The following is a 57671-nucleotide window of genomic DNA, read 5'->3' on the forward strand; positions in this document are numbered from 1 at the left end:
CCTTCCTCCACCCCGTTACACCCGCGACGGGGGTGTGGGTGCGCGTTCGTCGAAGATAGACACGCGAGGGATGCCGTTCATCAATAATTCAGCCAACGGCTCGAATCAAACCGTCTCGAGCCGCTAACACGTCGAATTTACACCCGCGATCGATCTCCATACGCTTAAGGGGGTCCACTCGGAAGCCACGCGATACTGCAATGTCCGCGAACGACGATCGTGATCCACTCTTTCGGTACGACGATCCGGTCTTTGCCGACGAGCGGTTGCTCGAGATCACGCACCTGCCCGGTCCGGACCGAATCGTCGGACGCGACGACCAGATGCAGCGGGTTGCGGACGCCCTGAACCCTGCGATTTTCGGGAGCGAACCCAATCACCTGTTCATCTTCGGAAAGACGGGAACCGGCAAATCACTCATTTCGCGGTCGGTCACGAAGCGCGTGATCTCCGAGGCCGGACGCGACGGCGTCACGGTGAAGTACGCCTTCATCGACTGCGGTGAGCAGAACACCGAGGCCTCGATCATCAAGACGATCGCTCAGATCGTCAACGAACCGTCAGCCAGCGGCATCTCGATTCCGGACCGCGGGCTGGGAACCGGCGACTACTACAAGCGTCTCTGGCAGGCTGTCGACCGCTGTACCGACGTGACCATCGTCATCCTGGACGAGATCGATATGCTCGAGGACGACGAGGTGCTCAGAAAACTCTCGCGTGCGGGCGAGAACCGCCGTATTTCGACCTCGAGCATCGGCATCATCGGCATCTCGAACAAGATCGACTTCCCCGATCACCTCTCCGAGCGCGTCAAGTCAAGTCTCTCGCGGGACGAACTCGTCTTCTCGCCGTACGACGCGAATCAGCTGGTCGAAATCCTCGAGAAGCGGCGCGACGCGTTCCACGACGGTGTCCTCGCCGACGACGTGATTCCGCTCACCGCGGCCCTCGCAGCACAGGAACACGGTGACGCACGCAAGGCGATCGACATCCTCCGGAACGCCGGCCGAATCGCCAAGAAGCAGAACGCGAGCCGGGTCGTGGCCGACCACGTCCGCGACGCAAAGGAGAAGACCGAAGCCGACCGGTTCAACGAACTGATCGAGGGCTCCCCACAGCAGGCGAAGGCGATTCTCTACGCGCTGACGCTGCTCACCGAGAACAGCACCCAGAAGGAGTTCCCGACGAAGATCATCTACAACCAGTACAAGGAGATTGCGGGACAACTCGAGTTCGACGTCCTCTCGGAACGACGCGTCCAGGAGATTCTGCAGGAGCAGAACTTCCTGAACGTGATCCAGTCCGAGCGCGAAGGACGCGGGCGCGGCCGTGGTGCCCACGCGAAACATCGCCTGCTCGAGAATCCGTCGATCGTCAAGAAAGTGCTCCTGCGCGATTCGCGGCTCGCGGTGCTCGACGAGGCGACGCGGTCGTCTTGAACAGTCGGTCCGACTCTGATGGCGAAGTTCGTTCGTGATCGCTCCCGGTTCGCCCCGACAGACCGTGATCTGGACGACCGTCCCAACCTCTAGGTCGTCCAATGTATCAAACGACGATTGAATACTTCTATTGGATTAAAGTGAACGTTCACGTATCGCCGATCGAGACGTCTGGGCGATGGTGAACATCGTCACGAAATTACAGGATACGGTGATGGCCAACCAGTCGGCAACGGCCATCGGGGGAGACGAGCCGGTGGATTTCGGAACGCTCTGGTCGCAGACCGATCGGTTCGCCGGCGGGTTGCAGGATCGTGGAATTGTCGCCGGCGACGCGATCGCACTCCACCTCGAAGACGCTCGAGCGTTTCTCGTGGCCGTTTTCGGTGCGCTGCGCACCGGCTGCGTCCCGGTTGCGATACCGCCCGGAACCGATCCGAATGGGGTCGCCGACGTGGTCGACGCGGTCGAGGCACGCGCCCTCGTGACCGACGCCGATCGGATCATGGCCGTCCTCAACCGGGCCGAATCCGTTCGCGTCGCGGTCGTCGTCGGGCGGGAGGCGCGGATGGGCGTCGACCTGTCGACGTTTCTCGAGAACGACGGGATGAACAGTGCAGGCTCACGGACGGGGATCGACGTGGTCAAACAGTCCGACGACGACCTCGCGCTGATCGCCTTCGTCGACCGAGCGCACCGGATCCCGTCGATCGATCGCCCTCGGGTTCCGTCGGAGCGACTCGAGGGACTCTGCTTCGATCACGAGGCATTGGCTGGCGCTGCAGACGTGGGGCGGTCGATCGGGTCGGTAGAGTCGCACCTTGGACTTCGCCCGATCACGTGCCCGCTCGAGTTCGGGGTCGGCGCGCTGGCCACGATCCTCGCGGGCGGTCGGTACGAACCCATCGGTCCGTGGGATCTCGAACGGGTCAGGGCACGCTGCGTGACGGGCGACGCCGCTCGAACGATCCTCACGCGGGAACAGGCCGACGCGCTCGACACGCTCGAGGACTTACCGATAGCCTGTCTCGTCCTCGAGTCGCTGTCGAGTGTCCCTGCCGGCCGACTCGTGACGGAGGGGGCTCGAGGCGAGTCCGGAGTGGCACTGGACACGGATGGCGTCCGTCGGCTGTACGGCGATCCGGCGACCGGGATCGTTCACGCGAGTGGGTCCGTTCTCGAGGGGGAGCCGGCCGACGACGGGACCGTTCGGCCGCTTCCGGAGGTCGACGTCCGGTCGATCGACACCGACAGAGGGACAGAAATCGCCGTTGCAACCCCCGCGGGAGCAACGAAATGCGTGCGCCGAGACGATGGGAGTGAACCGCGAACCGAGGACGATGGGAGTGAACCGCGAACCGAGGACGATGGGAGTGAACTGCGAACCGAGGACGATGGGAGTGAACTGCGAACCGACGCGGACGGGACACAAATTGACACGGACGGGACGCGAATCGACGCCCTCGACGGGCGGCAGTGGGTCAGGCCGGGGATACTCGGTGTCTCGCTCGAGGGAGCGGCCACCGAGTATAGTAACGACTGCAACGATTCACACACTGATCGCCGATTCGTCTGGCGATCAGGTGTGCACTGACGTGCAGTGGCTACTATAGGAAACGGCCGGGAGACCGTGCGAGCAGACCGCAAGTCGCCCTGTGGATGGTGTTTCGTTCGACTGGTGGCCGTACTGCCTCGACCGTGGTGCCTTTTAACCTCTGCTCCTCAGACGAACTATGCACAGCGTCGACGCGGCGGGGCTCGGAATCGGCGACGAGTACCCGCCCCGGATCATGGGCGTGTTGAACGTCAGTGAGGAGTCACCGTACGATCCGAGCGTCTACGACGACCCCGGCGACGCCGCCCGGTACGTCGACGAGGAACTGATCGACGAGGGGGCAGACATCGTCGACATCGGTCTCGAGTCGGCGAACAAGCGCTTCGAGGTGCTCTCTGCAGCGGAGGAACTCGAGCGGTTGCACGTCGCCGTCGACACCATCGAGAGCGTCTCCGGCGACGCGGTCTTCTCGATCGAAACCCGCTACGCCGAGGTCGCCGAGGCGGCCCTCGACCAGGGGTTCGACATGGTCAACGACATCTGCGGGTTCGCCGATCCCGAGATGCCCGTCGTCTGTGAGGAGTACGACGTCGCGGTGGCGAAGATGGCGAGTCCACCGGATCTCGAGCGGCCGGGTGCCGTCGAGGAGACCGACTGGGCCGCCCGGAAGTCTCCCGAGTGGGCCGAACGGGCGGACTACGTCGATCAGGTGTACGAGGCGCTCACACAGAACGGCCTGACGGACAAGACGATCGTCGATCCGGCATTCGGTGGCTGGAGTGAGGCCCAGACGCTCGCAGACGACCGGGAGACGTTCCGACGGCTCCGGGAGTTCCGCGCGCTCGGGCGGCCGATGCTCGTCTCGATCAACCGCAAGAACTTCCTCGGTGACGTGGCAGGCCGCGAGACCGACGAGCGGCTCCCGGTCAGCCTCGCTGCGACCTCGATGGCCGTCGAACGCGGCGCACACGTGATCCGGACCCACGACGTCGCCGAAACGCGCGACGCGGCGCTGATCGGCGACGCATTCACCGAACGATCGCGGGCGAGTGTCGAGGGCGTTTCAGCCACACGGCTGGACGTCCACTCGACGCGGGACCTCAGGAAGCACCTCGAGCAACGGGGCGTCGACCCGGACCTGGCAACCACTACCCACCAGGTGACCGTCGAACTCGAGGGCCTTTCTGCCGCGGAGTGGGCGGGACTCGAGTCGGTCGTCGGCGACCCCGCTGGCGACGGTCAGTCCCCGGTGTTCGTCACCCACGTCTCGGGAGACAGGGGGCTCGTGAGTGGCCCCGTCGACTCCCTCGAGACGGTCGCACGGCGACTCGAGGACGGTCCCGAAACCACCACGAAAGCCGACGAGAACGATTCGAAAGGCCTGCCGGCGGTGGGTTCGGTACTTGCAAGCCTGCTACAGTAAGAGAAAGCTTATACCATAGGCTTCGAAATGGAGGAGTGGACGCCGGGCGGCCTCCCGGGTAGGGGTACTTTGGAGGCGAATCCCGGCCCACAACACGGAATTATTGGGGTACAACGCTCCAGAGTGGCGACGCTGGTAACCGTGACAGACAGTTCCGAGAGCAGAAACGTCCGTCGACGAGCCGCGTGACCGTCAGACGCACGTCGTACGCCACTCGAGATGCCAATTCCCAAGGTGACGGCCACCCGAGGGGACGTATGGAGTACGAGGAGTGGGAACCGGTCTACGAGGCGATCCGACGCGACTTCGGCTACCCCCGGGCGGGCGACGAACGGGCTCGAGACCGACTGGCCGAACTGACCGGGCCGTTCGATCTGGCACGACTCGACGGCGTCCGGGACGCGACAGTCGTGATCGCCGGCGCTGGCCCGTCGCTCGAGGACGACGACGCACTCGAGCGTGCGGCCGGGGCCGACCAGGTGATCGCTGCCTCGACGGCCGTCGACCGGCTCGAGGACGCAGGCGTCGACGTCGATTGCATGGTAACCGACCTCGACAAGAACCCGGAGACAGTCGTCAGGCTCACCGTGCGGGGGACGCCGGTCGCCGTCCACGCTCATGGCGATAACCTGCAGGCGGTGGAGTCGGTGGTTCCCCAGTGTGACGACGCGTTCGTCCTGCCGACCACGCAGGTCGAACCCGTCGGTCCGGTCCGGAACGTCGGCGGGTTCACCGACGGTGACCGGGCGGCGTTTCTCGCCGACCACCTCGGTGCGGCCCGCCTGCAGTTCGCCGGCTGGGATTTCGACGACTCGACCGTCTCCGCGCCGAAAGGGCGCAAACTCGAGTGGGCCGAACGGTTGCTCTTCTGGCTCGAGCGTCGACGCGGTGAGCGGTTCGACGTCCTCGATGGGAGACGCGACGGCATCGACGCGAGTGCGCTCCCGCTCGAGTAACCGTCACGGAACGTCAGCTCGAAAAAGGATCGTCAGCGGATCCGGTGCGTTACGATGTCGTCCCGGCCGCAGTTCGGACAGCACGAAGTCGTCGGATCGACCGTCGTCCCGCACCGCCGACACTCCTCGACGGTCGCCGGCTCGGACGAGCGAAAGAGGACCGCAGAGATCGTCTCGCGAACCGTCGTCGGTCTCGATCGTCGCGTTCGACTCGAGCGTGTGGAACGTCGCATATCCACCGTCCCACTACTGTCACTGTTCGTTATTCTCTGGTTACCGTGATTGACACGAAAAATGACTGTCTCGAGTCACTCGTTGTTCTGTGCGTGCCACTCGAGACTGATCGGAAGGTACTCGAGCGAGAGGCGGCTGCTGGTCGCCGTGGGACCGCAGAGCGACTGCTGGTGATCGCGTGGGAAGTTCGCGCGTGTGAAGAGGACGCGTCAGCGGGAACGGCCGCGTGAGTCTCGTGAGGGCCTGCGACAGCGGGCTCAGAAGAGGGCGTCGAGTTCGCCGCCGGTGTCGACGAGGGAGGCGAACTCCTCGTCGGCCGACGCCTGGAGTTCGTCGGTGCGGTGTTTGGCATCGATCGCGACCTGCTGGAGTTTTTCGATGCGAGGGACGTCGGTCACCCCGGAGAGGAGGACGATCGAGCCGACCTCGTCGCGATGGGGAAGTGGGAAGTCACCACCGCGGATCTCCATACTCCCGGTCTCGCCCTCGAGCCACTGGCGGCCGCGTTCGATTCCCTTGCGGTTGAGTTCCTCCGGCGGGCCGGTAGCGACCACGAGGCCGCGTTCGGCGCTGCCGACGTCACAGGGCAGGGTCAGCCGACCGAGGGTTGCCTTCCGGACGAGGCTCGTCAGGCGGGTCGTCGACTGTCCCTCGTCGAAGCCCTCCTCGTCGCCCGACCGGAGCGAAGAGAGCAGGCCGCCCTGTGTGTCTTCGACCGTCTCGCGAGCGTAGCCCACGGTTGCGACGCCGCCGTCGTTCAGTGTGTTGATGATCTCCGAGGAGTCGACGACGCTCTCGGCGACGTGATCGTCGTGACCGACTTCGCCGGCCGCAAAGAGAAGGCCGAATCGCTCGGCGATCTCGCGGTTGATGCGACCGTAGCCGTCGGCGACGGACTCGCCAGCGCTGCGCCAGACGTCGTTGTCGAAGACGAGCAAACTGTCGACCTCACGGACGAACGTCTGGAACGAGCGGGCGGCGTTCAGGGTGTAGATTCCACCCTCGTCGGTCGCCGGGAGGATACCGAGGCCGTAGACCGGCTGGTTGTAGATCCGCTGTAAGTGTTCGGCGAGGACTGGAGCGCCGCCCGAGCCCGTTCCGCCGCCCATACCGGCGACGATGAGGAAGGCGTCGACTTCGTAGGCGGCGATCCTGTCGATCGCCTCCTGGATCTCGTCGACGTCCTGTTCGGTCACCTGGGCGCCGAGTTCGTTGTCCGCGCCGACGCCGTGGCCTTTCACACGTGCCTGTCCGACCAGGACGCGGTTCGCTCGCGGAACGTTCTCGAGTCCGTGCAGGTCCGTCGTCGCTGAGTTGACGGCGATCGCCGATTCGACGAAGCCGCCACCGATTCGTTCGTCGAACTCGATGAACGAGTCGACGACTTTCCCGCCTGCCTGACCAAAACCGATGAGTGCGAGTTTCATGGTTGTCTCTCGTGGCCGGTCCCCTCGGTCGACGGCTGCGGGCGCGTTCCTCGGCGTCCGAGAGCGCCGAGTACGCCGTCGTGAACGCACAGTATCTGGCCCCGAACGGCCAGTAACTGCGTGCAAACCGTCGCGTTCGGCCGAGTGGGAACGGATGCCACGTGACGACGGTGTCCAGTCGATGGCATTGTTATGGCCAACATATACTCGATCGCCGAACGTTCACGAACCCATAACAGTCCCGGTGGGTGAGTAGTCACGGACTACCTCGTGATTCGGTCGGGATCGGTCGCGTCGGGCCGTGGGGCACCTCGTCGTCGGCCTGCAGGTTCAGAAACTCCTATACAGGACGATGGCCTACGGCCGTGGTATGGAAGAGGGTCGGTCGACGCCGTCGAGACGAGGGTTTCTCGGGGGCGCATTCGCGATCGGCGTCGGCGGACTGGCCGGGTGCACCGAGCGATTGTGGTCGCGGGCCGAAGATACGGGGCCACAACAGGTCCAGGTGACGATCAAGACCCTTCCGGCGGACGACGACGCCATCGCCGCCAAGATACTCAGTCAGCTGCGGAGCAACTGCCAGGAGGCGGGGATCAACGCCGTTCACGAACCCGTCGCGGAGGCAGAACTCTACCGCGACGTGCTCCTCGAGGGTGACTACGACGTCGTGGTTTTCCGACATCCGGGGTTCGGCGAAGTCGACGCGCTCCGTGGGTTGCTCCACTCCGATTTCGTGACCGAGCGCGGCTGGCAGAACCCCTTTCACTTCTCTGACGTCACGGTCGACGAGCTACTCGAGGCGCAACTGCAGGAGGACACGCGAGAGTCGGCGCTTACGGAACTCTTCGAGTACCTGAACGAGACGATTCCGTACACGACCGTCGCCTTCCCACACCAGGTCGGTGGTGCACGGACCGACGTCGACGCCCCAGTTTCGCCACGCCGGGCGACCGAGTTCCTCGAACTCGTCGCCACCGAACCCGTCGACGGCTCACGCAGCGAGCCACTCGTCGTTGGCGTCTACGGTGACGGCCTGACCGAGCGGCTCAACCCGATCGTCGTCGACCGCAACCGGATCGAGGGATTACTCGATCTGGTGTACGATCCGCTGGTTCGGCAGGTCCCAGCCGAGGACGGGTCGGACCCGAACGACCCCGAGTACGAACTCTGGCTCGCCGACGAGATTTCCTGGGAGACCGACGGGCGACAGCGAGCCCGCGTTCGACTCCGTGAGGGGCTGACGTGGCACGACGGGGAACGCCTCGACGCGAACGACGTCGAGTTTACGTGGCGATTCCTCGACGATACTTCCCTCGGTGACGTCGAGGGGGGCGTCCCGGCGCCGCGGTATCGAACCAGACAGACGCTCGTCGATTCGATGGACGTGATCGGACCGCGCACGCTCGAGATCGACTTTTCGACGACGGTCAGATCGGCGGCTACTAGCGCTCTCACGTGCCCGATTCTGCCGGAGCACGTCTGGGACCCACGGTCGACGGTGATCGCCGAACACCAGACCGAGGCGCTCGTCGACGACAACGAAGATCCGGTCGGGTCCGGGATGTACGTCCTCACGGAGGTGACCGAAGACGAGATCGAACTCGAGCCGTTCGACGATCACGTCCTCAGAACCGGGTCCGCCGCTCGGCCAGCCGTGCTCGATGGCTTTCCCCAGTACGCCGGCATTCGGTTTCAGATCTATCCGAACGCCGCGTCGATGATCGAGGGCCTCGTCGAGGGTGACGTCGACGTCACGGCGGGAGCGGTACCGCCGAGCGCACTCGAGACGGTGATCGGCGAGCCCGGCGTCGAGGTCGTCGGTAACCGGACGGCGTCGTTCTACGTGATCGGGTACAACCATCACCACCCGCAACTCGGCAATCCGCGATTTCGCCGCATCTTTTCGCGACTGGTCGACAGACAACACGTCGTCTCCGAACTGCTGTCGGGATACGCCGATCCACCGACCGCGATCGAGTCCCTCGTTGGGATCCCACCGCGAGTCGGCGACGAGGCAGGTGAATCTCCGATTGCGGAGTTTCCCGGGTCGGACGGTGAGATACGATCCGAACGGGTGCGGGCGATGTTCGAAGAGATCGGCTACCGATACGAGAACGACTCGCTGCTCGAGTGAACCTCGTGACCGCCGCTCCGGCGATCTGGAACCGACGAGTCAGGTGATCGACGATCACCCGTCGGCCGACGAACCCAGAGTACATCAGTCGCGACAACCGGGTACACGACGCTCCCGGGGTTCGTGTGCGCACGGAGACGTGGTCCGGGGTACCGATCCCTATTAGTAAATCCTCTCCCCTAGCCTCTACGTACGGAATGTCCCTGCTGACCGTCGTGGTCGAACTCGCGGTCGTGGTCGCGGCGATGCTCGTTACCGCCGGGCTCGTCATCATCGGCCCCCGCCGACTGGCCGAAGCGAGTCGCGACCCACGGTGGCGGTTCGAGCGATGTGCCCCGCCGCTTATGATCCTCGCGGTCGTCCTCCTGATCCGCTGGTCGACCGTCGACGTGACGACGCGACTCGAGTGGCGGGTTATCGGGCAGAACATCACGCCGTACCTGTTCGGGATCGAAGACGCGATCTTCCCGGCGAACCCGGTGAGTGTCCTCCAGTCGTTTTCGTCGCCGGAGGTGACGACGTTCTTCGTCTTCGTCTACATCTACGGCTACGCGTTCTTGCTGTTGTTCCCGTTTCTCGCGTACTTTGCACTCGAGGAGATGGACGACCTCTCGACGTTGATCCTCGCGTTCACGGCGAACTACGCCATCGGGCTGTGTTGTTACATCCTCTTTATCGCATACGGGCCCCGAAATTTCGATCCGATACTCTTCGAGGGGTTGCTCTACGACGCGTTCCCGCAGTCGCGCCTGCTGACCAACCAGGTGAACCAGCCGACGAACGTCTTCCCGTCGTTACACACCTCACTGTCGATGACGGTCCTGTTCCTTGCGTGGCACTCCCGACAGAAGTATCCGGTCTGGCTTCCCGTCTCCGGCGTCCTCGCGATCAGCGTCGTCCTCTCGACGATGTACCTCGGAATCCACTGGTTCTCGGACGTCGTCGCGGGAACCGCCCTCGCGCTGGTGAGCGTCTATATCGGTCGCCACTATACCTTCAAGCGGATCCTCGGCGGTGCTCGCACGTACGTCGACGCCATCCGGGACGCCAGACGACGACCCGACAGCGAGTGAGAAAGCTGTCCCACACGTCGTTTGGCCGGACCCTTTTGTAAGCGGTCGGTCTGGTCACGTACATGACCGTCTTCTGGCATCGTCGTGATCTCCGACTCGATGACAACCGCGGCCTCGAGCGGGCACTCGAGCGGTCCGAAGACCCCATCGTTCCGCTTTTCGTACTCGATCCGACCGTCCTCGAGCACGCGAGCCCGGTCCGCGTGGCGTGTCTGCTCGAGGCGGTGGGTGCACTTCGAGAGCGGTATCGGGACCTCGGGAGCGACCTGGTGATTCGCCGCGGCAAGGCGAGCGCGGTCGTCCCGGGTGTCGCCGCCGACGTGGGTTCCGAGCGGGTCGTCTGGAACCGCGACTACAGCGGCCTCGCAGCCGACCGGGACCGGGCCGTCGTGGCGGCGCTCGAGGACGACGACGTCACCTGGGAGTCGGTCCACGACGCGATCTGTCACGAACCGGGATCGATCACGCCGAACGAGGGGACGCACTATCAGGTCTTTTCGTACTTCTGGAAGAAGTGGCGCGATCGGGACAAGCGCGATCCGGTCGCTCCCCCCGAGGCAGACCTGCTGGCTACCGTCGGTACCGACGGCGACGAGATCGGGGGTGTCGAAACCGGCACCCTCCCGTCGCGTACGGAGCTGGGATTCGAATCACCGGAAGCGAGTCTCCCGACGGTAACGCCTGCTGCAGCACGGACGCGACTCGAGACGTTCTGTGACGGACCGATCTACCAGTACGCCGACGTTCGTGACCTGCCTGCTGCAGGGGGAACGTCTCGACTCTCGATTCACCTCGCGTGGGGTACCATCGGTGTCCGTGACGTGTGGGCCGCGACCGAGCGGGCCGCCGATCGTGCCGGAGATGGTCAACGGGAGTCTGTGACCGCGTTCCAGCGCCAACTCGCCTGGCGGGAGTTTTACGCACACGTCCTCGCGTTCAACCCCGAAATCGTCACCGAGGACTTCGATCCGTATCCGGACGAGATCCCGTGGCGAGACGACACCGAGGCACTCGAGGCCTGGAAGCACGGCCGGACGGGGTTTCCGATCGTCGACGCCGGAATGCGCCAGCTTCGCGAGGAGGCGTGGATGCACAACCGGGTTCGCATGCTCGTCGCCTCCTTTCTCACGAAGCACCTGCTGCTCGACTGGCGGCATGGCTACGACTGGTTCAGACGGCACCTCGCGGATCACGACACGGCCAACGACGTCGGCGGCTGGCAGTGGGCGGCCTCGACCGGTACCGACGCCCAGCCGTACTTCCGGGTGTTCAACCCCATCTCACAGTGCCAGGAGTACGACCCGGACGGCGAGTACGTCCGCCGGTACGTCCCGGAACTCGAGGACGTCCCCACCGACGCGATTCACGACTGGCCCGAACTCGAACAGGCCGACCGAGATCGGCTGGCCCCCGACTATCCCGACCCGATCGTCGACCACGCCGCGGGCCGAACACGTGCTATCGAGGCGTTCGAGCGGGCTCGTGGAGAGTGAAGCGCTCGGCTTCCTGCGAACGAATTCGGCCGCTGCAACCCGGCAGTATCCTTATCCGTGCTGGTGGGATACCAACTGACATGCGCCCTCCAGACGAATCTCCGGTTCCCGACCGCGACGTCGAGCCGTCTCGAGCGATCGTCGAGGCCGTCGCCGAACGCGAAGGGGTCGACGTGACCGAGATCGAACCCCCGGCCTACGACCCACTCTACGCGGTCGTCAACCCCGAGGCGCTGGATCGACTCGTCGGCTCACCGGATGCACCCGGTGTTCACGTTCGATTCGAGTACGAGGGGTACGACGTCGTCGTGTCTCCGGACGGGCGCGTTTGGGTGTCGGATCCAGGCGACCCGTCCGAACGTCGAATTGGCGAGTGAGATTGTCAACTGCGTCCGCTGGGGTACCCAGTCGACCGGCGACTGCGCTGTGCGGAAGTCTCTCGCTCCTCGAAATCCAATCGTCTCAGCGAACGATGACGCTGTTTTTGGAATTGTACACTCGTCACCTCGGCGACTGAGGCAGGGCAAATAAATCATATCATGCTATATTAAATTCGCGTCAGTACGGAGCCGGCCCTCGAGAACCCACCGAGACGTTCGTTCGAAGAAGAGACGCTGCCGGTCAGTCGTACTTTCGAAAGCCCATATCCCGGGCCATCTCTCGAAACGACTGCCGACACAGCCAGATATCGTACTTGCCGATCAGTCCCTGTTCGCGGCCCGTATCTCTACAGACGCGCTGGTTGCCTGTCCGTCCATCGTTCGAGTCGCCACCGTCGGCTGACTCGCTCGTTGGTTCGGTCGAATCGGTCGTCATGTCAGCTCCTTCGCCCTTCGACGCAAGGACGGATCCACCGTCGTATCCGACGCGAGCTCCTCGAGCACCGTCGTCGCGTTGCAGTCTGCAAGGGCGTTGAGGGCGTGCCGACGGAACTCTCCCCGGAGCCCACTCATCTGGACGAGAATAGCGAGATTCGTCGTCTCACCATCCTGCGCGAGTGAATCGATTGCCTCGTAGCGTTGCGGTCGTGAAACGTTCTTCGTGACTGCCGTCTGGAATGCTGTCGACATTGGTTGTGGGTGTGGTCGTTAGCGGTGTTCTTCGAGCGTGCAGTACGAGCCTTCCTGAGCCGAAAGCCATGCTGTCGTCAGGGAATCTTCAGGTGCGACAGAGTAGATCGTACACAGGTCTGGATCCGAATCCGACGGCTCGACGATCGCGCGACACTCGGCTGCCGGGTGGGCAGCAGCCGACGAGCCTCCCGGACCCGTGTGATCGGTCGGGTGGTAGCGGTCAATCCGCGATTCCGATTTCTTCTTGCCCATTGGATTCGGGATCGTCCAGTTCGTCGTCGGCTGCGTCTGGTGGTTGCTCGAACGTCGGGAAGCGGTCCTCGAATGCCCCCCAGTCGGCGTCCATCTCCTCGTCGGTGAGCAAACACAGTTCGAAGTGATTGCGGATCGATTCGTGATCCATCTCGGTCCCGATGACGACCAATCGGGTGCCTCGATCGCCCCATTCGTCGTCCCACGTCTCTTCCAGTTCGGGATGGGCCTCGAACTGCGCCTCGCGTTCCTCGGGCGGCAGTGTCGCGATCCAGTTCCCGGCAGGAGCGACGCGAATCGACTGTCCGGCCACGTTGAACATCAGCGCCATCTCCTCTCGGCCGGCGAGCCAGAAGTGGCCCTTCGAGCGAACGACGTCGTCTGGGAACGAATCAAGGAAGTCGGCGAACCGCTCGGGATGGAACGGTCGCCGCGCCTCGAAGACGAACGAGGTCACGCCGTGTTCTTCTTCGGCCGATTCGTGAGGCTCCTGAAGTTCCTGAATCCAGCCAGCCGATCGGCTCGCGTCCTCGAAATCGAACCGGCCAGTGTCGACGATCTCGTCGACGTCGATCCTACCGTGCGTCGTCCGCACGATCTCGGCTCGAGGCTGTAACGTCTCGAGCGTTGCCTCGATCTCGACGAGCGTCGCCTCGTCGACGAGGTCACACTTGTTCAACAGCAAGACGTCACAGAACTCCACCTGTTCGACGAGCAGGTCGCCGAGGTGTTTTTTCGTTCCGTCGTCGTCGAGGATCTCGTCAGACTGCATCGCCTCGTGAAACTGGTGGGCATCGACGACCGTCACCGTCGTGTCGAGGTGGCAGTTCTCGAGGGGTTCGATGCCCGTCTCCTCGTAGAATTCGGTGGGATCGAGGTCCGACTGGTCGAACCCGAGTGTGAGCGTCTGGGCGACTGGCAACGGTTCGGCAACGCCAGTCGATTCGACGACGATACCGTCGAATTCCCGGTCGCGAGTGAGTTCACCGATCGCATCGAGCAGGTCACCGCGCAGTTCACAGCAGATACAGCCGTTCGAGAGTTCGACCAGTTCTTCTTCCTCGGCAGAGATGTCGGACGATTCGGCGACGAGGTCCGCGTCGACGTTCACCTCGCCCATGTCGTTGACGAGGACGGCGAGATCGCGGTCGCCGCTCTCCCGCAATACGTGGTTGAGTGTGGTCGTCTTTCCGGCACCGAGCGTCCCGGATAGCACTGTCACGGGGATCGTCTTTGCCTCCATGTGGTATCAACCACGGACTCAAACCTGATATATATTATTATCTAGTTCGATTTTCTTATTAATGCCTGGGGCGTTTCGACGAGTACCAACGCGATGGACTCTCTATGACGACAGACAATTCGACTCACACGGTTAGCTGTACCATCGTCGGCGGTGGAATCCACGGGACGCACCTGGCTCAGCGACTTCTCGAAGACACTCCACTCGAGCCGTCCGATGTCCTCATCGTCGATCCTCACGACCGATTACTGGCATCGTTCCGCGAGAAGGCGAAGTCGTGCCGTATGAAGGGACTTCGATCGTCGTTCGTTCACCACGTCGGCACCGATCCGTTCGGTCTCGAGCGGTTCGCCGAAGCGAACGAACGGGAAAGCGAACTCGTTCCGACGGTGGACTACCCGCCGCGACCCTCGCTCGACCTCTTTCTGGACTATTCGGACGCCGTGATCGAACGCAAACACCTCGAGTCGTTGCACCGTCGAGCCACCGTGGACGGGATTCACGAACGCCCCGGAACGACGGGGCTCCGGCTCGAGACGAGCGCGGGTCCCATCGAGACCGACCACTGCGTGCTGGCGATCGGCCACGGTAACCAGTATCGCTGGCCTGCGTGGGCGACCGGTCTCGACGAGGTCGAGCACGTCTGGGAGGGATTCGAACCCGACGCGTCGGCCGATCGAACGATCGTCGTCGGTGGCGGTATCACGGCCGCGCAACTCGCGTGTGCGCTGAGCGAGACCCAGTCCGTTGCCCTGCTCTCACGACACCCGCTCGAGTGGGAGGTTTCGGAAGCGGCTCCGCCGTGGATCAACTGGGAGCACGTCAAACACAACCTCCACACGCTTCCACCCGGCTCGAGCGAGCGACTCGATCTCGTCTCCGACGCTCGAAATACGGCGACCGTTCCACCCTACTTCTACGAGGAGGTCGCTGACCGAATCGACGACGGCGTACTCACGCTCTCACAGGGGGACGTCGAGTCTGCGACGGTCGACGACGGCACCGTCCGACTGTCCCTCGACCACGGGCTCGAGGTACTGGGTGATCGTGTCGTTCTCGCGACTGGATTCGAGCCGGTGTTCGAACACCCGTTCGTCGACCGAATCGCCGAGCGACTCGAGATGGTCCGCGGGCATCGAGGGATCCCTGTCCTCGACGACGAGACGCTCGCCTGGCGATCCGATGACGGCCGATTCGTCCCGCTGTACGTTTCTGGAGCGCTCGCGATGGGATCGGTGGGTCCGTATGCGCCCAACATTCCGGGAGCCAGACGGGCCGGTGATCGGATTACGGCTGCTATTGCTCGGCGGCTTCGACGGCCCGGAAACGATGGGGTGGACGATTCGATACCCACACCGGAACCGTTCGATTGATCCACCACACGGGATGGCCGCGAACCGGACGACGGACGTCCCTGCCGTCGGTCTCAAACATCGCGGAATCACCGTTCAGAAGGGATAGTGCCGGTGCTCACACTGGAAAGCAGTGGCGCGCTGCAAGCTGCTGCGACAGATCGTGACCGACGTCCGCTGGGACGCCCACAGTGTACTGGCGTCGCATCCCCCTCCCCAGTCTGCCTGACATCTTGCCCGAGAGATATTAAAACCAATTCAGATAATAACAATTTTACGCAATCGGCGGGAGTATCGATCATGGATCTAACACGACGGCGAGCACTCAAAGTGGGTGCCGGTGCGCTATCGATCACGATTGCCGGGTGTACCGCAGATTCACCAGCGGAAGCACCCGACGACGAAGACGATCTCGAGCAGACACCGGAGCAGCCAGACGAAACCGACACTGCGGACGAATCAGCTCCAGACGAACCATCGGAGCGTGCCGACGAAGACCAGGACGAAGACGACGAGACCGACGAGGCGGTGGCTGGATCGAACCCAGAGACGCAGTCACTGGAACTGCTGGCCGAAGCGAGCGTCGACCACGATCACGCGTGCTTTCATGCCGAGTACGACGACCGAACGCCGCTCGAGGCTGGTGATTCGGTCGAGGAATCTCCAACCGAGAGCCACACACACGTCATCTGGGATGTCACGTACGACGGCGATAGTGGATACGTTCGGTTCGATGCGGACGCACACGCCCACGGCGGACCGATCGTCTTCTACACAGCCGGTGGTTCGGCCACCCCTGTCGACGGAACCGAACTCGTACAGGACACCGTTCCAGACGAGGACTGTAGTAAGTTGGACGAATATCTCCAGGTCGAACCCGACGACGGCCAGATCGTCCTCGAGGTGACCACCCTGGAGTGACCGCTTAACTGCGGAGTCCGTCGTTGTCGTCACGACGGTCGATCGACGAGTCAGAACGCGGCTCTCCCAGCGCTCTCTGTACGGCCAGCCTCGAGAACGAGCACGTTTCGCTAGCGGTGGCTGTTCGCCCGTGTGCATCGTGGGCAGTAACTCTTCTCGAATGATAATTAGTCCAAGCCAATATTAAAAGACCTCCAAATCATAATATCTTTAAACAGTTAAAGCCACGTTGTTATTGTAATGACTCTCGATAACCAACAGGTAGGCCGGCAGACACTCAAATGTGGAGCGATCTTGCTCGTCGCACTGGTAATTGGCAGTGCCACACTCGTCGGTGGGGTTGGTGCCGTAGGCGACGTGCCGCCCGAAGAGGCTGAGGGTCCTGAATTGCTCATCGAAACAAATGTCGATAACGATCATGCATGTACACATGACGAAGCAGACAACAGGACAGCGCTCGATGCGGGTGACTCACCCGAAGACGCACCTGTCGTAACGGACGATCACGTCATCTGGAACGTCACCACCGACGGGGGCGAGGGATTCGTTCGGTTCGACAACACTGAGCACGAATCGTACCCTGGCCTCGACTCGTGGGTCTTCTACTACGCTGACGCTGACCTAGAGCCCACCGACGGCGAGGTTCTGGAGACTGGAGACGTGCCTGAGTGTGGCCTCGATAACTACGCCAATGTTTCCACGCCCGAAGACGGAGTGTTCGATCTGCAGATCACGAGCGATGAATACGAAGAAGTCGACGACGCTGCCGGAGAGATCAACGTCGAGGACGACATCAACGCTGACGACGAGAGCTTCGACGTGACGACGTCGGACTACACGGAGCTCACTGACGGGGTCGTGCTCGTCGAGGACGGCCAGGATAACGGGGAAACCTACGACTCAGTCGGCGACGGGGAAACGCTCACCGTTGACGTTGTCGACGCTGGCTTCGACCTCAACGACGGAGAGGACGTTACCGCAACGCTGTACGAAAGCGATAGTCAGGAGAACGAACTCGACACCGACAGCACGACCGTCGAGGAGGCCGTCGGTGACGAGATCGAGGAGTTCGAAATCGTTGACCGCAGCACGGACGAAGTGGCTGCGTACGTCCACGGCGACCACTGGCACGACGAACTGCCGCACGTCGACGAGGGAGCGGACGTCTCACTCGGTGCGAACATCGAGGATGCCGACGGTGAGGAGATCGACCTGAGCGACGAGGAATACTCGCTCGGGATCGAACTCGCCGACGAAGCTGAGGAAGATGTCGTCACCTTCCACGAGCACGGCGACCACGTCCACATCGAGGGCGAAGAGGAAGGCCACACTGAGGTCGTCTTCCAGCTCGTCCACGACGGCCACGTCGAGTACGAGACGCCCTCGATAGCGGTCGAAGTCGAACACGACGAGGACGAGACCGAGTTCGAGGAGGTCAGCACCTTCGAACTTCACCAAGACGGTGAGACAGTCGCCTCGATAGATGGAGGCGAGTGGGATGGTGAGCTTCCCGCTATCGAAGAGCCACCGTTTGATGATCGCTTTGTCGCTGTTACGCTTACTGCTACTGCTGAAGACGAGCACGGGAACGAAATTGAGCTCGGTTCCGACTCTCCCTACGAGGTCGGAGTTGAGCCTGACGACGATGCCGCTGCAGAACTGCTAAGTATTGATGAGCATGGAGACAGCGTTGTACTGGATGGTGAAGGTAGTGGCACAGCCGATGTCACGTTCCAGATCCGCGACGCGGATGGCGTCGAGTATGAGACTCCTGTGGCGAGTGTCGATGTAGACGTGCCACCAGGGGTCAAGTTCCTTGTAGAGACGAATGTCGACCACGGCCATGCTGCAACCCACGGGCTATACGATGGGCGGACGGCGCTCGACGCTGGTGCTGCACCCGGTGACGGCCCAGTGCTAGTGGATGATCACGTCATCTGGAACGTCACATATGACGGGACTGCAGGCTACGTCACGTACGACAGTGACGGACACGATATTTATCCTGGCCTCGACTCGTGGGTCTTCTATATCGCTGACGGCGAAGCAGAACCCGTTAACGCAGAGGTTCTCGAACGCGGTGAAGTTGAGGGGGTTGAAACCGATACTCTCGAAGAATATATTAAGGTTGAAACGCCAGACGATGGGACGATCGACTTCCAAGTCAGCAGGGACCTTTCGGCGAACAGTACCACTACAGAGAACGAGTTCGCGGGTATCGTTGCTGACGACGAGCCGTTGCCGGTCGCTGCTGACGGACTCACCGATGCGGATGGAGCCACTATCGATGACGACGAGGCAACGGTTCAACTAGTTCGCGACGGGACGGTACTCGCTCAAACGCACGGCGTGTCGATCGACGACGGCGAAATCTCCGACGCGACGATCGACACCGAAGCGATCGCCGACGACGTCGAACCCGGACCGGCGACGGTCGAGATTGCGGGAGTCGAGACCGAGACCGAGGCGCAGGTCGAACTCGTCCACGAAGCGCACTCCCTCGAAAACGGATTCACCACCACATCGCTGCCACAGCCGGCGGCCCTACACACCGAATCGGTTGACACGATCGAGTGGTGGGACACTGACAACCAGAGTTACGTCAGTCTCGGAGCACAGTACGGCGACGGTGACACCATCGCTAACCCGGATGACATGCACCGCGGACTGTACATTGGGGCAGCAGATGATGCGAGACTCGGGTACGAATTCGAGACCGATAGCAAACCAGCCCCGGGTGACGCCCACCTCTCCAACGGATGGCACCTCGCGAGTTCCAACTTCGCAGTCGGTGAGGACGATGGGACTCGAACCCTCGAGAAGGACCTGGTGAACGTCGATCCGGCTGCCGACGGTGTCACGGTCTTCGACTACGAGCAGCGGACACAGCTAGACCCATCGGCATCGATCGCTGGATTTGACACGTACTGGGTGTACGTCGATGATCCCGAGCGAACCGACCGTGGGATCGTCAGACCGAACTACGATCCAGTTGACCGGTCGGATATTCTCCACGGAACGGACGAATAAACTGACCGAAAGTCCATAACTCACATTTTCATGAAATACTTCAGATTACTCGTCATTGCAATCGTTGTCGGATTCGTAGCCACAGCTGGTGGTATGACTGTTGCAGCCGCACAGGGCGATCCACCGGGCCCACCGGCAAGTTTCTACGGTGAAGCCGTCGATGAAGATGGGAATGCTGCAGACAGTGGGACGACGATCGTTGCTGTCGTTGAGGGAGAGGTTGAGGGGCAAATTGCCGTCGAAACCGCAGGTGAGTACGGTGGCCCCGATGCCTTCGACGAAAAACTGAGTCTAGATAGCGCTGCGGGGAATGAAGTATCGTTCCGCGTCGAAGATGCATCAGGTCCGGCAGCGCTCGAGGATCCAGTCGATTTAGCGCCCGGACTGAGCGAACAAGACCTCACGTTCCCTGCCGGGACGTTCGACGACAGCCCGGACAATGGGGATGATGGAAACGGCGGTAGCGGCGACGACGGCGATGATACAGATGTCGGCTCCGGAACTGTCGAGTTCCTCATCGAAACAGACATCGATAACGATCACGCATGCACTCATGGGGAATACGACGAGCGCACACCGCTCGAAGCGGGCAACTCACCTGACGATGCACCCGTGGTTGTAAAAGATCACGTCATCTGGGAGGTCACCTACGAGGGTGACGAGGGATACATCCGGTTCGATAACAACGAGCACGATGTGTACCCTGGCCTCGACTCGTGGGTCTTCTATCAGGCCGGTGCCGACCTGTCGCCCACCGACGGAACCGTTCTCGAAACTGGAGACGTGGATGAGTGTCCATCGCTTGACGGATACATGGAGGTCGAGACACCATCCGACGGAGTCTTCGATATCGAAGTTACCGAAGACGGCGACGTCACAGGACCGGCCAGCGGTCGAGAAGACGATCAAGAAGAGGAAGACGAGGAAGACGAGGAAGAAGACGAGACGGATGACGAGGAAGTCACCGTCGAAGATGTGGTTGAGACGGTCGACGAGGCTGAACCAGATGGTAAAGCAGAAATCGAGATCGATGAAGATGCTGACGGGAGTGACGAAAATATCACTGTCGGCACCGGTGATGAAACCGAGAGTGTCGAAGAGATTGTACTTGCGGATTACGTGGAGTCGGTGAGCATCGAGGAGTACACCGAGAACGACGAAGTCGTCGAAACCACGACAGCGTCAATCAAACAGTACCTCACCGAAAATATCCAAAAGGACGTGGAGGAGGATGGCGAAGAGACAGATGCCGATGACAATGCTACTGCAGACGTCGACACGCCTGAGGTAACTGTTAGCACCGTCGCCCGAATCACCGTCGGTGACGATGGCGGGGAAGACACACCTGCGGCAGTCACGATGAGTGTCGCTGCTGACGATATTAACGAGTCCGAACAGACGAGTATCTTCCACCAGACCGATGGTGGCTGGGAAGAGTTGCCAACTGAGGTCAAAGAAGAAACTGACGAAAAGGTCGTCTTCAGCGGTGAAACCAGCGGCTTCTCACTGTTCGCCGTCGCCGAGGTCGAGGGCGAACATGAAGAGGACACTGAATCAGACCCGGATTCTGAACCGGACTCCCAGCCGGACCCAGATCCTGAACCGGACTCTCAACTCGAGCCTGAGACCGAACCCGAAGGCGAAGGGGACAGTGACTCGGTCGAGGAATCCGATGACTCTATACCCGGATTTGGGATGATAACCGCAGTTGGTGTGCTTCTTGGAGCGATTGTCGCCCGCCTTGGATGGCGTCCAGGAGATCTGGGGCAGCAGAACAGGAATTAGAGTGTTCTAAATTCTACAATCGTTTATCACTTGCAGTTTATACGTAATATGTATTTCACTACTCGAGTTTAGCAACTGCGCCGGATTCGAACGGTCAGTATCGTCACACAGTGAGTATACCGGGACCAACAAATCGGCATTTACCGAAGTCGGAACACAGGGTCAGGTAGACCACGAATCCGTCGAAAACAGGAGGTCCGAGCAGACTGGGACAGTGAATCTGCGTCTCGAATTGATGAACGTGACGCGCCCGACGGACGTGACGGTCCGGCAGCCGGGTCTGGCAATTCGACGGTTCTGTGGCGTTACTCGCGGTTGTACCCGTCCAACTCGCCCGACAGCGATCGGTGAGCTAGTAGCTTCCCAAGCGTCGAGTGACTAGTTCTCGGCCTCTTCGAGAGTCGGATAGAGTCGGTGTAGTTTCGTTCGAGCGTCCTCGTTTCTGAATTGCCAGTTGATCGTGACATCGACCTCATTGCGCTCGGCTTCCCACGCAGCGACCTCCGACTGGAGGGTCGCTGCGTCGGGAATGCGGCGGTTGAGACACTGGCTCTGGAGTGAACTCCAGACGAGTTCGGCCATATTCAGCCAGCTGCCGTGCGTGGGCGTGTAGTAGAACTCGAACCGGTCGAGATACTCGCGTGCTGTTTCGGGCGGGAAGAACCGATAGAACGCGGCGGGATTGTGCGTGCTGAGGTTGTCCAGGACTACCCGGATGCGGTCTGCATCCGGGTAGTCGTTAGCGATCGCTACCATGCAGTCGATCCACTCGGACGTTCGTCGGCGTTCCGTCACGTGAAGGCGACACTGGCCGGTCAACGGCTCAGTCGCAACGTGGAGCATCCGGGTTCCGTTGCGTTCGTAGTGATGATCTGTTCGAGCGACCGCTCCTGGTGACGCCGGGAGCGGGTCGCGGACCTGCTTGCGAAGTTCCTTGCTGGACTCGTCGAAACAGACGACTGGACGGCTCTCGTCGTATGGTTCTTCGTACAGCGAAAGGATCGTTTCCATCCGATAGACGAACTCGGCGTTCTCTTTGGGTGGAATCAGCCAGTACTCAGAGCGGTGTGGCTTCAGGTCGTTTTTTTAGACGCTGGCGGACAGCTTCCTCGGAGATCGAGTCGAACTCGATCTCCTCGAGAGTAACAAGACGATCGGCGAGCAGGGCGTACGTCCAGCGCGTGCGGCCGTCCGGTGGCTCTGAGCAGGCAAGTGCAACGAGGTGAGCTTCGGCTCGGCCGTCGAGTTTCGGCTCGTAGTCACGATCGGGCTTGCGGCGATGAATCGCCGCAATCCCTCGCTCGGTGTACGCTTTGCGCGCCCGATGGGGTGTCCCGACCGAACAGCCGACGTGCTCACAGATGGCCGCATCTGTGAGCCCGTCGTCAGCCTTCAGAAGGATCCGTGCACGGGTGATGTCCTCTGCTCGGTGTGTGCCCTTCGTAACGAACTCCTCGAGTTCAGCACGTTCTTCGTCAGAAAGATCGACAGTGTACTTCTTTCGGCTCATTCCTATAGATACGTGCCCAGAGGATATAACCTAGCTGTCCACGGTTGGGACGGTACTAGCAGACAACTAATTTGGTGGCTGGCTCCCCACCGATATCTCGCAGGTCGTGACTGGTGTGGAACTGCCGTGACCAGTGAGTTCGCGGGTTGAGACAGGCAGTGGCGACACGAGGGGGATCGAGATGTGATCGTCGAGCTCACTCTGTGAGTGACACCGGCTGGCTGGCCTCGCTCGAGCGGTAGATAGCGTCGATGACGCGCTGGACGGTGAGCGCCTGTTCGACGCTCTCGTCGATCCCTTCATCGCGCGTGACGTGGTCGAAGAAGGTCTCGAGTTCGGCCCGGTGGGTGTCGTTCTCCCGGGCGTCGATACTGGTATCGACGAGGTGGTTCGTCCCGGCGTCGCTCGCCGAGTAGAATCGCAGATCGCCTTCGAGCAGGTCGAACGTCGCCGCCGATTCGGTGCCGTGGACGACGAACTCGTGGGACGTGGGGCGGTTGGTGGCCCACGCGACCTCGAGGCTGACGGATCGATCGTCACTACAGCGGATGAACGCACTCGCCGAGTCGTCGACGTCGAACCCCGCCGGACCGGCGTCGTCTGCCCACATCTCGAGGTAGGCGTAGTCCTCGCGTGCACCGAAGAGGCTGCGCGTGACGCCGACGACGTCCTCGACGTCAGGGTACTCGAGGAGGTACAGCGCCAGGTCGATGGCGTGGACACCGAGGTCGATGAGCGCGCCACCACCGGCGATTCCCTGGCGGGTAAACCACGTTCCGCGGCCGGGGATCCCGCGCCGTCGGACGTAATTGGCTTCGACGTGGGTGACCGTCCCGAGGTCGCCGCTGGCGATGCGTTCGGTGATGATCTCGACGGTGTTTGCGAATCGGTTGTTGAATCCGACCATCCCACAGGCATCGGACTCTCGCGCGGCTTCGACGATTCGTTCGGCACTCGTTGGCGTGTGTGCCAGTGGTTTCTCGAGGAGAACGTGGAGGTCTCGTTCGAAGGCTGCGACGGCGTATCGTTCGTGGTATCGATTCGGCGTCGTGACGATGACGGCGTCGACCGCGTCGTACAGCGCCTCGTGGTCCTCGTACACTTCGACGTCGTATCGTCGGGAAAAGCGGCGTCTTGCCTCGGCGGCAACGTCCATGCCGCCGACCAGGGGAACCCCGAGGTCGAGCAATCGCTCCGCGTGGTACTGGCCGATGTTTCCGAGGCCGACGATGCCGGTTCTGACGTCGCGTCGTTCCATATCCCTTGGTCCCCCGATCACGCACGATATATTGATGTTCGCTATATCAAATTAGGAGTGCAACCCTTTCCCTCCATCGCCTCCGGACGGAATTACTCGGCCTCCGTTGGTGGTGGACCGGAGGCCTGGTCCGATCGATCGGTGACGCCGTGTGCCAGCGCGTCTCCGGTTTCGGCGTCGAACAGGTGGATCTTCGAGCGATCGAGGACCACCTCCACGGACTGATTCTCGCTCACGTCGGTGTCCGGCGTGACGCTCATGAGCAACTGGTCTTCGGCCGTGGCCGGATCGTCGGCCATCGACCGGTCGGCCTCCTCGGCCAGGAGCACGTAGACGAACATCTCGTCGCCCATCGGCTCGATGACGTCGGCCCGGCCCTCGATCGGATCGGTGACCGACGACAGCGAGTCGGCACCGCTCACGAGGTGGACGTCCTCGGGACGGATGCCGAGCGTGATCCGATCACCGTCGGAGATGTCACCGAGAGTGGTCAGATCGAGATCGGGGTCGACGGCGACGTCGACGTGAGGGAGTTCGATTCCGTCGGGTCCGAGGTCCCCCTCGAAGAAGTTCATCGACGGCGAGCCGATGAAGCCAGCGACGAACCGGTTCGCCGGCTCGTTGTAGCACTCGAGTGGCGGGGCGATCTGCTGGAGTCGCCCCTCGTTCAGGACGGCGATGCGGTCGGACATCGTCATCGCCTCGGCCTGGTCGTGGGTGACGTAGATGATCGTGGTCCCGAGCTGGCGGTGGAGTCGCTGGAGTTCGGTGCGCATGTGGACTCGGAGTTTGGCGTCTAAGTTCGCAAGCGGTTCGTCCATCAGGAAGACGTCCGGATTGCGGACGATCGCCCGGGCGATCGCAACCCGCTGTCGTTGACCGCCGGATAACTCGTCGGGCATCCGCTCGAGCATTCCTTCGAGCTGGACGATCTCTGCGGCGCGTTCGACGCGGCGGCGAACCTCCTCGTCGTCGTAGCTGCGCAACTGCAGGCCGAAGGAGACGTTGTCGTAGACGTCCATGTGGGGAAACAGCGCGATGTTCTGGAAGACCATCGCGACGCCCCTGTCTTTGGGTGCGAGGGTCGTGACGTCGTCGTCGCCGATGAATACCGACCCCGAAGTGGGTTTGGTGAGGCCGGCGACCGTCTCCATCGTCGTCGACTTCCCACAGCCCGAGGGGCCGACGAACGTGACGAACTCGCCGTCTTCGACCTCGAGGCTGACGTCGTCGACGGCGGTGGTGTCCTCGTAGCGTTTCGTGACGTTCTCGAGTGTGACGCGTGCCATGGTGAGTTACTCCTTGAGTGCGCCGGCGGTCAGCCCGCTGACGATCTTCTCCTGTGCGAGGATGACGAGGATCGCCACGGGGATCACGCCGATGATGCTCGCAGCGGCCATGAGGTGGTACATGACCTCGTACTGACCCTGGTAGGCGAGGATCCCCTCGAGCAGCGGGGCCCAGTTTTCGACCTGCCCGTCCGTCATCAGAAACGAGAAGAAGAACTCGTTGTAGACGGCGATAAACGTCAACACACCGGCGGTCGCGACGCCGGGGGCCGACAGCGGGACGATCACGCGAAAGAGTGCGCCCAGTCGAGTGGTGCCCTCGACGCGGGCGGCGTCCTCGAGCCCGTCGGGGATCTGGGAGTAGAAGACGGTGAGGATGAAGATGGCAAGCGGCATGAAGATCGCCGACAGCGGGAGCACCATCGCCCCCGGCGTGTTGTAGAGAGTCCCGTCGCCGGTGATCGGCTCGAGCGCGAGGAACTGGGTGTTGAAGAGGTCGTTCAGCGGGATGAAAAACGCCGCTGGTGGGAAAAAGGAGATCACGAGCACGAGCAGTAACAGCGGCACTTTGCCGGGGAACTCGAGTCGACCGAAGGCGTATCCCGCCAGGCTCGCGACGACGAGGACGAGCACGGTCGAGGCGGCGGCGATGACGAAGCTATTGAACACGTACCAGTGGAACGGAATCGTCTGGAAGACCTCGACGAACGCGCCCGGATTGAAGCCGTTCGGCGTGAAGATGACGTCCTGTAACTGACCCTCTGGCGTCAGCGCGACCATGAGCAACCAGTAGAACGGAAAGAGCGTCGTGACGAGGAAGAAAATCGCCGCGACGTAGAACATCGCCCGGTAGACGCGACTGGGGTCGCTGATCGAACTCGCGACCCATCGCTGGAGCGGTCCGCGCTCTAGGTCGGCCTCGTGGGCGTCGGTGAGGACGTCGGCGTTCGACGCCGTCTCGCCACCTGACTGGGTGTCGGCCGGATCGACGTCGCGAGCCATCAGTAGATCCCTCCCTCGGTGTCGCGGAAGAACACCACGTACACCGAGATGATGATCCCGATGACGACGGCGGTCGAGAACGCGACGGCGGCCGCGGTCGCGTAGATCCGGGTGCCGCCGAACATCGCCTCGACGACGAGGCAGGTCAACGACGGCAGGGTCGTACAGCCGGCACTCGATTCGATCAGTCCGTAGACGCGCATGGCGTCCATCGTTCGGAACAGCATCGCGACGAGGAGTGCGGGCAACACGAGTGGGAGCGTGATGCGTTTGAACCGTTGCCACGGGGACGCCCCCGCCACGCGCGCGACGTCGTAGAGACTCCGGTCGACGCTCTGGAGCCCTGCGAGGATGAGCAGGGCCATGAACGCCGAGGACTTCCAGACGTCGGCAATCAGGATGATGATGAACGCATCCTGGCTATCCGCCAGCGGATTCGGCCCGAAGACGCCGAGCCACTGCATGACGTCGGTACCGAAGCCCACCTCGGGCTGGAACAGCAGGAAGAAGATCATCCCCTGGATGACGATCGGGACGGCCCACGGCAGGATGATCGCCACCCGGACCCACCGGCGACCACGGAATTCCTGATCGAGCACGTAAGCCTGTCCGAACCCGATGATCGTCTCGAGGGTGACGCTGATGACGGCGAACGCGATGGTGACGAACAGCGCCTGCTGGAGGAATGGCGTTCCGAGTTCGACGAACGGGAACGACGTCGAGAGGCCGACGTCGACGAACTGTCGGGCGAGTCGCGCGTTCCCGGTGAGGATGTCGACGTAGTTGTCGAGGCCGACGAAGTCGCCGAGCGGCTCGGCACCCCGGGTCTGATCCTCTCGGAGCGAGGTGACGAGCGTCGCGAGCAACGGGTAGAACGCGATCAGCGTCAACAGCGCGAACGCCGGAAGTAACAGGAGGTACGCGTAGGCCGCCTCGCTCAGGTTCTCCATCCAGTTGACGACGACGTTACCGGTCTGGCCCCTGTCGGTCCCGTCGTCGGCGTCTAACAACGGGTCGCCGTCGGGATCCGTCTCAGCCGCCATCGCGCTGGGCCACCTCCGATTCGCTCGCCTCGAGTCGACCCGCGAGGTCGGCCATCGCCTCGGCCGGCGCTTTGACCCCGCGATAGGCGGCGTTGAGCTCCTGGTAGATCAGCGCCGACTGTTCCGGCCAGACGTCGGTGACCGGTCGGGAGAGAGCGTTCTCGCTCGCGCGCTCGATCTGCGGGGCGTACCGCGCCATGGGACCGATTTCACCCTCGTCGGCCTCGGTCACGAGTTCGACGTTCGGCGGCAGGAAGCCACCGAGTTCGAAAATCGTCAGCATGACCTCGTCGTGGGTGAACGCCTCGAGTACCTGCAGGGCCTCGTCGTGGCGGTCAGTGTAGGGACTGATGACGAGGTTCCAGCCACCCAGCGCGGAGGAAGTCCCACCGACGCCGTCGTACTCGGCCTCGTCGTCGGGCACGCCGACTGGCATCGTCGTGACGCCGAGGTCCTCACCGAAGACCTCCTCGTCGCCGGTTTCGGAGATGGCGAACGCCCAGTTGCGGTGGGCGACCGCGTTGCCGGCCTCGAACGGCCCGAGTGACTCCTGTTCGGTCCACTGGACGATCGCACTCGGACAGATCTCCGGGTAGCCCTCGAGGGCGTTCGGGTCGTCGGCGTCGATGAACGTCCGCATCATCCGGATGGCGTCGATCACGGTCTCGTCGTCGACCGTGATGGGGCGGTCGCCGGCGGTGAACAGGTTGTCTGCGCCGCCGAAGTACGCACCGCCCCACGAGGTCATCACCTCGTTGAACGAACAGCAGGCGAGTCCCTCGTAGGCGTCCGCCTGCGTCGTAAAGCCGTACTGGACGCCGCTGTCGTCGTTGGCGTCGGCGACGGCCGTCGCGAACGCCTCCCACGAGGGTGGCTCGTCGTCCCAGTCGCCCGTCTCGTGGCCAGCGTCGTCGATCAGGTCGCGCCGGTAGAGCACGAACCCCAGGTCGGGAAACAGCGGCAGGCCGTGCAAGTCGTCGGTCGCCGGATCGCGCGCCGTTTCGAGGATCGCCTCGAGGTACTCACTCTCGACGTGGTCGACGACGTCGTCGGGCAGTTCCTCGGTCAGGTTGGTCGTCTGTTCCCGGAGGATAAACGGCACCGTCCAGCCGCTGTCCATCATGTGGATGTCAGGGGGTGCCCGGCCGGCCTGCAAGGCGGCCTGAGCTCCCTCCATCCGGGCGTCTGAGTCACTGACGACCGTCTGGATCTCTATCTCGATGTCCTCGTCGAGCCCGGCTTCCCAGAGGGCCTCCTGGATGGAGTCGCCATCGTCTGGGTACATGATCCCCTCGACGTCCGTCGCCGCGGTCATGACGACGGTCCCGTCGCGCGTGCCTCGCCCGAGACAGCCCGCGATGGCGAGACCGCCCGTCGCGCTCACCCCCGCAGTCGCCTCGAGAACCCGGCGACGGGACCATGGTCGTCTCGAGTCTCCCGTCGGTGGCGTCTCACCCATGCCCTCGCGGAGACCACCCTCGCGACAATAATGCTTGGGCAGGACCGACGTACGAAACGGAGACAGTCAGGCTCGAAGAGGGATTCAACGGGCGATTACTGCTACAAGAGCGGGACGACCATCGCGAACTCGTAGGCAAAGAGGTGATTGAGCATCACGTAGGTCACGACCCCGAGGACGAGACTGAGGATCCACGAGGCGGCGGCGATCCGACCGACGCGGGCGTGAGCCGTTCCGCGTAACTCTCGGGGCGTGTGGGAAAGCCCGAGCAGCAGGGCATAGAGGACGACCGGCACGGCGACGATCGAGAGGACGACGTGGATCGCCAGCATGATCAGGTACGCGCTCCGCACGAGCGGCGGGCCGACGAACACTTTCTCGCCGCCACCGCCGACTCTGAGCAGGTAGACGACCAGGAACAGCAGGATCAACGCGAATGCCCCGATCATCGCGTACCGGTGTTTCTCGACCTCGTCGGCCCGGATCCAGTACCAGCCGAGGACGAGCAGGATCGTCGTCGCCGCGTTGATGACCGCGATGGCGTGGGTGAGGAGGTTCACCTGCGCCTCGGTGAGGTCTGGATAGATGGGCACGTCGAGGACGAAGGTTCCGATCACGAGTGCGTAGCCGACGATCGTCAGGAAGATCGTGATGCCGATCGGCCGCTCTCGAATCCGCCGTCTCGCAGCCGCTGTTGCCATTGTCGGGGCTTAGGAGCCCCATCCTATCTGTCTTGCCCTTCTGTCGTGGTTCGATCGTCGAAATTGTGGCGGATCAGGGCTACCGTCAGGCGCGCCTCTCCACTCGAGTGCGACCAGCCGGACGCCCGTCGAACATAGACGAGAGCAGCCCGCTCGAGCGTCGGTTCGCTCGTGTTACTCGTCGGGTTCGACGTCTGCGGGGTCGCGAACGACTACCGAGCCGTCGCTCGCGACGGTGACGACGTAGCCACAGTAGCTGAACGTCACACAACCGGTCGGCCGGGGTGCACCGTCGGCTCGATCGCTGAAGAGGGCGTCGAGCGAGTCCGGGTCCACCACCGCGTGGAGCGGGTCGTACGCCGGCGGCCGCAGGTCGGCTGGATCGATCCCCTCCGCGTCGGCCACGGCGTCGATCACCGTCTGACTCGGCGGTTTCGTCACCGTCTCGTCGACGCTGTCACCACCCTCCATCGTATCGTTCCCGTATCGAACCCGCCTGAATAAACCTGTCCTTCCCGGTCGACGAAGTGATAGGTTAATGCGATCGTACCTTCGATATCGAAGGATCGTCCGGACGATTGATGAGTGTCAGAGCGTGACACTGGTGGGGGATCGGTGCCGGCGGATCACACCGGACACGTGACAACGAGGCTAGCCGTACTCGTCGGGGAGTCCGGGACTCACTCGATCCGAATCGCCGGTTTCCCCGGCCTCGCTTTCTCCGCGAGGTCCCCGTCGTCGGTCGCTCGTCGAACGGTGACGTCGGCACCGAATTCGTCGACGAGCAGCCACGCGGCGCGCTCGAGGATCGCCCGCTCGCGATCGGCGGGCAACGGCCGGTCGAGCCCTCGGCCCGTACGTTGCTCGAGCAGGCCGCCGACGAACCGGCCGACGGTCTCCCGGTCCGGGACGGACACGTCGGATTCGGAAAGGGACTCGATGAGGGCGTCGCCATCGATCGGCTCGTCTGTCCCCTGCTCGCGTGCGAGCTCGACCGCGCGGTAGTTCCAGTCGGGGGCGACGACGAGGTCGATCCGCTCCGGTTCGTCGATGGCTGCGACGTCGACGATGTCGCGAACGTCCTCGAGCGTGGTCTCGACGAATCGACGTTCGGTCGCGTATTCGTCGGCGTCGCTCCGTGGCTCGGGCCAGTCGGCCTCGACGGCCAGTCCGTCGCCGCGCAGTTTGTTCCAGACCTCCTCGGCGAGGTGTGGTGCCATCGGCGCGATCAGCGCGGCGAGGGTCAACAGGCCGCGGCGGTAGCACTCCCCGTGGGGCTGGTCGTACTCGCGGTAGCGTCGCAGGAGTCGCGCGAGTTCCTGGATCTCGGTCGCTGCACGGTGGAAGCGAAACCGTTCGTACTCGTCGGTGACGGCAGCGATCGTCCGATCGATCTCCCGGTCGAGATACTCGTCGTGGGGCTGGCGCTCGACGCGCGGCTCACCTTCCTCGACGAACGCCGAGGCCATCCGGTAGAGCGTCTGCTGGAGGTCGTAGGCCCCGCGAACGTTGTTGGCCGTCCACTCGAAGTCCTGTTCGGGATGGGCCGCCGAGAGGACGAACAGTCGGGTGGTCTCCGCACCGTACTCGAGCGGCGCGACGACGTTGCCCTTCGAGGTGGACATCTTCTCGCCGTCGTAGAGGACCGTCCCCTGGCTGACGAGCCGTTCGACCGGTTCGCGGACGTCGTGGAGGCCGAGGTCGGCGAGCGCCCGCATCATGAAGCGGATATAGAGCAGGTGGAGGACGGCGTGTTCCTCGCCGCCGACGTAGACGTCGATGGGCAGGGTCTCGTCGACCAGGTCGCCGTCGAACGGCGCATCCTCGAGGTCCGGCGAGAGAAACCGCAGGAAGTACCACGAGGAGTCGACGAAGGTGTCCATCGTATCGGTCTCGCGTGTCGCCTCGGCACCGCAGTCGGGACAGGTCGTCTCCTTCCACTCCCCCGCTTCGTCGAGCGGGTTGCCCGTCGTGTGGACGAATTCCGGCAACTCGACCGGCAGGTCGTCCTCGGGGACGAGGACCGGCCCACAGTCCTCGCAGTGGACGACCGGAATCGGCGTCCCCCAGTAGCGCTGGCGGGAGATCAACCAGTCGCGTAGCCGATACGTGACGTCGCTCTCGAGTGCGTCGTGCTCCTCGAGCAGCCGTTCGCGGGCCGTCTCGGTCTCGAGGCCGTCGTACTCGCCACCGTCTTCGACGATCCCCTCACCGGTGTAGGGGGCAGACTCGAGGTCGACCGCGTCGGTTGCGTCCCTCGGCGTGACGACGCCCTCGATCGGCAGGTCGTGGTCGCGAGCGAAGGCGTGGTCGCGTTCGTTGTGGGCGGGGACGCCCATGACGGCCCCGGTGCCGACGTCCTCGAGGACGTAGCCGGCGACGTAGACGGGGAGTTGCTCACCCGTCAGTGGGTTGATCGCCGTCGCGTCGGTTTCGACGGCGGAGAGCCCGACGTCTTCCGGTGGCGTTTCTCTGGTGGTTTCGACGTACTCGCGGACCGCGTCGTCGCGCTCGGCGAGGTCGGCGGCCAGTTCGTGGCCCGGCGAAACCGCGAGGAAGGTCGCGCCGAAGATGGTCTCCGGGCGAGTGCTGAAGACGTCGATGCTCTGGTCGACGGTGTCGGAATCTCTCGGGTCGGCCTCCTCGCCGCGTTCGCTCGAGCCCCGTGGCGGCTCGCTCTCCGAGCCCCATGGCGGCTCGCTCACTCCAAACGTAATCCGCGCACCTTCCTGTCGGCCAATCCAGTTTCGCTGGATCTCCCTGACGCCCTCGGGCCACTCCTCGAGTTCCTCGAGGCCGTCGTGGAGGTCCTCGGCGTAGTCGGTGATGGTGAAGAACCACTGGTCGAGTTCCCGGCGACCGACGGGGGTTTCACACCGCCAGCAGACCCGGCCGTCGTCGGTCTCGGTAACCTGTGCCTCCGCCAGCACGGTCTCGCAGTCGGGACACCAGTTGACCGCGGCGGCCTCGTACTCGACGAGCCCCGCCTCGTGGAGGCGTGCGAACAGCCACTGGTTCCAGCGGTAGTAGTCGGGTTCGCAGGTGGTGATCTCGCGGGACCAGTCGTAGCCGAAGCCCATCGTCTCGAGTTCCTCGCGCATGCGGCGGATACAGGCCTGTGTCCACGATTCGGGATCGCTCGCCCGTTCGTAAGCGGCGTTCTCGGCGGGGAGGCCGAAGGCGTCCCAGCCCATCGGGTGGAGGACGTCGTCGCCCTGCATGCGTCGATACCGGGCGTAGGCGTCCGTGATCGCGTAGTTTCGGACGTGGCCCATGTGGAGCGTACCCGAGGTGTAAGGAAACATCCCGAGGACGTACGTCGGGTCCGTGGCGTCCTCGTCGAGTTCGTACACCTCGTCGCGCTCCCAGACGTACTGCCAGAACTCCTGTGCCTGCTCGTGGTCGTAGTGGCCCGTCATACACTCGAGTACTCCGTTGTCAGGAGTGGGTGTGCTGGCCATATGATTGTTCTCCCCCGGACGTGCGTGCGTCGACGGCCCCGGGCCGGTCATCCCGAACCGTGTGCTCGGCGAGCGGCGACGCTCTCGAGCGCGCAGAAAAAGCGACGGAGGGAAGCGCCGACGAAATTGTGGGTCGAACCGTAGCCGGCAGACCGATAGCGGCCTACTGCGTACCGGCCGGCGCGCCGGTTCGGACGTCACTGCGGGCGTCGTAGGCGATGTACGCCGCGAGGATCGCCGTCAGGATGCCGGCGACGACGGAACTCCAGATGAGTCCCTCGCCTGCGACCTCGAGGCCGTCAATCGCGAACTCCCCGGCCATGGCGAACGGCGACACGAGCACCCACAGGCCGAGTAACGCCACGAGCGACATCACGCCGAGGCTCGTCGGGTGGTCGGCCACGTGGCGGTAGAAGTTGTACCCGGCCAGCAGGAAGATCCCCGCCCCCACGATCACGCTACTCCAGAGCATGCTCGCTGCTGCCTCGTAGAGGAACGGGGAGATCGCGATCCACAGGCCGATCAGCGAGACGAACCCGCTGAGCCACTTTCGCCCCTGTGCGTCTGACGTCCGGTCGGCGCTTCGTTGCTCGGTCGATCGGTCGGTTCCACGGTCGTCGGTCGGATCTGCGCTCGAGTCACTCACGGTTTCTCACCGACTCGGCCTACGACCGATCCAGTGAAAAAGCGACTCGACCGTTCCAGCGAGATCGGCGAAACGGCCGCCAAGGGCTCTCGAGCGCCCGGAGACGGAACGATCGGTATCTCCACCCAGTGACGTGTTACGATCGGCCAATCGACCACTGGTCGCTCGCCACCGGCAGTGGTAATCCGTAGTTACCGACTCGAGTGGATTTACTTCTCGTTTTGTCCCGGTTGTTGGTCCAATCGGCCGTGCAGCCGGGTTGGGCCCGGGTGTCTGACCGCACCAGGGGAGGCGCTACCGAACGATGGTCACGGGCACGGGTGCCCGGCGCGCGACAGCTTCGGCGACGCTTCCCAGAAGCACCCGGGAGGCCCCCGAGCGGCCCTGACTCCCGATGACGATGCGATCGACGCCTTCCTCCTCGACGTAAGCGACGATCTCTCGAGACGGCTGCCCGATCGTCGTCTCCGTTTCGAGGGTCACGTCGTAGTCGGCGGCCAGCTCCTCGGCCTCCGAGAGCAACTCCTCGGCGGCCGCCTCGCGACTGTCGATGATCGCCTCGTAGGCATAGACGCCACCCTCTCCGTACAGTGCCGTACTCGGGTCGATAACGTGCAATGCAGTTAGCTGTGCCCCGGGATTGTCCTCGAGCGCGTGTTCGAGGGCGGCCCAGGCCGGCTCGGAGTCGTCGAGCGGAACCAGAATGTGCATGGTTAGCAGTTCGTTCCCGGGTGATATAAGCGCAGGGTCGATTCCCGCGGGTGGGCAGTATCGTCCGACGCCGCCGGGCGGCCGGAGCTTCTCCGCTGACCGATCAGGTGCTCGTTGGCTCGAGTTCCTCCCAGTGATCGTCGAGGACGTTCACCGCGGCGAGCAGGGCGCCGAGCAGGACTGGTCCGAAGAACAGGCCCATGATCCCGAACCCGTAGATGCCACCGAGGACGCCGAGGATGATGATCGCCGGGCTGAGTTGGGCGTAGCGGTCGACGACGATCGGGCGGAGGTAGTCGTCCGTCAGCCCGACGATGATCAGGCTGTAGATGCCGAGTGCGATCGCGAGGATTGGCTCGCCGGTCACGAAGAGGTAGCCGACGGCGGGGCCCCACACGAGGAATGCGCCGACCAGCGGGACGATCGCGAGGACGATCATCACGAACGTCCAGAACACCGCGTTCGGGATACCCGTCGCGATAAATCCGAGGCCACCCATTGCGCCCTGTGCGATCGCGATCAGGACGTGGCCGGCGAGAACTGCCCACATCACCTCGTCGAGCGCGGCGTACAGGTCGTCCTGTACGTCGTCGGGCAACGGCGTCCGACCGCGAAGCCACTCGAGGAGCGCGTCGCCTTCCTTGAGCAGGTAGTAGAGCAAGAACAGCGTCAGGCCGAGGCCGATCACCGTGTGGGTGACGAGGCCGAACCACGCGGTCGTCTGGTCGACGAGGATGCTCCCGATCTCCTGTGCCGAGTCGGCCACCGCCCCCACGATGTCGACGTCGATGCCGAGTTCGTCTTCGACCCAGCCTTCGAGTTCGGCGACGCCGACGTCGTCCGGGTCGACGTTCTGGAGAACGTTCGCGGCGTCGTCGGCGACGAAAACGGCCACGATCGCGAACGGGACGATGAATCCGACGAGCGCGAGAACGAGGAGCGCGAACGCGGCGACCCCGGCCGGGACGACGGTCTCGAGTCGTCGCTGCAGCGGCGTCAGGACGAACGCGATGAGGACCGCTGCCAGCACGTATCCGAGGAACGGCGCGACCAGTTGCCACGAGAAGTACGCGAAGACGACGACGAGAACGAGCAGGTACCCTTTGCTCCGGTTCACGTGCCTTCGTCCCACCTCCGGAGGGATAACGCTGCTACCGACCGGTAACGACGCGTAAGTGTCGTCAACGGATGAACGAGTGAGCACGCCGGCAGCGGGTGTCGGTCGGAGTACTTTTGTCGGTTCGACGTCTTCGCTCGCCCGTGACAGAAGGCGAGTGGCACGGCGACCGGGCGGCGGTCCTCGAGCGCGACGAGCACACCTGCAGACGATGTGGGACGACCGTCGACGAGGACCCCGCTGGATTGCGCCTCTACCCCGTCGGCGACGTTCCCCGTGAGGGGGCGATCCACCAGAGCGCTCTCGTGACCGTCTGTACTTCCTGTTTCGGCGCGCTCCGGGCCGAGCCACAGGACGGCGGCTACGACGACGCGACGCTGTTCGACCTCGTCCGCAAGGCCACCGAACGCGAGGGTGTGACCGTCACCGCCGTCGCCGCGTTCGCCTCGTTGACGACCGGACTTCCCGATGCACTCGAGGAGTCGGGTGCTGAGAACGAGGCTGCACCCGCTTCACCCGCCGATATCGCCGACATCGCTGCAGAATATCGACAGGCCAGACGCGAGGTCCTGCTCGCCATCGACTCCGTCGACGCGACCCTCGAGCACCTCCACGCGGTCGACTCCGACGCGCTCGAGGCCGACCTCGCCGACGCCCTGCGGGAATTTACGGGGACGACGACCAAACTCCAGTCGGAACTCCGCGGAATCGTCGCCCTCGGCGAGACCGTCGTCGCCGGGCTCGAGCGCTGCCCCGGCTGTTTCGATCCGCTGGTGCCGGGTAACCATATCTGTGCGGTCTGCGGGCTCGAGCGCGTCGACGTCGACGACTGGACGACGACGGACGAAGCCGGCGAACGTGTCGTTCAGTTCGAGGCGCTCTACGGCGCGATCAACCAGACGCTGCAGACGGCCTCTGGAACGACCGAGGCGTTGACCGAACGGACGGCGATCGTCGCCGAGCAGTTGCAGTCGGAGCAAGCGAGACTCGAGTGAGAATACAGCGACTGAGCTACAGCCGAGTGGCGGCCTCGAGCGTGATGTCGATCGCTCGGCCGACGTTGTTCTTCGCCTTTTCGGGGAGTTCGTCCTCGTCGGTCTCGGTCCCCTTCTGGGTGCCCTCGACGAGGTTGCCGTCGACGGTACAGATCGCGCCGGCACGCAGGCCGTTGCGTCGGGCGAGGGTGAAGATCGCAGCGGCTTCCATCTCGACGGCGAGCATGCCTGCGGCCTCCCACTCGGCGACGTACTCGTCGGTCTCGGCGTAGAAGGCGTCGTCCGTGGTGATCGGGCCGACGTGGACATCTTCGCCGTTTGCCTCGGCGGCATCGACCAGCGCCGAGAGGACCTCGTAGTCGGGGACTGCCGGGTACTCGACGTTCTCGTATCGCTTGGTCGTCCCCTCGTCTTTGGCCGCACCCGTTGCGACGATCATGTCGCCGATCTCGATCCCCGACTGGAGCGCACCCGTCGTGCCGACGCGAAGGAAGGTCTCGACGCCGACGTTCGCCAGTTCCTCGACGGCGATGGCTGCCGACGGACTCCCGATGCCGGTCGAACAGATCGTCAGGTCGCGACCGTCGTAGGTCGCGTTGACCAGTCTGTACTCGCGGTTTTCTGCGACCACTTCGGCCTCGTCACAGTGGTCAGCAATTCGATCGACACGGCCCGGATCACCGGGGACGAGCGCCAGGTCCGTCAGATCGCCTTCCTCGACGAGCAGGTGCGGTTGCGTTCCCATAGCACGGGCTTTGCCCGGTGGCGAGAAAAATCGTTCGAGAGACGGCGGGGGCGGGGACCGTCGCCCGCACCCGGTTCTCCCCACGTCGCGTGCTCCTCGCCCCCGTTCGCAACCGCTCACTCGAGCGGGCAGATCTCGACCGTGCCTGACTCGACCCTGACCAGTGCGTCGTCGACGACGAACTCGACACGCCGAACCGATCGGTCGGTTCCGCGCGCAGCCTCGGTCGGTGTCTCGACGCCGCTTCGTGAGTTCGTAAAGAACGCGTCGAGGGCTTCCGGATCCACGTGGTCGTAGAGGGGGACGCTCGAGCCGAGGACGTCTTCCTGACGGTACTCGGCGAGGGCGGTGGCGACGGCGATACTGGGCGATTCTCCCTTCGAACGATCGTAGCGGACGCGCTGACCGGCCGGGCGCCCATTGGAGTCACAGATCCTTCCTTCCGTCATGTCTCTCAGTCACGTCGCCGTGACGTGCTATCTGTGTGACCAACGTCCCGACTCATATAGTTACCGTCAGACGACACCTGATGAGAACCGGATTCCGGTCGGTAGGCGGCCCTTAACCCCACTATCTACCGTGAAATGTGGTGTGACGTCGCACGACATAATGTCACCATCGAGACTCGAGAAACGCCCCGACGCGGTCCACGCTGGGAACGTGCTGGGTCCCCGTTCGTCGTGCCGCGAGTGCGCCACAGGCGTTTGCGTACTCGAGTGCGCGCTCGAATCCACCGCCGTCGATCCTGACCGCGATGAAACCGGCGGCGAAGGCGTCGCCCGCGCCCGCGGTGTCGACGGGGTCGACGTCGAATCCGGCGTGCTCGCAGGTTCCAGACGGTGAATGGACCACTGCGCCGTCGCTGCCGCGTTTCTCGACGACCACGCGGTCGGCGTACGGCGAGTCGACGTACTCGCCGTCGAACAGGGCTGTCACCTCGTTTCCGTTGGCGAAGATCACGTCGCTGGCTGCCAGGACCTCGTCGTACTGCCGGTCTGCGACCCGGCGCCCGGGATCGAAACTGACCGTCACGCCAGCCTCGCGAGCGAGCGTCGCGATTCGAGCGGCCGTCTCCGGCCGTTGACTCGTCAGGTGGACGTGGTCGGCCGACTGCACTCGATCGGGATCGACCTGCGACGGTCTGATCGCTTCGTTGTCACCGTTCCCGCCGAGGATCGCGACTTCGCCGCCGTCGTCGACGAGCAGGTATTTCACCGCCGTCTCGCCGCCTTCGACCGTCCGAACGCCCTCGAGGTCGACGCCGGTGCGCTCGAGTTCGCGGCGGGCGAGCAGTCCGTGGTCGTCGTCGCCGACGCTCCCGACGAGGGCAGTGTCGACCTCGAGGGCGGCGAGCGCCGCGGCGACGTTGGCGGCGCTGCCGCCGCCGGACTGGTGTCGCGAGCGAATTCGTGACTCGCCGTCGGGAGCGGGCAACCGGTCGACGCGCAGGGTCACGTCCCAGTTGACGTGGCCGGCGGTGAGCACGGTGACCATTCGACTTCGAGTAACGGCCGGGCAGGGGAAAAATCTAGCCGACCATGAAGAGCAAGACGTTGTGGACGCCGGGGCCGAGACCGACGGCGGCGATGAACGCAAGCAGCAGCCTCGCCTGCCGGGGGGCTTCCCTGACGAACTCACGGAAGAGCCCCAGTACGACCAGCGCGAGCACGACCTTCACGAGGACGAACAGCCAGCCAGCACCGACGTACTCGGCGGTCGGCAGTCCCCCGGCAGTCTCGAGGACGAGCCGAGAGAGCGGGACCTCCTCGTGTGCGCCGAGGACGTCGTAGCCGACGGCGGTCGTGACGCCGTCGAGGGCGTGCCCGAAGACGACGATGGCGCCGGTGACGCCGGTCGTGGCGGCGACGTCGGTGAACCAGAGGCCGAGGGCGAGCCACGCGAGCGCAGTGACGATACCGGCGACGACGGTCGCGATGACCGGCCAGAACGGCTGGAACGTGCCGACCTCGAGGCTCGTCACGATCGCGAACATCGCGAAGACGACGAAGAAGCCGGTCCCGGTGATACCGAGGAACCGCTCGATCGTCGGCTGGAGTCCAGCGGCGTGAAGCAGGATGCCGCCGATCCAGGCGAGGCCGGCGACGACCGCGGAGACGAGGTAAACGCTCGGCGTCGCGAACATGATGGCGATCTCCGGCGGATAGGCCTCGAGCCGGTGCAAGACGTGCAACGTCGATCCGAACATCATCCACGGCGTAAACGCGAGCACCGTCCGGTCGGTCACCGGCGGGTCGAGCGACCACAGGAACGCGACCACCCCACCGAGGATCACGAGCGTGGGCCCGAGAAGGTACCACGGTGGCAGCACGAACCCCTCTGGAAGGACCATGGTCCTACTGGTCGGGACCAGTGACTAACACGTTTCGGTTGCGGTTGGGGTTACTGTTAGGCCCTCGAGTGAAAAAACGAGCGTTGCAGGGGTGCTCGAGGCCGGCCGGATCCGTGAGTTTGCTCGAGTCGCCCGCGGTCAGGGTCGCCAGGGCTCGCCGGTCGAGTGGCCGAACAGTTCGCGCATGAGGACGACGATGCTCTCGGGTGGGAACTGCCCGCGTTCTGTCACGATCGCGTCGACGTGTCGCGGTGGCGTGACGTCGAACGCCGGGTTCTCGACGGTCAGCCCGTCTGGATCGCTCTCGCCGACGATCTCGGCGCGTTCTTCGTCCGAGAGGACTTCGGATTCGGCGCGTCGCTCGATCTCGACGGTGTGACCGGTCATCGTGTCCGGATGCAGTTTGATCGTCTGGGCGGCGACCACCACGGGCACGCCGCGCTCGCGGGCCATCACTGCCAGCCCGCTGGTGCCGATCTTGTTGACCACGCTGCCGTCGGCGGCGATGCTGTCGGCACCGACGAGGACGTGATCGGCCCGCTCGAGCGACCGCCGGGCAGCGTTGTCGACGACGAGCGACACCGGGACGCCCCACTCGCGCAACTCGCGGGCGGTGATGTGACCCTGCTTGCGGGGCCGGGTCTCCTTGACGATGGCCTCGATTTCCTTTCCCTCCTCGAGGGCGGCCTCGACGCAGGCGAGGGCGTCGGTCGAGTGACAGTGCGTGAGGACGACGTCGCCGTCGCGCAGTCGGTTGGCGCCGACCTCCCCGAGGCGAGACTGGGCCTGCTCGAGATCGGTGCGGAACTCCTCGGCGTGTGCGATCGTAGACGACCGGAGGTCCGAGACGGTCGTCCCCTCCATCCCGTGGAGGACGTACCGGAGGGCGTTCGGGAGGCTCACCGCGGTCGGTCGCGTCTCGTAGAGGGTCCGTGCAGCCCGGCGGAGCGCCGCGCGAAACGCCTCGGGACTGCCGGCGTCCGTCTGTCTCGCCTGGGTAGCGAGTGCCTCGGCAGCCGCGTCGGCGATCGCCGCGGCACCGCGAATCTCCATCTCGGCGATCGCCCGCGCGGTCTCCTCGACGGCCGGGTCGACGCGGGCGTCAGCTGGTGCCATGGGGTGGCATTCCCGCCGAGCGGTGAAAAACGATCGGGCGGTCGACGAACTGGGAAGTGCGACCGGGGAAGCGAACGATCGATCGGATTTTTGCCCTCCCGGAAACTCTCTCCGCCATGGACCAGAGCGACCTCGCCCCGCTGATCGATCATACCGTTCTCGGGCCCGAGACGACCCCCGCAGACGTCCAGCGAGTCCTCGGGGAGGCCGCCGAGTACGGGATGAACGCCTGCATCCCGCCGTTTGCGGTCGAGTCGGCCGCCCGGCAGGCACCGGACGTGACGATCGCCACGGTCGTCGGGTTCCCCCACGGACAGCACGACCACGACGTGAAGCGCCGCGAAGGTGTCCTCGCCTGGAAGGCGGGCGCTGACGAACTCGACGTCGTGGTCAACGTCGGCCTCCTGAAAGCCGGCGAAGACGACCGCGTCCGGGCGGAACTCGCGGAACTGGTCGCCGCCGTTCCGGTACCGGTGAAGGTCATCGTCGAGGCACCGCTGCTCACCGACGATGAACTCCACCGGGCCTGCGAGGCCGCCGTCGCAGCGGACGCGACGATGGTCAAGACCGCGACGGGGTTCGCCGATCCGAACGCCGCAGCGCGCGTCGACGACGACGCAACTCCCGGCGCGACGATCGCCGACGTCGAACTGATGAGCGAGTACCTTCCCGTCAAGGCCAGCGGCGGCATCGGCAGCTACGACCGGGCGATGGCAATGCTCGAGGCGGGCGCCGAGCGCATCGGTGCCTCGAGTGGCGTCGCCATTCTCGAGGGGGCACCGGAGCCGTGACCGAGGATATCCTCGTCGCAGGCGAGACGCTGATCGACTTCCTGCCCGGGCGGCCGGGACCGCTCGCGGACGTCTCCGGGTTCGACCGGCGACCCGGCGGCGCGCCGGCGAACGTCGCCGTCGCGCTCGCAAAGCTCGAGCGGCCACCGCTGTTCTGGACGCGCGTCGGGACCGATCCATTCGGCCGGTACCTCGAGGGGGTGCTCGAAAGCCACGACCTCCCCGACCGGTTCCTCGAGCGCGACCCCGACGCGAAGACGACGCTCGCGTTCGTCACCCACGACGCCGCGGGCGACCGGGCGTTCACCTTCTACCGGGACGACACCGCGGACACGCGCATGGAACCGGGCCGGGTCCCCGACGAGACGCTCGCGGACCTCGAGTGGGTCCACGCAGGCGGCGTGGCGCTCTCGAGCGGTCGGTCGCGCGAAGCGACGCTCGACCTGCTCGCGCGGGCGGCCGCGGCAGACTGTACGGTCTCGTTCGATCCGAACGCGCGAGCGGAACTCTGGCCCGACGAGGAGACCTTCCGCACTGTCTGCCGTGAGGCCCTCGCCCACGTCGACGTCTGGAAGGCCACCGTCGAGGAACTCGAGGCGCTCGGGTTCGGCGACGGCGAGGTGCGACCCGAGGAGATCGCACGCGACGCTCTGGCGTTTTCGGACGGGAAAGGCGACGGGAGCGAGTGCGGAGGTGAGGGCCCACACACGGTGCTCGTCACTCGCGGCGGTGATGGTGCCGTCGCCGTCGCGTCCGAGCGGGCACCGTGGAACGCCACGGGCGAATCGCCGGCTATCGTCGACCACCGCGGATACCCGGCCGAGGTCGTCGACACGACGGGCGCGGGCGACGCCTTCCTCGCCGGTTCCATCGCTGCCCTGTTCGAGGGACGGCCACTCGAGTCGTCTCTGGCGTTCGCGAACGCGGTCGCGGCGACGGCGACCACCGCTGCCGGGGCGATGGCCGCGTTGCCCACCCGCGAGGCGGTCGACTCGATGCTCGAGGGTCGCTGACCGGCCGGATCACCGCTCGGCCGGTGCAAGCAGCCAGCCTAACCGGGCTCGGTCCGCTCGTGGTTGTATGGCCACCAGCGTCCGGGACGCACTCGGATTCGGCAAACGCGTCGTCGACGGCGTACAGGAGACGAACGTCCCGTTCATGGCCGCGAGCATCGCCTATCAGGCGTTTATTTCGTTGCTCCCGTTGCTCGTACTCGTGTTCTTTCTGGTGACGATCGTCGGCGACGAGCAGTTCGCCGCGTCGGTGACCGAGACGACCGAGGGTATGCTCCCCGAGAGCGGGCAGCTCCTCATCGAGGAAGCGATCACGGATTCGCCGGCGACTGCGGGATCGACGCTGCTCGGGGTCGTCGTCCTGCTCTGGGGTTCGCTGAAGATCTTCAGGGGGCTCGACACCGCATTCTCGGAGATCTTCGGGCCGACGGACGACGGCTCGTTCGTCCGCGACCTGCTCGACGCCCTGATCGTCTTCGGTGCGATCGGCGGTGCCCTGCTCGCGGCCGCGGCCGCGGGAATCGCATTCGCGTTCGTCCCGGCGTTCCCTTTCGACGGCGTCGTCCAGTCTTCGATCCTCGTCGTCGTCCTCGTGCTCGCGTTTTTCCCGATGTACTACGTCTTCCCCGACGTCGACGTCTCGCCCAGACAGGTACTCCCCGGCGTGCTCGTCGCCGCCGTCGGCTGGATGGCCCTCCAGTCGCTCTTTCGGGTCTACGTCGGCTTCGCCGCCGATTCCGACGCCGCCGGCCCGATCGGTGGCATTCTCCTGTTGCTCACGTGGCTCTACTTCGGTGCCCTCGTGTTGCTCGCTGGCGGCGTCGTCAACGCCGTGGGAACCGGCCACCTCGAGCCGAGCGACGACGAGGACGAGGCAGAGTCGATAGCCGATCCGGACCGCGAACCGTTCGTCGACGACGACCAGGTACGCGAACGGCTCAGTACCCGAACAGAACGCCTCGAGCGCGAACGCGACCTCTTGCGTAACGACGTTCGGGCCCAGCGCTCGCGACGCTACCGACTCGAGGACCGGGTCGACGACCTCGAGTCGACGGTTCGGGACCTCGAACGGGAGAACGAGCGACTCCGGCGGGAGCGTAATCGGCGGGAGTCCCCGAGCTGGCGACGGTCGCTCCAGAACGCGCTCGCGCACGTCCGTCACGTTCGTGTCGGGTCGGTCGAGCGGGAGTGATCGCTGGAACGGTATCGGGTGAAAGTCGAGACATTGTAGTAGCGTGCGCGCACAGCCACAGCCCGTGTCGTATCCCGTCCGGAACGCTCGCGCCCGCATTCTCGAGGACCACGACGACGTTATCGGCGAGGTCGAACGATGTGCCGACGCCGTCGCCGCCGCCTGGGACGACGCCGACACGAGAGCGCGCGAGGACGTCACCGACCCCATGTCCGCAGCACTCGAGGCGACCGGCACACTCGAGCAGCTTCCGGGAGTGCTCGCCGACGCCGTCGAGGCGGCAGGTGGTCACCTTCGAGCGCCGCCGGTCGCCGCACCGCCGTACGTCGTCGTCACGAGCCGCGGACCGGTACTCCGGGCGACGCTCGAGATGGGGCGGCTCGTGATTCGATTCGACGCCTTCGAGGTGGTCCGGCACCCGGGGGCCGACGACCCACCGACCTACCGGCGACGGGACGACCTCCGACTGACCGTCAGTCTGGGGTGAACGTTTTTGCCGTGCCGGTCGAAACGACCCGGCGATGCACGCACGCGCAGCAGCGTTCGCCGAGCGCACACGCGAAGAGTACGACTTCGAACCGGACGTCGAGGAGTTTCCCGAGGGGACGAAGACCGCCGAGGACGCTGCCGCGGCGGTTGGCTGTGACGTCGCACAGATCGCGAGTTCGCTGGTGTTCGACGTCGACGGCTCGCTGGTCGTTTCGGTCACCAGCGGCGCGAATCGAGTCGACGAAACGGCGCTCGGGGCGGCCTTCGACGCCAGCAGTGACGAGGTCTCGATGGCCGATCCGGACCGCATCCGCGAGGCGGTTGGCTGGTCGATCGGTGGTGTCCCGCCGTTCTGTCACGATCGATCGATTCCCGTCGTGATCGACGAGACGCTGCTCGAGTTCGAGACCGTCTGGGCTGCGGCGGGAACGCCGGAAGCCGTGTTCCCGATCGATCCCGAACGGCTGTGCAGGTATGCCGATGCTGAACCCGCCGTTGTGTCGAGGTAACACGCGGCCGCCGATTTCGGGCGGGCCGGCGATGTGCGGTCGTGAGCCGCGTATTCCGTTGTTAACATCGACAGTTTGATTACCAACCCATCGCACTTTCCCACCACAGACTAACAATGTCGATCGATCAGAATACGTTGACGCGGCGGAAGGTGCTCGCGACGTCCGGTTCGCTATCGGTGCTCGGGGTGGCTGGTTGTCTCGATGGTGAAGACGAGCCAGCCGACGATGCGGGGGCGGCAGCTGATGATGGAGACGACGACTCCGCTGACGCCGACGGAACGGAGACGGGCGAGTCGACCGTTACGTTGCTCGTCGAAAGTGCCGGTGGTCACGGTCACGACCACGACGACCACGATCACGACGACCACGATCACGACGACCACGACCACGACGACCACGACCACGACGACCACGATCACGACGACCACGACCACGACGACCACGACCACGACGACCACGGCCTGAGCGAACACGAGATCGACCACGCCTGCGGCCACATGGAGTTCGACGAACGAGAACCCCTTTCGGCCGGTGGTGATGAAGACGACGCGCCAACGATCTCCGACACGCACCAGCCGTTCGACGTTGCCCTCGACGGCGGAGAAGGGTACGTCATCTTCGAGGTCGACGACCACGATCACGACGACCACGACCACGACGACCACGACGACCACGACCACGACGACCACGATCACGACGACCACGATCACGACGACCACGATCACGACGACCACGATCACGACGACCACGACCACGACCACGATCACGACAACGGAACCTTCGCGTTCTTCTCCGACGTCGCCGGCGCAATCGAAGTCGTCGACGGGCACGTCGAGTACGAGACCGACCACGTCGACGAGTGTGACTACATAGAAGAGTACTCGGTCGTCGAACTCCACGACGGACGTGCCGTTCTTCGGCTCAGCGCCGACCAGTAATCGTCGCTCGTCGACTTTTCTACCGACTCGAGGGGTGACACTGAATCCCCGTGTTGGCGTCCCTGCGAAACCGCAATGCGGGTCGCGGATGCACTGGGACAGACGGGCGGGTCGGTGTCTGGGTGCGACCGGATGTCAGTCGCTGCAGGTGTGTCGATAGATGTGCTCGGTATCGGTTTCGCGGTCTGTCGGCCGGTCGAGGGTATCCAGCGTAATCTCCTCTGTGACCTCGAACATCCTGATGTGCGAGAGTTCGACGTCGTGTTCGTCGGCGTAGACGGTACAGATGTGGTCGCCGAAATTCGCGGGTAGTTCGTCGTCAGGCCCCGACCGTCGCACGCTGTTCATGAAAAACCGTTGGCGGTACGTATCGTGCTGTGTCTGGAGCTGGGCGTCTGGTCGGTCCCAGGTGAACTCCCTGTCGTTGAAGACGTCGAGGCGATCCCCGTCGGTCGTCTGCGCACCGAAGACGTAGTATCGGTCGGTCGTCCGTGGCTGGGGAGCAAAGACGCTCCACTCTGGCTGGACGATGCCGAGACTTTCTGCGGTCATATGCACGTACTCGCCGCCCGGCGTCTCCGCGACCTCGTGATTGAGTCGATGCTGGTCGTAACTCCCGTCGTCGACGATCGCGCCAGCGTTGAGCACGAGGACCGCGACGATCATCCCAAGTGCGACGACGACCAGCGCGAGTGTCACAGTGGCGACGACACGCTTCAGGACATCGAACCGTTCGGGTCCAAGCTGTCGGTCCGGGAGTGACCGAGCGACCCGTCGCAACGTTTCCCAGGGAACGACCTCGACGGGATCGACGCCGAGGCGTCGGCACAGACGGCGACCGTCCTGCCAAAAGGCCGCTGGCACGAACAACGCGAGACCAGCCAGTGCGACGTATGCGAACGCGCCGATCCGGACCGTGAGTGCGAACGAGAGGTGACCACCGACGAAAAGCACAAGCAGCGGGAGTCGTAGACGGCCACGGAGAGCGACGAGCAACCAGCCCCCCAACAGCATGTAGAACCACAGCATCCCACCGTAGGTCAGAAGCGTCGGGAACTCACGGAGAACGTCCCCGAGGAGGAACGTCATTTCGTCGATACCGAACACGAGCGGCGCGGCCTCCCCGCTTCGCCATAACGCGGATTCGCTCTTGTGAACCCCGTTGAGGACGTACATGAAGACCATCTGCCCGAGCGCGAGAGCCGATGCAACACCCACGACAGACCGTCGTGGTACGCGATCGGCATGGACGGCGTCGACCGACCAGCGCTCACCGAGGGGGAGAAAGATCGCCCAGAAGAGCAACAGACGAAACAGGGTGTCCGCATAGCTGAGGACGAACGGGTTGTGGTGATCGAGTGAGACGACGAACAGAAACGATAGAATTGTGGCTGTTCGAGTCCGATAACCCACGATCAGAGCCAGCGCGAACAGTACCTGCAACCCCAGTAGCCCGGCGATGAGTGAGGGGTCGCTCGTGAGATAATATACCGAGATGGCGTACTCTGGCGTGTTCTCCCGTGCGACTCTCTGTGTAACGACGCCGCCGTCGGTGTAGTAAAACGAGAAGTTTCGGGCCCGGAGGAACACGTCGGCAACGATGAGTACTCCGACGAGGATCCGGAATACTGCGAGTGACCGAGCGTCGATGCGGAAGCAATCGAGAACGTACTCACGGGCAGAGACGGCGAGTCGAGCGAGAGACGGGCGTGTCCTGCGGTTCACGATTGACACCCGGTGAGCGTTACCGGACGAGTTGGGTATTAATTCCAACGACGGGTTTAATATCGTGCCGATGTTGGCGGAGACCCTGAATAACGAGGGAACTGCCCTCGAGAACGCTATCAAACTCCGTTCTCGATAGTCGATAGGACGCCACGGAGGAGACTGGACGTCTCGAGAGGGTGACTTCGTACGCAACTCGGCCCCGGGAGAGACGACAGATGGGCCGCCATCGAGCTATACTAGCCACTGCACGTCAGTGCACACCTGATCGTCAGACGGATCGACGATCGGTGTGTAACTCGTCGCAGTTGGTACTATGCCATGGAACCGGACGACGAGATCGACAGGCACTGACCAGGTTGCTAGGACAGACTCCTGTCACCGCCACGAATTATTAAATAGAGAGAGTTAAATAATAATACTTTTAACGGAGCGCCGCCAGCTACCGATATGGATTTCACACGGCGATCAGTCCTCACGACCGGTGCTGGAGCTGTTACGCTCGGGACGCTCGCCGGCTGTCTGAGCGACCCTCTGGAGAGCGGGAGCGGCGAGGGTGGATACGCCGCGTTCTTCGCACTCTGGGACTGGGCTAACCAGGTCGCAGGCGACGAGATCGAGTTCGAAAATCCCGTCGACACGGGGGAGATGGGTCACGGCTGGGAGCCCGACGGCAACCTCGCCCCGGAAATCGCCTCGAGCAAGGTCTTCGTTTATCTCGACACGCCGGAGTTTGCCTGGGCACAGGACGTCGTCGCGGACCTCGAACGGGACTACGAGGGCGAAGTCGAAGTTATCGACGGTCTCGAGGGGATGGGGCCGTACCTCATCCCGTTCGACGGTGGCGAGGACGATGCGCTGCCTGAACCCGACCACGACCACGAGTTCGATCCCGACGACGTTTCTCGAGACCGCTTCGACTTCTACGACCTCCGATCGAACGACCAGCTGGGGTACTGGCACATCGATCACTGGCACGGCGGTGTCCCCGACGTTCCCGTCGACGACAGCGTCCCGATCGGGGCGGTCTTCAGGGACAACCGGGAGCGTGTCGTCCCGCTCGGTCCCAACGAGGCGTTTCAGTTCGACGCGCGGCTGGCAGCGGGAGCACCCGATGACGTTCTCGAAATCGAGTCTCACGGCGATTCGGTCTCGTTGATCGGTCACGAGACGGGGGCAACGGAGATCGTCTTCGAGCTTCGACACGAGAACGAGGTCGTCTACGACACCGACGCAGCCCCGATGAGCATCGACGTCGTCGAGGAGGTCGACGGCGGTGCTGGGGAGTTCCACGATCCACACACCTGGGTCGATCCCGTTCTCGCACAGCGGATGGTCGACACTATCGCAGATGGCCTCGCCGACGTCGACCCGGACAACGCCGACGTCTACGCCGCAAACGCCGAGGATTACAAGAACCGCCTCGCCGACATCGACAGACAGTTCGAGGAACTCACAGAGAACGCCGAGCGCGACGTCGCCGTGTTCGTCGCCCACGATTCGTTCCAGTACGTCGAACGACGGTACGATTTCGAGTTACACACGCCAGTGGGCATCACACCCGACGCCGCCGAGTCCCTCGACGACGTCGCCGACATGATCGATGTCGTCGAGGAACACGACATCGACACGATTCTCTACGACCCGTTCGAGGCGCCGGACGACGAACAGATGCCGAGCGCAGCCCGAATGCTGTTGGAGAACAGCCCCGCAACCAACGCCGAACCGCTCACTCCAGCCGAGGGAACGACCCACGAGTGGGCCGACCAGGGCTGGGGCTGGGTCGAACAGATGGAAGAAGTGAACATTCCCTCGCTCGAGAAGGCGCTGGGTGTCCACGAGTAATGACCTCACGGCTTCACTGCACCACTGCCACCGTCGGTCACCGACGCCAGATAGAAGAACTAAACCGGTCGGCACTCGAGAATCCAGTAGGATCACCGTGAGTCAGGTCGTCACCGTCGAGCACGTTTCGTTTGCCTACGGCGAAAAACTCGCCATCGATGACATATCGCTGTCCGTCGAGCAGGGAGACTTCCTCGGGCTTATCGGCCCGAACGGTTCGGGCAAGACGACGTTATTGCATCTCATGCTCGGCCTCCAGCAGCCAGATCACGGCACCGTCGAGCTGTTCGGTGAACCGGCCCAGGAGTTCGAGGATGGCCAGCGCATCGGCTACGTCGCCCAGCGCTCGACCGACAGAGGCGGGACGATGCCGATTACCGTTCGCGAGGCGGTGACGATGGGCCGGTTCGCACACGTCGGCCATTCGCGACTGAGCGACGAGGATCACCGGATCGTCGAGGAGGCCCTCGAGACCGTCGGCGTCGCGGACCTTGCCGGTCGGCGGATCAACCAGCTCTCGGGTGGACAGCGACAGCGTGCGTTTATCGCGCGGGCACTCGCCTCCGAGGCCGATCTGCTCGCACTCGACGAACCCACCGTCGGCGTCGACGCCGAATCCCGCGATCAGTTCTACGGCCTGCTCGACGACCTCAACCGGCGGGGAATCACGATCATCCTCATCGAACACGATATCGACGTCCTGACCAGACACGTGAACAAGATCGCCTGTATCAACACGGAACTGTACCACCACGGAGATACCGTCTCGTTCCTCGAGAGCGACGCGTTAGCGGAGGCCTACGGCGCGGCCCACGGCGTCGTCGAACACGACCACCCATGAGCCTGGATACACGAACCGAGGAGCAAGTCGAGCGAAGCAGTAGCCGCCTCGCGTGGTTCCTCGGCGACTCGACGCGGGAACGACTCGAGTTCGGCGGCATCGTCGTGACGGGGCTGCTCGCGACCCTGATGATCGGCTTCATCCTCCTCGACTGGCTCCGGTTTGCGCCAGAGTGGGCCGCGGTCGGTCCCTACGCGGCAGTGGCCTTCGAGCAGTTCCGGATCGTGGGGGCCTGGATGGACGTATACCTCGGGACGAACGTCTTCCGTCACCCGTTCATGTGGCGGGCGATCGCGACGGGCGTCCTCATCGGGATCGTCGCACCGCTGGTCGGGACCTACCTTGTGCACCGCCAGATGGCGCTCATCGGTGAAACGCTGGCCCACACGGCGTTTGCGGGCGTCGCAGTTGGCCTCCTGTTTATCGCCGTTACGGGCTGGCACGGTTCGCTGCTGCTCGTCGCACTCGTCGTCAGCGCGCTCGGAGCGATCGGTCTCCAGCGGCTGACCGACCGGACCAACACCTACGGAGACGTCCCCATCGCAATCGTCCTGAGCGGGAGCTTTGCCGTCGGCACGTTACTCATCAGCTGGGGTCGTGACTTCGCCGCGATGGCGATCGACATCGAGGGGTTCCTGTTCGGGAGCCTCGCGATCGTCACCGTCGAGGGAGCACGGATGGTCGCTGTCCTCACCGTCGCTGTCGTCGCCGTCGTCGCCGTTACCTACAAACAGCTGCTCTTCATCACGTTCGACGAACAGGCCGCTCGCGTCGCACGGCTGAACGTCGACCGGTACAACACCCTGTTGATCGTCATGACTGCGGTGGTCGTCGTCGGTGCCATGCAAATTCTTGGCGTGATCCTCGTCGCCGCGATGCTCGTGATCCCGGTTGCAACCGCCTCACAGCTCGCCCACAGCTTCCGGGAGACGCTGTACCTCTCGATTATCTTCGGCCAGATCGCGATCCTCGGCGGCCTCGCGTTCTCGATCGCTGCGAGTCTTCCCCCCGGTGGGGCGATCGTCGTGGTTGCGATCGGCTTTTACCTCCTGGCGATCGCGTTTTCTGGCCGATCGACGGCGATCTCGATGCACTGATCGTCGAGAGGTCACTCCCCGCACCCGGGAACGGGAGGGGCCTTTATCCTGACACGCGGTGAACCCAGATTCGATGGGACGGGTATCCGACCTCTTTGCTCCCGAGACCGTCGCCGTCGTCGGCGCGACCGACCGCGAGGGCGCCGTCGGACGAGCGATTCTCGAGAACCTCCGGGCTGATTTCGACGGTGACGTCGTTCCGATCAATCCCGGACAGGACGAGTTGCTGGGCCTCGAGTGCTACCCGGACGTCTCGAGCGCCCCACCGGTCGACCTCGCCGTGGTCGTCGTACCGCCACCGGCCGTCCTCGAGGCGATCGAGGACGTCGGTGAGGCTGGCACCGAACACGTCGTGGTCATTACCGCCGGGTTCGCAGAGACCGGAAGCGAGGGTGCCAGACGCGAACGGGAGTTACGCGAGCTGGCCGACGCGTACGACCTGAACGTCGTCGGCCCGAACAGCCTCGGGATCATGTCGACTCCGGTCGGGATGAACGCCACGTTCGGCCCCGAGAACGCCCGCGAGGGCTCGATCTCGTTTATGAGTCAGTCGGGGGCGTTCATCACGGCCGTGCTCGACTGGGCGAACGAACAGGGAATCGGCTTCCGTGACGTCGTCTCACTCGGCAACAAGGCCGTCCTCGACGAGGGCGACTTCGTGGACGCCTGGGGGGCGGATCCGGACACCGACGTCGTCATCGGCTACCTCGAGGGGATCGACGACGGCGCCGAGTTCGTCCGCACGGCCCGCGACGTCACCGACGAGACGCCGATCGTCCTCGTGAAGTCGGGCCGAACCGACGCCGGCGCGCAGGCTGCGTCCTCGCACACGGGCGCGATCGCTGGCAGCGAGCAGGCCTACGAGGCCGGCCTCGAGCAGGCCGGCGTCCTCCGGGCTCACTCCGTCCAGGAACTGTTCGACACCGCGCGAGCGCTGGCCGGCCTGCCGGTGCCCGACGGAGACGGCGTTGCAGTCGTTACCAACGCGGGCGGGCCGGGCGTCCTCACGACGGACGCGGTCGGTGACTCTTACCTCGAGATGGCAACCTTCACAGACGAGACGATCGATCGGCTCGAAGCGGCCTTGCCCGACGAGGCGAACGTCTACAACCCGATCGACGCACTCGGCGACGCAGATACTGGTCGTTTCGCCACGGCGCTCGAGATCGTCCTCGAGGATCCGAACGTAGACAGCGCGATCGTCGTCAGTGCGCCGACGGCCACCCTCACGTACGACCGGCTCGCCGAGGTGGTGATCGAGGCCCAGCAAACTCACGAGAAGCCGGTCGTCACCTCCCTGATGGGCGGCCAGCGCGCCCGGGCGGCCGAGGAAGTGCTCCGGGAGTTCGGTATCCCGAACTACTTCGATCCCTCACGAGCGGTGACCGGCCTCGACGCCCTCGCGCGGTTCAGGGACGTCAGGCGACGCGAGCGCGACGAGCCCGAAACGTTCGACGTCGACCGCGACCGGGCGCGAGAGATCCTTGCCCGGGCCGACGACCGGGTCGATAACCGACTCGGCATCGAGTCGATGGACCTCCTCGAGGCCTACGGTATCCCAACGCCAGACGGCGAGGTCGTCGACGATCCGGCCCACGCACGTGAACTCGCGGAGACGATCGATGGCGACGTCGTGATGAAGATCGTCAGCCCGGACATCTCCCACAAGTCCGACATCGGCGGGGTCAAGATCGGCGTCCCCGACGACGAGGTCGAAGACGCCTACGAGGATCTGGTCTCGCGAGCCCGCGCCTACCAGCCCGACGCGCGGGTCCTCGGCGTTCAGGTCCAGGAACTCATCGACCTCGAGGGGACGACGGAGACGATCGTCGGGATGAACCGCGATCCGCAGTTCGGCCCGCTGTTGCTCTTCGGGCTGGGTGGTATCTTCGTCGAAATTCTCGAGGACACGGCGGTTCGGGTCGCCCCGATCGGCGAAGACGAGTCTCGCTCGATGATCGAGGAAATTCAGGCGACACCGCTGTTGCGCGGCGCTCGTGGCCGCGATCCTGCGGACGTCGACGGCGTCGTCGAGACGATCCAGCGACTCTCACAGCTGGTGACCGACTTCCCGCAGATCCTCGAACTGGACGTGAACCCGCTCGTGGCCGGCCCCGACGGCGTACAGGCGATCGACCTCAGACTGACCGTGGACACGGAGACCGAGACAGAGACCGATGACTGATACGAACGACATCGAGACGACAGACAGCGGCACCGAGGACGACTCTGAATCACCATCGCAGACCGGAACCACCGACCGGATGGCCGACGCCATCCTCGTCGCCTCCCTCGAGGAGAGCACTGGCAAGACCGCGATCACGCTGGCGCTGGCCGGGATCGCTCGCGAGGCAGGCGAGCGGGTCGGCTACATGAAACCGAAGGGGACCCGTCTGCAGAGTAACGTCGGGAAAACCCTCGACGCAGACCCCTTGCTCGCCCAGGAACTGCTCGGCATCGAGGACGACCTGCAGGACCTGGAGCCGATCGTCTACTCGCCGACGTTCGTCGAGCAGGTGATCCGCGGGCGGGAAGAGCCAGCAGCGCTTCGGGACCGGGTCGAGGAGGCGTTTACGACGCTCACAGCTGATCGCGACCGGCTGTTCGTCGAGGGCGCTGGCCGGTACGATCGGGGGGCGCTCGTCGACCTCACCGACCCAGACGTTGCGGACCTGTTCGACGCCCGCGCCATCCTGATCGCACCGTTTTCCGACCCGGGTGACGTCGACGACGTGCTGATCGCCTGCGAGGCGTTCGGCGACCGGCTCGCCGGCGTCGTCTTCAACGACGTCGCCGACGCCGTCTACGATCAGCTCGAGACCGACGTCGTCCCGTTCCTCGAGGGGCGGGGGATCGACGTGCTGGGCGTCCTCCCGAGCGAACGCGACCTCTCCGGGGTGACGGTCGCCGACCTCGCGGACGAACTCGGTGCACGGCTCCTCGTCGAGGAGGGGACCGACGCCTACGTCGACCGGTTCGCAGTCGGCGCGATGGGGGGCGACAGCGCGCTGCGGCACTTCCGCCGGACGAGAGACGCCGCCGTCATCACCGGCGGTGATCGGGCCGACATCCACACGGCGGCGCTCGAGGCCCCGGGCGTTCGATGTCTCATCCTCACCGGTGGCCACCGGCCGTCGGGTGCGATCCTCGGACAGGCCGCCGAGAAGGGTCTCGCCATCCTCTCGGTGCAGACGGACACCCTCACCACGGTCGAGCGCGCCGAAGACGTGGTCCGGAGCGGACGAACCCAGGACGAAGAGACCGTCGGTCGGATGGAATCGCTGCTCGTCGACCACGCCGCCGTCGACGCCATCCTCGAGTAAGGCGGTTTTCGCGAGGATTACGGTTCGATCCAGTTGCGTCTGACGACAGTCACGTCTGACCAAGAATTAAGAGCCAGCCGCGCATGGAGTCGGACATGGACGACACTCCGCAAGAGATCACCTCGCTCGTCGGCCGCGAGGTCTACTCGAACAGCGGCGTCTTCGTCGGCGAAGTCGAAGACCTCCAGTTGAACCTAAACGGCGAAGCCGTCACCGGTCTCGCGCTCGGCAGCCTCAACTCCGAACTGTTTCGCGACGAATCGCGAGCCGGACAGGGCGTCATCGTCCCCTACCGCTGGGTTCGCGCGGTCGGGGACGTCGTGCTCGTCAACGACGTGGTCGAGCGCGTCCGCGACCCGGACGAAGAACAGGACGAACTGGTCGCCTGAGTCGATCGGAACCAGCTTTCGATTCCTCGCTTTCCGTGACTCGTCATCGTCAGGTCGCCCCCTCGAACCGTCGACCCTCAGGTCCTGACTGGGGTCGGTAGGCGTGTTCACCACGGCCGACGGGGGACGACGTCTCGAGCCCGATCCGGGCCCGCTCAGGAGCCGTTCGATCCCTCGGACCCGTCGACGCCCATCGCGTCGAAGAGGGTCCGTTTGACCGCCTCTTCGGTCAATTCGAGCAGCGTATCCCGCGTGTCGTCTGAAATCTCGATTCCCGTGAAGATGCCGAGTGGAATCTCAGCGCTGGCCTGGGTCGAGTGGCCCGCGGTCTCGCCCATCTCGCCGTAGGCGTCCTCGAGCACCTTGCCGATGTTGATGCGAATGTCCTTCGAGCGGCCGGCGAGGAAGATGGTCTCGTCGGCGATGCCGAAGACGGCGGTGGTGGTGACTCCCTCGAGGTTCAGCAGGTGGCTCGCCGCCTGCGTCAGGGCCTCGCGGTCGCGGACGAGTCCAGCGTTGGAGACGAGGTGGCTCCCCTGAACGTCCCGGTTGGCGATGGCTTCTGCGAGCACGTCCAGCGTTTCGGGGGACATCGACGGGGATTCGACCTGCTCTAGGGTGTCGTGATTGGCGAAGGGGTAGAGGTAGGCTGCGGCGGTGAGGTCTGCGGGGGTCGTGTCACGTTTGAAATCGAGTGTCTCCGCGCGAATGCCGTAAAGAAGCGCCGTGGCGACCTCCTCGGAGACGTTGACGTCGAACTCCTGGATGTACTTGGTGACGATCGTCGACGTCGAGGACATGTTCGGTCGGATGTCGACGAACTCCGGTTCGTACTCGGTGTCGGCCTCGTGGTGGTCGATCAGCACGTCGGCCGAGAGGTCGATCTCGCTCGAGGTGCCGTGGTCGACGAGCGCGACGGTGTCGTACACCGACTGGTCGTCGATTTCCTCCCACTGGACGAGGTCGATACCGAGCAGGTTTACGAACGCACGATTCTCCTGATGGCCAACGTCGCCGAGGTAGATGACGTCCGACTCGACGCCAAGATGCTCGGCGATGGCCTGCAACGCTGCTGCAGAGGCGATCGAGTCCGGATCAGGGCTGTCCTGCGTGAGGATCGCCAGCCGGGAGGAGGTCTCCTCGATCAACGACGCGAGCATTCCCGCGTTGTACTCCAGTTCGCCCGACTCGAGGGCGCGCAGCGCCGATTCGGCGATGACTGCGGAGGGGTTGATAACGACGTCTGCGCCGAGGTCCTCGAGTTCGTCGCCCGAGACGGGATCGCTCGCCCGGGCGACGACGAACTGGTCGCGATCGGTCTCGCGGATGTTCGAGACGGCCCGTTTGTTCGATTCGACGTCCGAGGCGAGGATGAGAATGACGTCGCGGTCGGCGACGAGGTCTGCGGCCTCGGTTTCGCGGATGTCCGCCGTCCGGGCGTCCATGTCCTGGTCGCGCAGGGACTCGACCCGGCTCTCGTCCCGGTCGACGATCAGGACGTCCTTGCCCTGTTCGACGAGTTCCTCTGCGACGGCGTAGCCGACGCTCCCACAGCCAAGGATCGCGTAGTCAGAAATCGCCGAGATCGTAACCCCCGTACTCATTGTCTCTGTGGTCGGCCCGACCACACTTAACGCTCCCGAAGATTCCTATCTGACGTCATCACGGCGACGAGTCAGGCGAGTCGAACGGTTCCGGGAGTCCGGTTGTAGGCGCGACACTCGAGTGGTGAGCCGCCCGTGGCCCGCTCTGGCACGGCGGAATCCAAGGGAAACGTATTTGAGCGGCCACCCGAAAGTTCGTGGTACAGGGCCGGTAGCTCAGTTAGGCAGAGCGTCTGACTCTTAATCAGACGGTCGCGTGTTCAAATCGCGCCCGGCCCGTGCAACGAACTGGTGAGCGTAGCGAACCTGTGAGTGAACCGGCAGGCACGATTTGAACGCAGGGAGAGCGCAGTTTCGCGAACGAAGTGAGCGAGGAAGCGATCGACCGTGTGTTCAAATCGCGCCCGGCCCGCGTTCCTGTCGCGAATAAACCCGTGAGCGGTGCAAACGGAACCGGCGGGATTTGAACTGGACGAGTCGCAGCCCGCGCAACGAAGTGAACAGGAACGTCTCGGCGTCGGTCATAATCGCACTCGGCCCACCCTGTCGTGAATACATCCGTGGAGAGTCACAACGAGCGCTCTCGAGCGGCGGTATCCGCTCGAGTGCCACCACCTCGAGTATCGCCGTCTCGAGTGGAGCGTCTCGAGTACCGCGGTTCGGCGGTACCTGCTCGAGGATCTCCACCTCGACTATCTGGTCCTAGATAGAAAGCCACGAGTTCACCCGCTCGAGTCGGTTGTTCCGGTTCGAATCTCGAACCGGGCTCCGTCCGTCGAACTGTCGGTGACCGAGATGGTCCACCCGTGACTCTCACAGATCCGCTCCACCGTCCCGAGCCCGAGGCCGGTTCCATCGGCTCGAGTCGAGTATCCGGAGTCGAACACCTGCTGACGATCGGTCGGTGGGATACCGACGCCGTCGTCTTCGACGGCGAATCCGGCATCGTCTGCGAGCGGTGTGACGCGGACAGTCAGGTCCCCGGTGCTACCTCGGTCCCCGGGCCCGTGTTCGAGAGCGTTTCGAAAGAGGTTCTCGAGTACCTGCTGCAGTCGACTGGCGTTCGCCAGGACCGTCAGCCCCTCGGCTTGAGCGTCGACCTCGAGAGTCGCGCCCTCG

The 57671-nt window shown here is 64.1% G+C and carries 52 protein-coding genes and 1 tRNA gene (1 of these 53 running past the window's edge); 27 read left to right on the plus strand and 26 right to left on the minus strand.

Annotation, left to right across the window (positions count from 1 at the left end; genetic code table 11):
* Positions 1-200: 200 nt before the first annotated feature.
* From B1756_RS00005 to B1756_RS19280, 5 genes are all read left to right on the plus strand, one after another.
* The gene (locus B1756_RS00005; RefSeq protein ID WP_086886683.1) at positions 201-1439 is read left to right on the plus strand and encodes a Cdc6/Cdc18 family protein; all 1239 of its coding nucleotides are present in this window, start codon (positions 201-203) and stop codon (positions 1437-1439) included.
* Positions 1440-1617: 178 nt separating this feature from the next.
* Positions 1618-3033 carry an AMP-binding protein gene (locus B1756_RS00010; protein WP_086886684.1) on the plus strand — a complete coding sequence of 472 codons (1416 nt, stop codon included), beginning with the start codon at positions 1618-1620 and terminating at the stop codon, positions 3031-3033.
* A gap of 139 nt (positions 3034-3172) precedes the next feature.
* Entirely contained in the window at positions 3173-4417 is a 1245-nt protein-coding gene (folP, locus tag B1756_RS00015; protein ID WP_086886685.1) for a dihydropteroate synthase, read from the plus strand.
* Positions 4418-4674: 257 nt separating this feature from the next.
* The gene (locus tag B1756_RS00020; RefSeq protein WP_086886686.1) at positions 4675-5373 is read left to right on the plus strand and encodes a 6-hydroxymethylpterin diphosphokinase MptE-like protein; all 699 of its coding nucleotides are present in this window, start codon (positions 4675-4677) and stop codon (positions 5371-5373) included.
* 326 nt (positions 5374-5699) lie between these two features.
* Complete coding sequence (locus tag B1756_RS19280) at positions 5700-5837, plus strand: hypothetical protein (protein WP_161493131.1); 138 nt, start codon at positions 5700-5702, stop codon at positions 5835-5837.
* 27 nt (positions 5838-5864) lie between these two features.
* Here B1756_RS19280 and B1756_RS00030 read toward each other — a convergent pair whose 3' ends face one another.
* Positions 5865-7034, minus strand: a complete 1170-nt coding sequence (locus B1756_RS00030) for a tubulin/FtsZ family protein (RefSeq protein ID WP_086886688.1) — start codon at positions 7032-7034, stop codon at positions 5865-5867.
* A gap of 370 nt (positions 7035-7404) precedes the next feature.
* Between B1756_RS00030 and B1756_RS00035 the strand changes: the two genes are divergently transcribed.
* The 4 genes from B1756_RS00035 (at position 7405) to B1756_RS00050 (ending at position 12111) form a co-directional block, all read left to right on the plus strand.
* Positions 7405-9168 (plus strand): ABC transporter substrate-binding protein, encoded by a 1764-nt coding sequence (locus B1756_RS00035; protein WP_086889965.1) that lies wholly within the window; start codon positions 7405-7407, stop codon positions 9166-9168.
* 197 nt (positions 9169-9365) lie between these two features.
* On the plus strand, positions 9366-10241 hold the full coding sequence (locus tag B1756_RS00040) for a phosphatase PAP2 family protein (RefSeq protein WP_086886689.1): 876 nt from the start codon (positions 9366-9368) through the stop codon (positions 10239-10241).
* Between the two features lie 62 nt (positions 10242-10303).
* A complete protein-coding gene (locus tag B1756_RS00045) occupies positions 10304-11734 on the plus strand; it encodes a cryptochrome/photolyase family protein (protein ID WP_086886690.1) in 1431 nt (476 codons plus the stop codon).
* An 80-nt stretch (positions 11735-11814) separates the two neighbouring features.
* Entirely contained in the window at positions 11815-12111 is a 297-nt protein-coding gene (locus tag B1756_RS00050; protein ID WP_086886691.1) for a HalOD1 output domain-containing protein, read from the plus strand.
* 244 nt (positions 12112-12355) lie between these two features.
* Here B1756_RS00050 and B1756_RS00055 read toward each other — a convergent pair whose 3' ends face one another.
* From B1756_RS00055 to B1756_RS00070, 4 genes are read right to left on the minus strand one after another with little or no spacing between them, the layout of a single operon-like run.
* The gene (locus tag B1756_RS00055; protein ID WP_086886692.1) at positions 12356-12550 is read right to left on the minus strand and encodes a 30S ribosomal protein S14; all 195 of its coding nucleotides are present in this window, start codon (positions 12548-12550) and stop codon (positions 12356-12358) included.
* Positions 12547-12804 (minus strand): hypothetical protein, encoded by a 258-nt coding sequence (locus B1756_RS00060; protein ID WP_086886693.1) that lies wholly within the window; start codon positions 12802-12804, stop codon positions 12547-12549. Before B1756_RS00060 ends, B1756_RS00055 begins: the two co-directional genes overlap by 4 nt.
* An 18-nt stretch (positions 12805-12822) precedes the next feature.
* On the minus strand, positions 12823-13059 hold the full coding sequence (locus B1756_RS20300) for a DUF7511 domain-containing protein (RefSeq protein ID WP_422656508.1): 237 nt from the start codon (positions 13057-13059) through the stop codon (positions 12823-12825).
* A complete protein-coding gene (locus B1756_RS00070) occupies positions 13028-14302 on the minus strand; it encodes a GTP-binding protein (RefSeq protein WP_086886694.1) in 1275 nt (424 codons plus the stop codon). Before B1756_RS00070 ends, B1756_RS20300 begins: the two co-directional genes overlap by 32 nt.
* A 104-nt stretch (positions 14303-14406) precedes the next feature.
* Between B1756_RS00070 and B1756_RS00075 the strand changes: the two genes are divergently transcribed.
* The 4 genes from B1756_RS00075 (at position 14407) to B1756_RS00090 (ending at position 21390) form a co-directional block, all read left to right on the plus strand.
* Complete coding sequence (locus B1756_RS00075; RefSeq protein WP_086886695.1) at positions 14407-15675, plus strand: FAD/NAD(P)-binding protein; 1269 nt, start codon at positions 14407-14409, stop codon at positions 15673-15675.
* A gap of 279 nt (positions 15676-15954) precedes the next feature.
* Entirely contained in the window at positions 15955-16575 is a 621-nt protein-coding gene (locus B1756_RS00080) for a hypothetical protein (RefSeq protein WP_086886696.1), read from the plus strand.
* A 240-nt stretch (positions 16576-16815) separates the two neighbouring features.
* A complete protein-coding gene (locus B1756_RS00085; RefSeq protein ID WP_228434421.1) occupies positions 16816-19605 on the plus strand; it encodes a hypothetical protein in 2790 nt (929 codons plus the stop codon).
* A 93-nt stretch (positions 19606-19698) separates the two neighbouring features.
* Complete coding sequence (locus B1756_RS00090; protein WP_228434422.1) at positions 19699-21390, plus strand: PGF-pre-PGF domain-containing protein; 1692 nt, start codon at positions 19699-19701, stop codon at positions 21388-21390.
* 378 nt (positions 21391-21768) lie between these two features.
* On the opposite strand, the gene B1756_RS19745 is transcribed toward B1756_RS00090, so the two are convergent.
* From B1756_RS19745 to B1756_RS00150, 13 genes are all read right to left on the minus strand, one after another.
* Complete coding sequence (locus B1756_RS19745) at positions 21769-22467, minus strand: IS630 family transposase (RefSeq protein ID WP_228434639.1); 699 nt, start codon at positions 22465-22467, stop codon at positions 21769-21771.
* Positions 22448-22900, minus strand: a complete 453-nt coding sequence (locus B1756_RS19750; protein WP_228434423.1) for a helix-turn-helix domain-containing protein — start codon at positions 22898-22900, stop codon at positions 22448-22450. Before B1756_RS19750 ends, B1756_RS19745 begins: the two co-directional genes overlap by 20 nt.
* Before the next feature lie 196 nt (positions 22901-23096).
* Positions 23097-24158 carry a Gfo/Idh/MocA family protein gene (locus B1756_RS00100; RefSeq protein ID WP_086886698.1) on the minus strand — a complete coding sequence of 354 codons (1062 nt, stop codon included), beginning with the start codon at positions 24156-24158 and terminating at the stop codon, positions 23097-23099.
* A gap of 92 nt (positions 24159-24250) precedes the next feature.
* Positions 24251-25447 carry an ABC transporter ATP-binding protein gene (locus B1756_RS00105; protein ID WP_086886699.1) on the minus strand — a complete coding sequence of 399 codons (1197 nt, stop codon included), beginning with the start codon at positions 25445-25447 and terminating at the stop codon, positions 24251-24253.
* Positions 25448-25453: 6 nt separating this feature from the next.
* A complete protein-coding gene (locus B1756_RS00110) occupies positions 25454-26449 on the minus strand; it encodes a carbohydrate ABC transporter permease (protein ID WP_086886700.1) in 996 nt (331 codons plus the stop codon).
* A complete protein-coding gene (locus tag B1756_RS00115; RefSeq protein ID WP_086886701.1) occupies positions 26449-27492 on the minus strand; it encodes a carbohydrate ABC transporter permease in 1044 nt (347 codons plus the stop codon). The genes B1756_RS00110 and B1756_RS00115 overlap by 1 nt, the downstream gene beginning before the upstream one ends.
* Positions 27482-28951, minus strand: coding sequence for an extracellular solute-binding protein (locus tag B1756_RS00120; RefSeq protein WP_086886702.1), 1470 nt, complete (start codon positions 28949-28951; stop codon positions 27482-27484). The genes B1756_RS00115 and B1756_RS00120 overlap by 11 nt, the downstream gene beginning before the upstream one ends.
* A 101-nt stretch (positions 28952-29052) precedes the next feature.
* Positions 29053-29652, minus strand: a complete 600-nt coding sequence (locus B1756_RS00125; protein WP_086886703.1) for a DUF420 domain-containing protein — start codon at positions 29650-29652, stop codon at positions 29053-29055.
* Positions 29653-29826: 174 nt separating this feature from the next.
* On the minus strand, positions 29827-30123 hold the full coding sequence (locus tag B1756_RS00130) for a DdfA family disk-determining factor (protein ID WP_086886704.1): 297 nt from the start codon (positions 30121-30123) through the stop codon (positions 29827-29829).
* A 209-nt stretch (positions 30124-30332) separates the two neighbouring features.
* Positions 30333-33071 carry a leucine--tRNA ligase gene (leuS, locus tag B1756_RS00135; protein WP_086886705.1) on the minus strand — a complete coding sequence of 913 codons (2739 nt, stop codon included), beginning with the start codon at positions 33069-33071 and terminating at the stop codon, positions 30333-30335.
* A 205-nt stretch (positions 33072-33276) separates the two neighbouring features.
* Positions 33277-33759 carry an SPW repeat protein gene (locus B1756_RS00140; RefSeq protein WP_086886706.1) on the minus strand — a complete coding sequence of 161 codons (483 nt, stop codon included), beginning with the start codon at positions 33757-33759 and terminating at the stop codon, positions 33277-33279.
* A 294-nt stretch (positions 33760-34053) separates the two neighbouring features.
* Positions 34054-34470, minus strand: coding sequence for a universal stress protein (locus B1756_RS00145; RefSeq protein WP_086886707.1), 417 nt, complete (start codon positions 34468-34470; stop codon positions 34054-34056).
* A 103-nt stretch (positions 34471-34573) separates the two neighbouring features.
* On the minus strand, positions 34574-35587 hold the full coding sequence (locus B1756_RS00150) for an AI-2E family transporter (protein ID WP_086886708.1): 1014 nt from the start codon (positions 35585-35587) through the stop codon (positions 34574-34576).
* A 143-nt stretch (positions 35588-35730) separates the two neighbouring features.
* On the opposite strand from B1756_RS00150, the gene B1756_RS00155 reads away from it, so the two are divergent.
* Positions 35731-36582, plus strand: coding sequence for an HNH endonuclease (locus B1756_RS00155; RefSeq protein ID WP_086886709.1), 852 nt, complete (start codon positions 35731-35733; stop codon positions 36580-36582).
* A 16-nt stretch (positions 36583-36598) separates the two neighbouring features.
* Here B1756_RS00155 and B1756_RS00160 read toward each other — a convergent pair whose 3' ends face one another.
* From B1756_RS00160 to B1756_RS00180, 5 genes are all read right to left on the minus strand, one after another.
* On the minus strand, positions 36599-37327 hold the full coding sequence (locus B1756_RS00160; RefSeq protein WP_086886710.1) for a guanosine phosphorylase: 729 nt from the start codon (positions 37325-37327) through the stop codon (positions 36599-36601).
* Positions 37328-37443: 116 nt separating this feature from the next.
* A complete protein-coding gene (locus B1756_RS00165) occupies positions 37444-37776 on the minus strand; it encodes a HalOD1 output domain-containing protein (RefSeq protein WP_086886711.1) in 333 nt (110 codons plus the stop codon).
* Between the two features lie 163 nt (positions 37777-37939).
* Positions 37940-38821 (minus strand): ATP-dependent ribose-1-phosphate kinase, encoded by an 882-nt coding sequence (locus B1756_RS00170; protein WP_086886712.1) that lies wholly within the window; start codon positions 38819-38821, stop codon positions 37940-37942.
* A gap of 34 nt (positions 38822-38855) precedes the next feature.
* Positions 38856-39677 carry a DUF63 family protein gene (locus tag B1756_RS00175; protein WP_086886713.1) on the minus strand — a complete coding sequence of 274 codons (822 nt, stop codon included), beginning with the start codon at positions 39675-39677 and terminating at the stop codon, positions 38856-38858.
* Positions 39678-39815: 138 nt separating this feature from the next.
* Complete coding sequence (locus tag B1756_RS00180; RefSeq protein ID WP_086886714.1) at positions 39816-40793, minus strand: ribose 1,5-bisphosphate isomerase; 978 nt, start codon at positions 40791-40793, stop codon at positions 39816-39818.
* A 116-nt stretch (positions 40794-40909) separates the two neighbouring features.
* Here B1756_RS00180 and deoC point away from each other — a divergent pair, with 116 nt between their 5' ends.
* The 6 genes from deoC (at position 40910) to B1756_RS19285 (ending at position 45728) form a co-directional block, all read left to right on the plus strand.
* Entirely contained in the window at positions 40910-41584 is a 675-nt protein-coding gene (gene deoC / locus B1756_RS00185) for a deoxyribose-phosphate aldolase (RefSeq protein ID WP_086886715.1), read from the plus strand.
* Positions 41581-42597 carry a carbohydrate kinase family protein gene (locus B1756_RS00190; protein ID WP_086886716.1) on the plus strand — a complete coding sequence of 339 codons (1017 nt, stop codon included), beginning with the start codon at positions 41581-41583 and terminating at the stop codon, positions 42595-42597. The genes deoC and B1756_RS00190 overlap by 4 nt, the downstream gene beginning before the upstream one ends.
* 67 nt (positions 42598-42664) lie before the next feature.
* Complete coding sequence (locus B1756_RS00195; RefSeq protein ID WP_086886717.1) at positions 42665-43789, plus strand: YihY/virulence factor BrkB family protein; 1125 nt, start codon at positions 42665-42667, stop codon at positions 43787-43789.
* A gap of 64 nt (positions 43790-43853) precedes the next feature.
* Positions 43854-44276, plus strand: coding sequence for a DUF7988 family protein (locus tag B1756_RS00200; RefSeq protein ID WP_086886718.1), 423 nt, complete (start codon positions 43854-43856; stop codon positions 44274-44276).
* A gap of 34 nt (positions 44277-44310) precedes the next feature.
* Positions 44311-44787: a YbaK/EbsC family protein gene (locus B1756_RS00205; RefSeq protein ID WP_086886719.1), complete on the plus strand. Its 477-nt coding sequence runs from the start codon at positions 44311-44313 to the stop codon at positions 44785-44787.
* A 116-nt stretch (positions 44788-44903) separates the two neighbouring features.
* Positions 44904-45728, plus strand: coding sequence for a hypothetical protein (locus B1756_RS19285; RefSeq protein ID WP_161493132.1), 825 nt, complete (start codon positions 44904-44906; stop codon positions 45726-45728).
* Positions 45729-45863: 135 nt separating this feature from the next.
* On the opposite strand, the gene B1756_RS00215 is transcribed toward B1756_RS19285, so the two are convergent.
* Positions 45864-47576, minus strand: coding sequence for an HTTM domain-containing protein (locus B1756_RS00215; RefSeq protein ID WP_228434424.1), 1713 nt, complete (start codon positions 47574-47576; stop codon positions 45864-45866).
* Between the two features lie 327 nt (positions 47577-47903).
* Here B1756_RS00215 and B1756_RS00220 point away from each other — a divergent pair, with 327 nt between their 5' ends.
* The 6 genes from B1756_RS00220 to B1756_RS00245 all read left to right on the plus strand — a co-directional run bounded on the left by B1756_RS00220 (position 47904) and on the right by B1756_RS00245 (position 54948).
* Positions 47904-49298 carry a metal ABC transporter solute-binding protein, Zn/Mn family gene (locus B1756_RS00220; protein ID WP_086886720.1) on the plus strand — a complete coding sequence of 465 codons (1395 nt, stop codon included), beginning with the start codon at positions 47904-47906 and terminating at the stop codon, positions 49296-49298.
* A 97-nt stretch (positions 49299-49395) separates the two neighbouring features.
* Positions 49396-50139, plus strand: a complete 744-nt coding sequence (locus tag B1756_RS00225; RefSeq protein ID WP_086886721.1) for a metal ABC transporter ATP-binding protein — start codon at positions 49396-49398, stop codon at positions 50137-50139.
* Positions 50136-51236 (plus strand): metal ABC transporter permease, encoded by a 1101-nt coding sequence (locus B1756_RS00230; RefSeq protein ID WP_086886722.1) that lies wholly within the window; start codon positions 50136-50138, stop codon positions 51234-51236. The genes B1756_RS00225 and B1756_RS00230 overlap by 4 nt, the downstream gene beginning before the upstream one ends.
* Positions 51237-51309: 73 nt before the next feature.
* Complete coding sequence (locus B1756_RS00235) at positions 51310-53421, plus strand: acetate--CoA ligase family protein (RefSeq protein ID WP_086889969.1); 2112 nt, start codon at positions 51310-51312, stop codon at positions 53419-53421.
* Complete coding sequence (locus B1756_RS00240) at positions 53414-54559, plus strand: phosphotransacetylase family protein (protein WP_086886723.1); 1146 nt, start codon at positions 53414-53416, stop codon at positions 54557-54559. The genes B1756_RS00235 and B1756_RS00240 overlap by 8 nt, the downstream gene beginning before the upstream one ends.
* A 95-nt stretch (positions 54560-54654) precedes the next feature.
* Positions 54655-54948 carry a PRC-barrel domain-containing protein gene (locus tag B1756_RS00245; RefSeq protein ID WP_086889970.1) on the plus strand — a complete coding sequence of 98 codons (294 nt, stop codon included), beginning with the start codon at positions 54655-54657 and terminating at the stop codon, positions 54946-54948.
* A gap of 155 nt (positions 54949-55103) precedes the next feature.
* On the opposite strand, the gene B1756_RS00250 is transcribed toward B1756_RS00245, so the two are convergent.
* On the minus strand, positions 55104-56552 hold the full coding sequence (locus B1756_RS00250; protein ID WP_086886724.1) for a DHH family phosphoesterase: 1449 nt from the start codon (positions 56550-56552) through the stop codon (positions 55104-55106).
* Between the two features lie 205 nt (positions 56553-56757).
* Between B1756_RS00250 and B1756_RS00255 the strand changes: the two genes are divergently transcribed.
* Positions 56758-56831, plus strand: a tRNA-Lys gene (locus B1756_RS00255).
* A 443-nt stretch (positions 56832-57274) separates the two neighbouring features.
* On the opposite strand, the gene B1756_RS00265 is transcribed toward B1756_RS00255, so the two are convergent.
* Positions 57275-57671 carry the 3' end of an ATP-binding protein gene (locus B1756_RS00265; RefSeq protein WP_228434425.1) on the minus strand. It continues 1172 nt past the right edge of the window, so the window shows 397 of its 1569 coding nt (coding positions 1173-1569); its start codon lies beyond the right edge, outside the window; its stop codon occupies positions 57275-57277.

The sequence above is a fragment of the Natrarchaeobaculum aegyptiacum genome, assembly GCF_002156705.1.
GTDB lineage: Archaea > Halobacteriota > Halobacteria > Halobacteriales > Natrialbaceae > Natrarchaeobaculum > Natrarchaeobaculum aegyptiacum.

Bases quoted from the DNA above. Each gene is read 5' to 3' on its own strand.
- B1756_RS19285 (WP_161493132.1), top strand. From the start codon at position 44,904: ATGTCGATCGATCAGAATACGTTGACGCGGCGGAAGGTGCTCGCGACG.
- B1756_RS00240 (WP_086886723.1), top strand. From the start codon at position 53,414: ATGACTGATACGAACGACATCGAGACGACAGACAGCGGCACCGAGGAC.
- B1756_RS00125 (WP_086886703.1), bottom strand. From the start codon at position 29,652: ATGGCAACAGCGGCTGCGAGACGGCGGATTCGAGAGCGGCCGATCGGC.
- B1756_RS00060 (WP_086886693.1), bottom strand. From the start codon at position 12,804: ATGTCGACAGCATTCCAGACGGCAGTCACGAAGAACGTTTCACGACCG.
- B1756_RS00010 (WP_086886684.1), top strand. From the start codon at position 1,618: ATGGTGAACATCGTCACGAAATTACAGGATACGGTGATGGCCAACCAG.
- B1756_RS00235 (WP_086889969.1), top strand. From the start codon at position 51,310: ATGGGACGGGTATCCGACCTCTTTGCTCCCGAGACCGTCGCCGTCGTC.
- B1756_RS00070 (WP_086886694.1), bottom strand. From the start codon at position 14,302: ATGGAGGCAAAGACGATCCCCGTGACAGTGCTATCCGGGACGCTCGGT.
- B1756_RS00195 (WP_086886717.1), top strand. From the start codon at position 42,665: ATGGCCACCAGCGTCCGGGACGCACTCGGATTCGGCAAACGCGTCGTC.
- B1756_RS00075 (WP_086886695.1), top strand. From the start codon at position 14,407: ATGACGACAGACAATTCGACTCACACGGTTAGCTGTACCATCGTCGGC.
- B1756_RS00005 (WP_086886683.1), top strand. From the start codon at position 201: ATGTCCGCGAACGACGATCGTGATCCACTCTTTCGGTACGACGATCCG.
- B1756_RS00220 (WP_086886720.1), top strand. From the start codon at position 47,904: ATGGATTTCACACGGCGATCAGTCCTCACGACCGGTGCTGGAGCTGTT.
- B1756_RS00085 (WP_228434421.1), top strand. From the start codon at position 16,816: ATGACTCTCGATAACCAACAGGTAGGCCGGCAGACACTCAAATGTGGA.
- B1756_RS00245 (WP_086889970.1), top strand. From the start codon at position 54,655: ATGGACGACACTCCGCAAGAGATCACCTCGCTCGTCGGCCGCGAGGTC.
- B1756_RS00090 (WP_228434422.1), top strand. From the start codon at position 19,699: ATGACTGTTGCAGCCGCACAGGGCGATCCACCGGGCCCACCGGCAAGT.
- deoC (WP_086886715.1), top strand. From the start codon at position 40,910: ATGGACCAGAGCGACCTCGCCCCGCTGATCGATCATACCGTTCTCGGG.
- B1756_RS00205 (WP_086886719.1), top strand. From the start codon at position 44,311: ATGCACGCACGCGCAGCAGCGTTCGCCGAGCGCACACGCGAAGAGTAC.
- B1756_RS00035 (WP_086889965.1), top strand. From the start codon at position 7,405: ATGGAAGAGGGTCGGTCGACGCCGTCGAGACGAGGGTTTCTCGGGGGC.
- B1756_RS00030 (WP_086886688.1), bottom strand. From the start codon at position 7,034: ATGAAACTCGCACTCATCGGTTTTGGTCAGGCAGGCGGGAAAGTCGTC.
- B1756_RS00110 (WP_086886700.1), bottom strand. From the start codon at position 26,449: ATGGCTCGCGACGTCGATCCGGCCGACACCCAGTCAGGTGGCGAGACG.
- B1756_RS00175 (WP_086886713.1), bottom strand. From the start codon at position 39,677: ATGGTCCTTCCAGAGGGGTTCGTGCTGCCACCGTGGTACCTTCTCGGG.
- B1756_RS00100 (WP_086886698.1), bottom strand. From the start codon at position 24,158: ATGGAACGACGCGACGTCAGAACCGGCATCGTCGGCCTCGGAAACATC.
- B1756_RS00180 (WP_086886714.1), bottom strand. From the start codon at position 40,793: ATGGCACCAGCTGACGCCCGCGTCGACCCGGCCGTCGAGGAGACCGCG.
- B1756_RS00055 (WP_086886692.1), bottom strand. From the start codon at position 12,550: ATGACGACCGATTCGACCGAACCAACGAGCGAGTCAGCCGACGGTGGC.
- B1756_RS00160 (WP_086886710.1), bottom strand. From the start codon at position 37,327: ATGGGAACGCAACCGCACCTGCTCGTCGAGGAAGGCGATCTGACGGAC.
- B1756_RS00170 (WP_086886712.1), bottom strand. From the start codon at position 38,821: ATGGTCACCGTGCTCACCGCCGGCCACGTCAACTGGGACGTGACCCTG.
- B1756_RS00230 (WP_086886722.1), top strand. From the start codon at position 50,136: ATGAGCCTGGATACACGAACCGAGGAGCAAGTCGAGCGAAGCAGTAGC.
- B1756_RS00105 (WP_086886699.1), bottom strand. From the start codon at position 25,447: ATGGCACGCGTCACACTCGAGAACGTCACGAAACGCTACGAGGACACC.
- folP (WP_086886685.1), top strand. From the start codon at position 3,173: ATGCACAGCGTCGACGCGGCGGGGCTCGGAATCGGCGACGAGTACCCG.
- B1756_RS00045 (WP_086886690.1), top strand. From the start codon at position 10,304: ATGACCGTCTTCTGGCATCGTCGTGATCTCCGACTCGATGACAACCGC.
- B1756_RS19750 (WP_228434423.1), bottom strand. From the start codon at position 22,900: ATGAGCCGAAAGAAGTACACTGTCGATCTTTCTGACGAAGAACGTGCT.
- B1756_RS00115 (WP_086886701.1), bottom strand. From the start codon at position 27,492: ATGGCGGCTGAGACGGATCCCGACGGCGACCCGTTGTTAGACGCCGAC.
- B1756_RS00120 (WP_086886702.1), bottom strand. From the start codon at position 28,951: ATGGGTGAGACGCCACCGACGGGAGACTCGAGACGACCATGGTCCCGT.
- B1756_RS00020 (WP_086886686.1), top strand. From the start codon at position 4,675: ATGGAGTACGAGGAGTGGGAACCGGTCTACGAGGCGATCCGACGCGAC.
- B1756_RS00165 (WP_086886711.1), bottom strand. From the start codon at position 37,776: ATGACGGAAGGAAGGATCTGTGACTCCAATGGGCGCCCGGCCGGTCAG.
- B1756_RS20300 (WP_422656508.1), bottom strand. From the start codon at position 13,059: ATGGGCAAGAAGAAATCGGAATCGCGGATTGACCGCTACCACCCGACC.
- B1756_RS00145 (WP_086886707.1), bottom strand. From the start codon at position 34,470: ATGCACATTCTGGTTCCGCTCGACGACTCCGAGCCGGCCTGGGCCGCC.
- B1756_RS00040 (WP_086886689.1), top strand. From the start codon at position 9,366: ATGTCCCTGCTGACCGTCGTGGTCGAACTCGCGGTCGTGGTCGCGGCG.
- B1756_RS00050 (WP_086886691.1), top strand. From the start codon at position 11,815: ATGCGCCCTCCAGACGAATCTCCGGTTCCCGACCGCGACGTCGAGCCG.
- B1756_RS00130 (WP_086886704.1), bottom strand. From the start codon at position 30,123: ATGGAGGGTGGTGACAGCGTCGACGAGACGGTGACGAAACCGCCGAGT.
- leuS (WP_086886705.1), bottom strand. From the start codon at position 33,071: ATGACGGGCCACTACGACCACGAGCAGGCACAGGAGTTCTGGCAGTAC.
- B1756_RS00250 (WP_086886724.1), bottom strand. From the start codon at position 56,552: ATGAGTACGGGGGTTACGATCTCGGCGATTTCTGACTACGCGATCCTT.
- B1756_RS00080 (WP_086886696.1), top strand. From the start codon at position 15,955: ATGGATCTAACACGACGGCGAGCACTCAAAGTGGGTGCCGGTGCGCTA.